The sequence below is a fragment of the Mesobacterium pallidum genome, from assembly GCF_019966535.1.
Lineage (GTDB): Bacteria > Pseudomonadota > Alphaproteobacteria > Rhodobacterales > Rhodobacteraceae > Mesobacterium > Mesobacterium pallidum.
Map to the genome: position 1 here is coordinate 54,217 of NZ_JAIMID010000005.1, position 54,658 is coordinate 108,874.

The window sequence follows — 54,658 nt, forward strand, 5'->3', positions numbered from 1 at the left end:
CGACCGCGCCACGTTCATACAGCGTGATGGCGTCGAGCGAGAAGGCCGAGAAGGTGGTGAACCCCCCCAGCAGCCCGGTCATCAGGAACGGCGCGTAGCGGTTGGCGCCGAAATGGCCCAGCAGCACGACGATGCCGCCCATCAGGAACGACCCGACGACGTTGACGGTAAGCGTGCCGTAAGGAAAGCCATGCCCCATCACCCGCACGGCCGCGAGGCCGGTCAGGTAGCGCGCCGTCGCGCCCAGGGCACCGCCCAGCGCCACGTATATCAGGGTGAGGGACATGGGCGTTCCCTTCCACCCCGCGCTGAACTTGTCAAGCGGGCCGGGGGTCTGGGTCGGCTGGCCAAGGGCTTCCTCCTCCCCGCGCGGGGAGGAGGACAGGAGGAGGGGCGCGCAGTCGTGTCTTGCGCATCGCGCAAGGCCGCAATCGAACCTGTGTCTGCGCGCCAGCGCAGTCCGATAGGTCCGGGGCGGCGCATCAGCCCGAATGGGCTGCCTCGCGGCGGGGTCAGCTTTGCCGCTTGACCCGGAGCCGGGCGAAATACTCCACCCGCTTCTTCATCTCGCGCTCGTAGCCGCGATCCACCGGCGTGTAGAAGACCGGGCGCGACATGTCCTCGGGGAAGTAATCCTGCCCCGAGAACGCATCCTCGGCGTCGTGGTCATAGGCATAGCCCTCGCCGTAGCCCTGTTCCTTCATCAGCCCGGTGGGGGCGTTCAGGATATGCTTGGGCGGCGGGGCGCTGCCCGTCTCCTTCGCCCGTTTCCGCGCCGCCTTGTAGGCGACGTAAACCGCGTTCGACTTGGGCGCCAGCGCCAGGTAGACCACCGATTGCGCCAGCGCCAGCTCGCCCTCGGGGCTACCGAGCCGTTCGTAGGTGTTCCAGGCGTCGATGCAGATCGCCTGCGCCTGCGGATCGGCAAGGCCGATGTCCTCGACCGCCATGCGCGTCAGCCGCCGGGCCAGGAAGCGCGGGTCCTCGCCACCCTCCAGCATCCGCGCGAACCAGTATAGCGCCGCATCCGGGTCGCTGCCGCGCACCGATTTGTGCAGCGCCGAGATCAGGTTGTAATGCCCGTCGCCGGACTTGTCGTATTGCGCCGCCCGCCGCATCAGGCGGCTGGTCAGCTCGGCCGTCCCCAGCTTGCCCTTGCCCTTCCAGGCCATCACCTGCTCGATCAGGTTGAGCAGCGCCCGCCCGTCCCCGTCCGCCATCTCGAGCAGCGATTCGCGCGCGTGACCGTCCAGCGGCAGCGCGCGCTCCAGCTCGCGCTCGGCCCGTTGCGCCAGCCGCTCGAGGTCCGCGAGGTCCAGCCGTTCCAGCACCAGCACCTGCGCGCGGCTCAGCACGGCGGCGTTCAGCTCGAACGACGGGTTCTCGGTCGTGGCGCCGACCAGCAGGATCGTCCCGTCCTCCATATGCGGCAGGAACCCGTCCTGCTGCGCCTTGTTGAAGCGGTGGATCTCGTCGACGAAAAGCAGCGTGCCCTGGCCTTGTCGGCGGCGCAGCTTGGCCGCCTCGAACACCTTGCGCAGCTCGGGCACGCCGGTGAAAATCGCGCTGATCTGCACGAAATGCAGGTCGGTCACGTCGGCCAGCAGCCGCGCGATCGTGGTCTTGCCCACCCCCGGCGGCCCCCAGAGGATCAGCGACCCCAGCGAGCCCGCCGCCAGCATCGTCCCGAGCGGCGCCTCGGGCCCCAGCACCTGTTCCTGGCCGATCACCTCGGACAGCGCCTTGGGGCGCAGCCGGTCGGCCAGGGGGCGCGGGCCGCTGCCCTGGCCTTCGCCCTCGAGCGTATCGAAGAGATCGGCCATCAGACGCGGAACGCCAGGCTGACGCGGCGCACCCCACGCTGCACCTCCAGGCGCACGTTGCGCCCGGCCGCCTGGATCGCGGGGCCGACCTGCGACGGTTCGGTGATCTCCACCCCGTCGATGGCCAGGATCACGTCACCGCGCGACAGCCCCACGCGGGGGCCATAGGGGCCGGGGTCGGTCACCACCACGCCGCCTTCCATCAGCGGCAGGCCAAGATCCACGATCAGCCGGGGATTGACCTTGGCGACGGTCAGGCCGACCAGTACCTCGGATTCGCCCAGCACGGTAAAGCGCGGCGCGGGTTCGTTCGGCGGGGCGATCAGCTCGACCGCGATATCGGTCGCGTCGCCGTCCCGGACCCGCGTGACCGTGGCCGTGGCGCCAAGCCCCGCGACGGTCATGCGGTAGATCATCTCGGGCGCGGTGTTCACCGGCTGGCCATCCACGGCCGCGATCACGTCGCCGGGTTCAAACCCCGCCGCGCGGAAGGGGCTGGTCGCCGTCAGGTCCGAGATGACGATCCCGCCGGGTCGCGCCAGCCCCAGCCCCTCGGCCAGGTCCGCATCGACGCTTTGCCCCGCCATCCCCGCCCAGGGCCGTTCGAACCGGTCGCGGCCCGCCTCGGCCTGGCGCAGGAACTCTGCCACCAGCGAGGCGGGGATGGCAAACCCGATCCCGTTGGAGCCGCCCGAGCGCGACAGGATCGAGGTGTTGATACCCAGAAGGTCCCCGTTCACGTCGACCAGCGCACCGCCGGAGTTGCCCGGGTTGATCGGTGCATCGGTCTGGAGGAAGTAGCCCCGCGCATTGCCCGTCGCCGTGCCTGTCCGCGCCAGCCCCGACACGATGCCCGAGGTCACGGTCTGCCCGACGCCGAATGGGTTGCCGATGGCCAGCACCAGCTCTCCGACCTCGACCGTGTCGCTGTCACGCAGGTCCAGTGCAGGCAGGTCGCCGCCGTCGATCCGCAGCACGGCCAGGTCGCTTTCCTCGTCGGCCAGCACCAGCTCGGCCCGGTATTCGCGCTGGTCGTTCAGCACCACGCGGATGTCGGTCGCCTGCCCGACCACGTGGTAATTCGACACCACCAGCCCCGCGCCATCGACGATCACGCCCGAGCCGAGAGAGTTCTGCACCCGCGGCCGCGTGTCGCCGAAATCGCGGAAAAAGTCGCGGAAGAAGGGATCGTCGGCAAAGGGCGAGCGCCGCTCGTTGACCACGCGGCTGGCGTAGATGTTGACCACGGCGGGGGCGGCCTGTTTCACCACCGGCACGAAGCCCATCGCGATCTCGGCGCCACTTTGCGGCACGCGGGTCTCGGCCCCGGCGGGCAGGGCAAGGCACAACAGGATCAGCGCGGCACGGATCATCGGGCGGGTCCTTTCCGGGAAGTCAGGCCCGATATGATCCCCGCCCCCGCCGATTGCAAGCCGCCGGGCCGGATGACGGGTCGGCCGGCTCGCCCGATCTGGCCACAGGATCGCCCCCGAACCGCTGTGCCAGGCTGTGATGGCGTCAGGCGTCGGCCGCGCTGTCACGCGCCGCCAAGGCATCCACCGCGCGCTGCAGCGACATTCTGTCGAGCGTGTCAAGCGGCAAGGCCGTGAAAGCGAGGATACGGTTGCGCAGCGCGCCGTATGCCTGCTGGAAGGCGAGGCTTTTTTCGGCATCGCTGCCCGTCGCCTTGACGGGATCCGGCATGCCCCAATGGGCACTGATCGGCTGCCCGGCCCAAGCCGGGCACTCCTCGTTCGCGGCACGATCGCAGACGGTGAAGACAAAGTCGAACCGGGGCGCGTCCGGCCCCTGGAACTCCGCCACGTTCTTGGCACGTAGCTGGCTGATGTCGTGCCCTTTCTGCCGGAGCACCTCGAGCGCGAAAGGGTTCAGCTCGGAATAGGGCCGCGTGCCGGCTGAACGGACGTCGAAGCGGTCGCCACCTTCGCGCCGGAGCAGCGACTCGGCAAAGATCGACCGGGCCGAATTGCCGGTGCAGATGAAGAGTACGGTGTACGGACGGTCAGTCATGGGATCGGACTCCGGGTCGCGCGTTATGGCGGGCAGGTCGCAAGGGCTCAGGCGGCCCCGGCAGCAGTCAGTAAGAAGGTAGTCGAAGGTGTCCCGTACGGCCGGAACGTCGACGGTGTAGCGCAATGAGGTGCCGCGCCGGTCCTGCACGATCAGCCCGGCGGTCGTCAGCGCCGACAGGTAAGCCGACAGGGTCGACGGCCGGATATCCAGAACGGCGCCTATTTCACCGGCCGGGACGCGGTCGGGATGGCGCCGCATGAGCAGCCGGAAGATGGCGAGTCGCTGCGGATGGGCGAGGGCGGCGAGGCAGGCGAGTGTCTCTATTTCCATATTTCCGGAATATTGGAAATATTGCCCGCTTGGAAGGCGGATTCCACACATGTCACGGGGCCGTTACATAGAAAAACCCCCGCCGGTCGGACCGGCGGGGGCGTCGAAACCGTCGCAGCCTTGCGGCCGGCGATTAATCTTCCAGTGCCTCTTCGGCAGCCAGGCGCTCGCGGTCGGCAAGGCCCTTGGCTTCGGGGTCGCGGTCGACCAGCTCGATGATGGCCATCGGGGCCATGTCGCCGTAGCGGAAGCCGGCCTTCAGCACGCGGGTGTAGCCACCCGGACGCTCGGCGTAGCGCGGGCCGAGAACGTCGAAGAGCTTGGCGACAAGCTTGTCCTGCTTGAGCTGGGCCGCGGCCTGCCGGCGCGAATGCAGGTCGCCGCGCTTGCCGAGGGTGATCAGCTTGTCGACGATGCGCTTGAGCTCTTTCGCCTTGGGCAGCGTGGTCTTGATCTGTTCGTGTTCGATGAGCGAACCGGCCATGTTGGCCCAGAGGGCCTTGCGGTGTTCATGGGTGCGGTTCAGGCGGCGGTAGCCAGATGCGTGACGCATGGTGTGTCTCCGAATGTGCCCTCTACGGGCGGTTTTGCTTTGTCTGGCCGGCGATGCGTGTCACCGACTCTCCTTGGGGTAAGCGTCGCCCCCGGGGCGGCGCGTTACCCGATAGTCGTCCGCCCTTGGGCGGGCGATGAAAGGGCAAGCGTCCATTCAGACCACTTACCCCCTCCCCCTATCCCGGCCTCCGCGTTGATCGGAGGGCGGGGGTGGGCGGGTGGGCCGACCTCCGATCAATGCGGAGGCCGGCCCACCAATGCTCAGAAGCTGTCTTCGAACTTCTTGGCCAGGTCTTCGATGTTGTCCGGCGGCCAGTCCTCGACATCCATGCCAAGGTGCAGGCCCATGCCCGACAGCACTTCCTTGATCTCGTTCAGCGACTTGCGGCCAAAGTTCGGGGTGCGGAGCATCTCGGCTTCGGTTTTCTGGATGAGATCGCCGATGTAGACGATGTTGTCGTTCTTCAGGCAGTTCGCCGACCGGACCGACAGTTCCAGCTCGTCCACCTTCTTGAGGAGGAGCGGGTTGAACTCGAGACCATCATCGTCGTCGTGACGCTGGGCCGATTCCGGCTCGTCGAAGTTGACGAAGATCGACAGCTGGTCCTGCAGGATGCGCGCGGCATAGGCCACGGCGTCCTCGGGGGTGACAGACCCGTCGGTTTCGATCTTCATGGTCAGCTTGTCATAATCCAGCACCTGGCCCTCACGGGTCGGCTGCACGTCGTACGACACCTTCTTGACCGGCGAGTAGATCGCGTCGATCGGGATCAGGCCGATGGGCGCGTCTTCCGGCTTGTTCTTGTCGGCGGCGACATAGCCCTTGCCGGTGTTCACGGTCAGTTCCATGAACAGGTCGGCACCATCGTCGAGGTGGCAGATCACGTGATCGCGGTTCAGCACCTCGATGCCGGCGGTCTCGTTGATGTCACCGGCGGTGACGACCGTCGGGCCCTTGGCGTTGATCGACAGGCGCTTGGGCCCTTCGACTTCCATCCGCAGGCTGACGCCCTTGAGGTTCAGGACCACGTCCGTCACGTCCTCGCGCACACCGGCGACCGAGGAAAACTCGTGCAGCACGTTGTCGATCTGCACGCTGGTGATGGCGGCGCCCTGCAGCGACGACATCAGCACGCGGCGCAGCGCGTTGCCGAGCGTCAGGCCGAAACCCCGCTCGAGCGGTTCTGCGACGACAGTTGCCTGGCGGGTCGGGTCGTTGCCCGGCTTCACCTCCAGCTGCGTCGGCTTGATCAGTTCAGCCCAGTTCTTGTGGATCATGCGGTGCCTCCATTCCTGTCTTCCTGCCCATGTCCCAAGCTGGAAGACGCCCGAGGATAAAAACGACAGCATGGGGCCGTGCGGAATTGGTGCACGGCCCCATGCGGAAAATCCAAGTCGATCAGACGCGGCGACGCTTCGGGGGGCGGCAGCCGTTATGTGCGATCGGCGTGACGTCACGGATCGAGGTGATGTTGAAGCCGACGGCGGCCAGCGCGCGCAGCGCCGATTCGCGGCCAGAGCCGGGGCCCTGGACTTCGACTTCGAGGGTCTTCACACCGTGTTCCTGCGCCTTCTTGCCGGCATCTTCGGCGGCGAGCTGGGCGGCATAGGGGGTCGACTTGCGCGAACCCTTGAAGCCCATGGTGCCGGCCGAGGACCACGCGATCGCGTTGCCCTGCACGTCCGAGATCAGGATCTTGGTGTTGTTGAAGCTGGAGTTCACATGTGCGACGCCAGCTGCGATGTTCTTGGAGACCTTTTTCTTGCCCCCACGACGGGTATCACGTGCCATTGGTGCGGACCTCCCTTACTTCTTCTTGCCGGCGATGGGCTTTGCGGGGCCCTTGCGCGTGCGTGCGTTGGTGTGGGTCCGCTGGCCGCGGACGGGGAGGTTGCGGCGATGGCGCAGGCCACGGTAGCAGCCAAGGTCCATCAGGCGCTTGATGTTCATCTGCGTTTCGCGACGCAGGTCACCTTCGACGGTGTAGTTGGCGTCGATGTGTTCGCGGATGGCGAGGACTTCGGCGTCCGAGAGCTCGTTCACGCGACGGGCCGCGTCGATGCCGACGGCTTCGCAGATGCTCTTGGCCGAGGTATGGCCGATTCCGGTGATGTAGGTCAGCGCGATCGGAACGCGCTTGGCAGTCGGGATGTTGACGCCGGCGATACGTGCCACGTGTCGTTTCCTTTTCGTTGCGGTTCCGTGATGCCGGAACCTTTTTTCACAACTGAGGCCCGAAGCGTTCCGCCACGGGCCATTCGTCGATCAGGTGGTCTTGCGTGCGGGGCGCGACCCCGGTTGCAATCGGTGATTCCCTTTCGGGATGGTGCGCTTTATGGGGATTCGGAGGGAGGGTCAAGGGGGGCTCGGGATTGCGACCCGTCACTAGTCCCACAGGCTGGGTTCACAGACCTTCCGGCGCATCCCCTCGTGGTCGAGATACCGATCCGAGGTCCAATCGCTGTAGAGGTCGATACGCGTGTTCACGCTCTCGACGATCGTCCCGCCGATGTACCCAAGAATAAGGCCGGCGATTGCACCAACCGCCAGCCCGCCCGCGAACCCGAAGGCCCTGCGCATGATCCTGGACGCAAGATCCCCGGACCCCTTGGTCACCCGTCCAGCGCGGCCGCGATGTCGCCCTTGACGGTGTCGATCTCGCCCAGCCCGTTGACGAAGGTCAGCTGGCCCTTGGCATAGTAGTAGCCGATCAGCGGCGAGGTCTTCTTGTAATATTCCATCAGCCGGGTCTTGAGGCTATCGGCATTGTCATCCGCGCGGCGCTTGAACTCGGTCCCGCCGCAGGTGGTGCACTTGCCGTCCTCGGGGATCGGCTTGGTGATGTCGTTGTAGACCTCACCGCAGGTGCCGCAGGTCGACCGGGCTGTGATGCGCTCGACCAGCGCGTCGTCGTTCACCCGCATCTCGATGACGGCGTCCAGGTTCTGGCCGGTCTCGTGCAGCAGGTCGCCCAGCGCGTCGGCCTGGGGCAGCGTGCGCGGGAAGCCGTCGAAGATGAACCCGCCCTCGGAGCCGATCTGGATCTGCTCGCGGATCAGGCCGATCACGATCTCGTCCGTCACCAGCTCTCCGGCGTCCATGATGGCGGCAACCTTCTGCCCCATCTCGGTGCCCGAGGTGCGCGCGGCGCGCAGCATGTCCCCGGTCGAAAGCTGCTTCATACCGCGTTCCTCTTCGAGGATACGCGCCTGCGTCCCTTTGCCCGCCCCCGGCGGTCCAAGCAGAATAATGTTCATCGACGTGCGGGCCCCCGTTTCGCCTTTTTCTTCCCTGTCCGTCCACGCAGCTGCGACTTCTGGATCAGCCCCTCGTACTGGTGGGCCAGAAGATGCGACTGCGCCTGCTGGATCGTGTCCATGGTCACGGACACGACGATCAGCACCGAAGTGCCCCCGAAATAAAAGGGGATGGCCAGTTGTCCACGCAGAACTTCGGGCAAGAGACAAACTGCCGCAAGGTAGGCCGAGCCCAGCACCAGCACGCGGCTGACGACATACTCGAGGTAATCGGCGGTTTTCTTGCCCGGACGGATGCCCGGCACAAAGCCGTTCTGGTTCTTCAGGTTGTCCGCCACCTCGTCCGGCTTGAAGCTGACGTTGTAGGTGTAGAAATACGCGAAGAACACGATCATGGCCGCGAAGAACAGCAGGTAAAGCGGCTGTCCGGGGCCCATGTAGGCCGCGATGGTCGACAGCACCGGACCCGAGCTGGTGCCCGAGAAGGTCGCGATCGTGGTCGGCAGCAGCAGCAGCGAGCTGGCAAAGATCGCCGGAATCACGCCGGCCGGGTTGACCTTGATCGGCAGGTGCGACGACTGGCCTTCCATCACCTTCATGCCCACCTGGCGGCGGGGATACTGGATGTGGATCTTGCGCAGCGCGCGTTCCATGAACACGACGAAGGCTATGAGGCCCACGATCATCACGATCACGCCGACGATGACGGCCGGGCTGATGGCGCCCGAGCGGCCCGAGGCAAGGAACTGCGCCAGCGCGGCCGGGATCTCGGCGATGATGCCGACGAAGATGATCAGCGAGATGCCGTTGCCGATGCCGCGCGCGGTGATCTGTTCGCCCAGCCACATCAGGAACATCGTCCCGCCGACCAGGGTGATCATGGTCGAGGCGCGGAAGAACAGGCCCGGATCATGCGCCAGCTCGCCGGCCTCGAGGCTGACGGCCAGGCCGTAGGACTGGACCACGGCCAGCAGCACCGTGCCGTAGCGGGTGTACTGGTTGATCTTCTTGCGGCCCTGCTCGCCCTCTTTCTTGAGCTGTTCGAGCGCGGGCACCATCGAGGTCAGCAGTTGCACGATGATCGAGGCCGAGATGTAGGGCATGATGCCAAGGGCAAAGATGCCCATGCGGCCCAGCGCGCCCCCGGTGAACATCGAGACCATGCCGCCGATGCCCTGGCCCGCCTGCTCCATGAATTCGCGCAGCGCGGCGCCGTCGATGCCGGGAACAGGGATGAACGTCCCCAGCCGGTAGACGATCAGCAGGCCGAGCGTGAAGATGATGCGGTTGCGCAGGTCGGTCGCCTTGCCGAGCGCGGCCCAGCTGGTGTTGGCCGCCATCTGTTCTGCTGCAGATACCATGCGGTGTCCTCTATGTGAAACGCCGCCGGAACCGTGTTCCCGGCTCCGGCGGCGTCAGTTCGGAAAACTGGTCGGATATGTAAGGGGCGCCGCGGCCCCTCACAACCACTTATTCGGCGGCTTGCGCTGCCGTGACCGTCAGGGAGCCGCCAGCCTTGGCAACGGCGTCCACGGCCGCCTGCGAGGCGCCGGTGACGGTGATGGTCGCGGCCGAGCTCAGCTCGCCCTTGGCCAGGACGCGGATGCCGTCCAGCTTGCGGCGCACGGCGCCCGAGGCGATCAGCGCGTCTTCGGTCACGTTGGCGGCGTCCAGCTTGCCTGCTTCGATGAACTTCTGGATGATGCCCAGGTTCACGACGGCATAGGCCTTGCGGTTCGGCTTGTTGAAGCCGCGCTTGGGCAGACGCTGGTACAGCGGCATCTGGCCGCCCTCGTAGCCCTTGATGGCCACGCCCGAGCGGGATTTCTGACCCTTGATACCGCGGCCTGCGGTCTTGCCCTTGCCCGAACCGGGGCCGCGGGCAACGCGTTTCTTGGTCCGGGTTGCGCCCGGGTTGTCACAGAGCTCGTGAAGTTTCATGTCGCTTCTCCTCTGCCGGAAGCGCCCCCGAAGCGATGTGGGACGAACACGGCGTATCACGGTTGTCGATTCTGGCCCCTTGCGGAGCACCGGGGGCGTATAGACCCGACCGCCCCCCGGATCAAGCCCGATCCTCCGGCCCGGCCTCGGCCTGTCTCAGCCGGCAAAGGCCTGCACGTCGCGCCAGAGCCGTGCGATCTCGGGGTCATCGATGCGCATCGCCTCGAAATGCGCCACGACATTGGCCAGGTAGTCGCGGTTGCTGCCGAGAAAGCCGCGCGCGGTGGCAATGATGCGCACCTGCTCGGCATGGGCCAGGTGCTGGATGCTGTCCGAGCCGTGATCGGCGACGAAGGTCAGCGCCTCGACCGGCCCCTGCGCGGTCTCGGCGGTGACGAAGGCGGCGTTGTAGCCTTCGGCGATCATCTCGCGCCGCCACAGGAACTCGGTCTCGCGGTCGACGATCCCGGCCGGGATGCGCATGACCAGCCCGTCGCAGGCCGGGCCGGCGTCCAGCGCCGCCTGCAGGCCCGGCGCCTCGACCGTGCCGCGCCCGCCCTCGTCGACCAGGCAGAAGCGCCGGGCATGCCCCTCGATCCGCGCCCGCCGGACCTCGTCGAAAAGGATGCCGGGGTTCCACATCAGCGAGCCATAGGCAAAGATCCAGAGCGGCTGGTCCAACCGACCCGCCAGGGCCGCCTGCCGCGTCACCTCGCGTTCGTCGTCCGGCAGGCGCCAGTCCTCGGGCATCCCCGCCTCGGCCAGCATGCGGTCCATTTCCTTCAGATCGAGGTCGCGGAAAAAGCTCGTCTCCGGGTCCTCGACCAGCGGGGCGAGGTTCGGATGGTGGCGAAAGGCGGTCGGATCAAGCGGCATTCAGGCGTCCCGGGTCTGCAACCGCACCACCCTCGCGCCCCTGCGACGCGATGGCAAGCCCGGGGTCTTGAAACCCCGCGTCCCTGTTCCCAGATCAATCCTGCGACGGTGCCCGAACGGGGCCGTGGCAAAGCGGCTCGGCCCAAGGATGGGGGAGCCGACGACATAAACGGTATCGCTCAATGGAGGATTCCCATGCGCAGCTTCGATCTCGCACCCTTTTACCGGTCGACCGTCGGGTTCGACCAGATTGCCGACCTGATGGACCGGGTTCTGACCCAGGACGTCGGCCAGCAGACCTACCCGCCCTACAACATCGAAAAAACCGATGAGGATTCCTGGCGCATCTCGATCGCCGTGGCCGGCTTCTCGGGCGATGACCTGTCGGTCGAGGTCAAGGATAAGGCGCTCGTCGTCTCGGCCCGCAAGGCCGACGAGGGCTCGCAGCGCAGCTACCTGCACCGCGGCATTGCCACCCGCGCCTTCGAACGGCGCTTCCATCTCGCCGACCACGTGCGCGTGACCGGGGCGAGCCATGTGGACGGCATGCTGCACATCGACCTCGAACGGGAAATTCCGGAGGCGCTGAAGCCGCGTCGGATCGCGATCGCCAAGCAGGGCGTGACCGAGAAGGACGTGGTCGACGCCAAGGCCGTCAACTGACCCTGCCACCCAAGGCTATCTCTTGACGTCCGGCCCCCGGCGCGCACCCCCCTGCGCCGGGGCGTTCTGACGCCTGCCCGACGGCGGCAGGCAACCTCTCCCGATGCCCGCATCACTGCCGCGTCGGAGCCGGCCGGCGGCCCCCCGTGGCGCGCCGACCGGATCACATCCCCCCGTCTTCATTGTTTTGAAAATACCTCGGGGGACGTCACCAAAGGTGACGGCGGGCAGCGCCCCCTCCGACGCCCGCCCCAAGACGCGCCCATTGACCGCAGCGCCCCGCTTCGCTACCCCGCCGGTCCTGAAACGGAGGGCCTCGCATGGCACGCAAGAAGAAAGGCCGCGACATTTCCGGCTGGCTGGTGATCGACAAGCCGGCGGGGATCACCTCGACCTCGGTGGTGAACAAGGTCCGCTGGGCGATGAACGCCAACAAGGCCGGCCACGCGGGCACCCTCGACCCCGAGGCCACCGGCGTGCTCGCCGTCGCATTGGGCGAGGCGACAAAGACCGTCCCCTACATCACCGACGCGCTCAAGGCCTACCGCTTTACCGTGCGGCTGGGACAGGCGACCAATACCGACGATGCCGAGGGCCAAGTCATCGCGTCCAGCGACACCCGCCCCACGGACGACCAGATCAAGGACGCACTCGGCAGCTTCGTCGGCGACATCATGCAGGTCCCGCCCCAGTTCAGCGCGGTCAAGATCGACGGCGAACGCGCCTACAAGCTGGCCCGCGAGGGCGAAGAACTCGAGATCGCCGCCCGCCCGCTCTGGGTCGAGGAATTGCTGCTGACCGGCCGCCCCGATGCCGACCATGTCGAGCTCGAGATGACCTGCGGCAAGGGCGGCTACGTCCGCGCCATCGCGCGCGATCTCGGCGAAAAGCTCGGCTGCTATGGCCACGTGTTGCAGCTGCGCCGGATCTGGTCCGGCCCGTTCGAGGCCGAGGACGGGCTGAGCCTCGAGACCGTCGAGTCGCTGGCCCGCACGCCCGAACTCGACGCGCACCTCTTGCCGCTGGAAACCGGCCTCGCCGACCTGCCCGAGATGCGCGCCACCCCCGATGGCGCCGTGCGCCTGCGCAACGGCAACCCCGGCACGGTGATCGGCGCGGCGCTGGAATTCGGTGAGGAATGCTGGGCCAGCCTCGACGGCCGCGCCGTGGCCGTGGGCATCTATCGCGGCGGCGAGCTGCACCCAAGCCGCGTGTTCAACCAATGACCCCGGCGGCGTTCGCCAAGCTGATGCGCGACACACCCGCGCCGGCGGGCTGCGTGAACCCCTACGACGTGCATGTCCCCGGCGTCGATGCCTTCGCCGGGGCCAGCGCCCAACGCACAGCGCAACTCGAGGCGTATCTCGCGCACCGCGTGGATACCGCCCGCGTGCTGCTGGTGGCCGAGGCGCCGGGCTACCAGGGCGCGCGCTTTTCCGGCATCGCCATGACCTGCGAACGCACGCTGGCGGGGCAGAAGGAGGGCGTGCCGCTGTCGGCCGTCTTCGGCGACAGCTTCACCCCCCGCCGCACCTCGGACCCGGCCGTCGCCCGCAACGCGCCGGAACGGGCGCACGGGTTTTCCGAACCCACCGCCTCGATCGTCTGGCGCGAGCTGGTGGCGCATGACGCCACCCGCGCGGCAGTGCTGTGGAACGTTTTTCCCTACCACCCCTGCAAGCCCGGCCAGCCGCTGACCAACCGCACCCCGACCCCGGCCGAGGTCGCCGCGCGGATGGAGCTGCTGCACGCCTTCCTGGCGGTCTTCCAGGGCCGGCAGATCATCGCCATCGGCAACACCGCCCGCGATCACCTGGCCCAGGCGGGTCTCACGGCCCCCGCCGTGCGCCACCCGGCCAATGGCGGCGCGGGCAAGTTCCGGGCCGGCCTGCGCGAGATCCTGGCCACCGCCGGTTAACCGGTTTCCGGGATAGCGGTTGATCCGACTCGCCTTTCGGTCGCAATGTCCCGCGCGGATGTGCGTGCCCATGCGGCGTGGCGCCATACTCTCGCGCACGGGTCAAAGGTATTTCTCCTCATGTTGTGGTTGGCAGGTCTGTTCGGAATGGTCATGGTCGGGTCCTTCGCGATGGCGGGGTTCGGCACCGGCCATGACGCCGAGGACGACTTCGACACCGACGGGGCCGACGGCGACACCGAGGGGTCCGAAGATGACGGCACCGGCGGCAACATCCTCGACTTCATCGGCAGTGGCGACATCGTCTCGGGCAACGAGGACGACGAGGCGATCGAGGGCGGCGCGCTTGGCGACCAGATCAACGGCTACGACGGTGACGACACGATCGACGGCGGCGACGGGTCCGACGACCTGCACGGCGCGGGCGGGCTTGACAGCATCCTGGGCGGCAGCGGCAACGACAGCCTGCACGGCTGGGACGACGAGGATGAGCTGCTGGGCGGGTCCGGCCACGACACCCTGTCGGGCGACATGGGCGACGACCTGCTCTGGGGCGAGGATGGCGACGACAGCCTGACCGGCGGCGCAGGCGAGGACACGCTGCTGGGCGGCGACGGCGACGATGCGCTGCATGGCAGCGACGACGACGACGTGCTGCAGGGCGGCGCGGGCGAGGACACGCTGTTCGGCGGGCGCGGCGATGACGTGATCCTTGGTAACGACGACGCGGACGGCGACTACCTGAACGGTGGCGACGGGGCCGACACGCTGGTGGCCGGCGCGAACGACACGCTGACCGGCGGGATGGGACTCGACCAGTTCCGGTTCGACGACTGGCCCGAGGACGCGGATGCGACCGTCCACCTGATGGATTTCACCGCCGGCGAGGACCAGCTGGTCATGATCTACGAGGGCGCCGCCCCCGAGATCACGGTCGAGCCCGATGTCAGCGACCCGGCCATCACCCATGTCAAGCTGAACGGGCAGATCCACGCCTCGCTCACCGGGGCCGAGGGGCTGAGCGCGGCCGACATCACCATCGTGGGCGGCTGACCCCGGATTTCCCCTTTGCACGCAGGGCATTCTGCCCTATACGCCCCCATCCGCGACGGAATCATTCCGGCGCGGATTTCTCCACGGGCCCTGCTGGACGACATCCCGGCTTGCGCCATCACCCTCAACCATCGAAGGAGACCCCGATGTCGATCACTGCTGACGAAAAAGCCCGCCTGCTCAAGGAATTCGCAACCAAGGACGGCGACACCGGTTCGCCCGAAGTCCAGGTTGCCATCCTGACCAGCCGGATCACAACCCTGACCGAGCACTTCAAGACCCACAAGAAGGACAACCACTCGCGTCGTGGCCTTCTCAAGCTCGTGGCCCAGCGCCGCAAGCTGCTGGACTACCTGAAGGGCAAGGAAGAGGCCCGTTACCAGGACCTCATCAAGCGCCTCGGCATCCGCCGCTAAGCGTTTCGGGCCCCGGCCCGGACATGGAATTCCCGGAACGCCCGCCTTGCAGAAGGCGGGCGTTTCGCTTTTGGGGGTCGCGCGCGATTTGGTTCAATTGCCGCGTAAATGCCCACGGCTCATCGCGATTGGACCCTGCCCGCGTCCCGGGATTCGCTGTAAGCCGGACGCATGACCCTGCGATCCGCCTATTGGTACCCCCTGAACGACTGGACCGTCGGCGACGGCCCGCCTGATATGGCCGAGGCCCTGGCCATGGCCCAGCGCATGGCGACCATGGGCGTGACCGAGCTGGTGCTGGGCATCGACGGGCGCAAGCTGCATTCGGCCTGGAACTACCTGCCGACCTTCGACGCGCCGAGCTTCCGGGCCGACCTCGAGACCTCACTTAACCGTCTGTTCGACGCCGGTTACACCGGCAGCGTGTCGCTGATGCCGGTCAACGGGCTGTATAACTGGCAGACCGAAAACCACGCCCAGACCTACTGGGCGGTCAACGCCACCCTGCGCTTCATCGAGGATTCGCCCCACCGCGACCGCATTACCGGGATCGTGACGGATACCGAGTTCGGCCCCACGCCCGAGTGGAACGACGCGGATGATGCCGGTCGGGCCGAGATCCTGCGGCAGTATCATACGCTGCTGGCGGGCATAGACGAGCGGGTGAAGGATTTCGATGCGACGCTCACGACGACGACCTACCACGGCGCTTACCTTGACCGGGGCGACACGCGGTTCACGCTGGACGGGGTGAATTACGGGGATGCGGCGACCTTCGCCGGGGTGGTCGACCGCATCATCCTGCCGATCCGCCTGACCGACGCCATCGACCCCGAGGGCGATCACGACTTCGACCGGCTCATCGCCCGCGCCGTCAGCCAAAGCGCGGACGAGCTGGCACATCTGGCCGGCAGTGACACCACCATCGTGCTCGATTTCGAATGGGAGGAGGCGCATCAGTCCATGGGCGCCCCGAACTACTTTGCCCGGGTCGAGGCCGCCATCGGCGCCGCCGTGCAGGACCACCCGGCCTTTGCCGGGTTCACCGTCTGGATCAGCCCCTCGGTCAGCGTGGTGCCCCTGCGCGACCTTGCCATCCGGGGTGACGATGCCGCCAACCGGCTGCTCGGCTCGGCCGGGGACGACACCATGGCCGGGCAGGACGGCGACGACACGTTGGAGGGCGGCGACGGCACCGATCGGCTGGACGGGGGGACGGGCTTCGACCAGCTCTCGGGCGGCGAGGGCAAGGACCGGCTGTGGGGCCGGGAAGGCGCCGACAGCCTGAGCGGCGGGCGCGGCAATGACCGGCTGTTTGGCCAGGGCGGGAACGACGATCTCTCGGGCGGGCCCGGCGCCGACCGGCTCTCCGGCGGGCGGCACCAGGATCGCCTCATCGGCGGCTATGGCCACGACACGCTGGCAGGCGGCGACGGGGCCGACACGCTGGACGGCGGGCCGGGCGATGACTTGCTGACCGGGGGCGCGGGGCCGGATACCTTTGTCTTTGACGGCAGCTTTGGTGACGACACGGTCACCGATTTCACGCCCGGCAGCGACCTCTTGCAGTTCGGCCCGGGCTTTGCCGAGGTCACGGATCTTGCCGGTTTCCTGGCCGCGGCGACCGAGATTGATGGCGCGCTGGTCTACGATCACGACACCGACGGCGCCGCCGTCATCACCCTGATCGGGTTGACCGCCGGGGAGCTGGGCGCGGACGACCTGATCTTCCTGTGATCCGCACCCGCCATAAGTGACAGGCCCCACCTTTCCTGTTCCAAATTGGGCGAAAACCCTGTAAGGGCGGCCCATCTGAGACGTGGTGCCACGACCCCGGCACCGTGAGAGAAAGATGAACGGGGTCGGCGGCAATGGGGCCGCCATTCAATCGGGAGACGCGGGAGGGCCCGCGAGTGCTCCCTTACAGGATACGCTAGATGTTCAACGTGACTACGAAATCGATGCAGTGGGGCGAAGAGACCCTCACGCTGGAAACGGGCAAGGTCGCCCGTCAGGCCGACGGCAGCGTCATCGCCACCCTGGGCGAGACCTCGGTCATGGCCAACGTGACCTTTGCCAAGTCGCCGAAGCCGGGCCAGGACTTTTTCCCGCTGACGGTCCACTACCAGGAGAAATACTATGCCGCGGGCAAGGTGCCCGGCGGCTTTTTCAAGCGCGAAGCCCGGCCGACCGAAAAGGAAACGCTGACCGCGCGCCTGATCGACCGCCCGATCCGCCCGCTGTTCGTCCCCGGCTTCAAGAACGAAGTGCTGGTGATGTGCACCGTGCTGTCGCACGATCTCGTCAATGACCCCGACATCGTCGCCATGATCGCCGCCTCGGCCGCGCTGACGATTTCCGGCGCGCCCTTCATGGGCCCGATTGCCGGTGCGCGCGTGGGCTATGTCGACGGCGAATACATCCTCAACCCCGAGGTCGAGGATATGCACAAGCTGCGCGAGAACCCCGAGCAGCGCCTCGACCTCGTCGTCGCCGGCACCAAGGACGCCGTGATGATGGTGGAATCGGAAGCCTACGAGCTGACCGAGGCCGAGATGCTGGGCGCCGTAAATTTCGCGCATGAGCAGATCAAGCCGGTCGTCGACCTGATCATCTCGCTCGCCGAAGACTGCGCGAAAGAGCCCTTCGACTTCCAGTCGCCCGATTACTCGGCGCTTTACGACGTCGTGAAGGCCGCGGGCGAAGACAAGATGCGTGCCGCCTACGCGATCATTGACAAGCAGGAGCGCGTGGCTGCTGTTGCCGCCGCCAAGGAAGAGATCAAGGCTGGCCTGACCGAGGAACAGCTGGAAGACGCCAACCTCGGCTCGGCCATCAAGAAGCTGGAATCGACGGTCCTGCGCGGCTCGGTCGTCAAGGAAGGCAAGCGGATCGACGGCCGTGCGCTGGACCAGGTGCGCCCGATCGTGGCCGAAACCGGCATCCTGCCGCGGACCCACGGCTCGGCGCTGTTCACCCGCGGCGAGACCCAGGGCCTGGTCGTGACCACGCTGGGCACCGGCGACGACGAGCAGATGATCGACGCGCTGAACGGCACCTACAAGTCGAACTTCCTGCTGCATTACAACTTCCCCCCCTACTCGGTGGGTGAAGTCGGCCGTGTCGGCTCCCCCGGTCGTCGCGAAATCGGCCACGGCAAGCTGGCCTGGCGCGCGCTTCAGGCCGTGCTGCCCGCCGCCACCGATTTCCCCTACACGATCCGCATCGTGTCCGAGATCACGGAATCGAACGGCTCGTCGTCGATGGCTTCGGTCTGCGGCGGCTCGCTGTCGATGATGGACGCGGGCGTTCCGCTCAAGTCCGCCGTGGCCGGCGTGGCCATGGGCCTGGTGCTGGAAGACGACGGCTCCTACGCGGTCCTGACCGATATCCTGGGTGACGAAGACCACCTGGGCGACATGGACTTCAAGGTGGCAGGTACCGAGAACGGCATCACCTCGCTGCAGATGGACATCAAGGTCGCGGGCATCACCCCCGAGATCATGGAAAAAGCCCTGGCCCAGGCCAAGGACGGCCGGATGCACATCCTGGGCGAGATGAACAAGGCGCTTTCGGGTGCCGGCGACTTCTCGGTCCACGCGCCGCGCATCGAGACGATGCAGATCCCGACCGACAAGATCCGCGAAGTGATCGGCTCGGGCGGCAAGGTCATCCGCGAGATCGTGGAAGTCTCGGGCGCCAAGGTCGACATCAACGACGACGGCGTGATCAAGATCGCAAGCCCGAACGGCGAAGCCATCCAGAAGGCCTATGACATGATCTATTCGATCGTGGCAGAACCCGAAGAAGGCCAGGTCTACAAGGGCAAGGTCGTGAAGATCGTCGATTTCGGCGCCTTCGTGAACTTCTTCGGCAAGCGTGACGGGCTGGTGCATGTCTCCCAGATCGAGAACCGCCGCCTGAACCATCCTTCGGACGTTCTGAAGGAAGGCCAGGAAGTCTACGTCAAGCTGCTGGGCTTCGACGATCGCGGCAAGGTCCGTCTGGCGATGAAGATGGTCGACCAGGAGACCGGCGAAGAGCTGCCGCCCGAACCCAAGAAGAAAAAGGAAGATGCCGAGGGCTGAGGCCCCCGCATCTGACCGGATAGGAAGGGGCCCTTTCGGGGGCCCCTTTTTCGTTGCATGCTGGGCCCGGAAAAGGAGCCTGCCATGCCCGACATCCCCTCCGGCCTCATCGCCCTTGGCCTGGGCGTCATCGCGCTCTGGATCGCTGCGATGGCGCTCAAGGCGCTGCGCACGGGCGAGGTGCGCGTAAGGGGCTGGCTGCCGACTGGCTGGGGCTCGGGCCGCCCCTGCCAGCGCCTGGGCGAGCCGCTGCTCTACTGGTACCAGTTGACGATCCTTGGCCTCGCCTTTGCCTTCTGCGTCGCGGGCGTGCTGGCCGCGCTGACCGGCTACCTGCCATGACCGCGCCGCCCCCTGCCGTCGCGGCGGCCTTCGACGCCATGCCGGGGCCGGCGCGCGCCCGTCTGCTGGCGCTGCGCGGGATGATCTTGGACGTGGCGGCCGAGGACCCGGCCATCGGCCCGCTCGACGAGTCGTTGAAATGGGGCCAGCCGTCCTATGCCACGCCGTCAGGCAGCGGCACGCCCCTGCGTCTGTCCCTCGCGAAATCCGGCGACCCGGCGATCCTGGCCCATTGCCAGACCCGCGTGATCCCTGATTTCCGCGCGCTCTTCGGCGCGGAGTTCGCCTACGACGGCACCCGCGCGGTCCACCTGCCGCTGGACCGGCCGCTCGCCACCGAGCCGCTGCGCCTGCTGATCCACAGCGCGCTGACCTATCGTCTGCGCCAGCGGGCCGGGTAGGGTCTGCGCAAAGAAAAACCCCCGCAAAGTCGCCTTTGCGGGGGTCTTCCGAATTCGGTGACGGGCCGATCAGGCCAGTTCGATATCCACGGCGCTTTCGCGGTTGTCGCGGCCGGCCTTGATTTCGAAGGTCACGGCCTGGCCGTCCTTCAGTTCGGTCAGACCGGCGCGTTCCACGGCGGAGATGTGGACAAAGATGTCCTTGTCACGGCCATCGGCCTGGATGAAGCCGTAGCCTTTGGTGGCGTTGAACCACTTGACGGTACCTTGAGCCATTTGCTCTGTTCCTTATCGGTTATGTCGCCCGCAACATGCAGCGACCCGGCAGCTCGACGTCGAAAGCTGGGCCGCGTGGGAACAGAGATTCGAAAGTAAAGTGCGGTACCGTGATGCACGTCCGGCGTGAGCAAATCAAGAGAATCCATCGAGATGATGCAAAACGTGATGGTTTTCCGTGGGTTCGGTCTCGCATGGACGCGCATTTCCTCGCGCCAAAGTCAGCTCTGTGCAGCGCTGCTGATGCCCGGCGCGGCGCGGGCCGAGGTCTGCGACAAGGAAATCCTCTGGCCGGTCCTGGACAATCCGCCCTACGGGCTGATGGACAGAATCGGGATCGAACTGACCTCTCCCGTGGTCATCCTGGCCGCCGGGCTGCTCATCTTCGCCTTTGTCCGACGGAGACTCTGGCCGGTCGCGTTGGCCGTGGCTTTGCTGGCCGCGAACACCTGGCTCAGGTGGTCGGACTGGTTTGACCAGAACGGCATCTACCGCTTGGCCGTGCAGGAAGGCTGCCGCGCGCATCCGCTAGCCTTCACCCTCGCCACGGCAGTGAGCTTTCTGGCCATGGCCTGGTTGGCGCGCCGCAGTGCGCGCCGGCGCAATCCCGCGTGACGCCGCCCCGACCTCGTGCTAGGGGCGGATCATGGACCAGCTTCCCACGCGCGACGAGATCCTCCAGTGGATCTCGGACAACCCGACCCAGACCTCCAAACGCGACATTGCCCGGGCCTTCAGCATCAAGGGCGCGGCGCGGATCGACCTCAAGCGCCTGCTGAAGGAGCTGGAGGCCGAGGGCCACCTGCAAAAGCGCAACAAGACCTATCGCGACCCCGACAAGCTGCCCCCTGTGGCGGTGCTGCGGGTGGCCGGGCCGGACGACGACGGCGACCTGACGGCCGAGCCGCTGGAATGGCAGGGCGAGGGCGCGGCGCCGGTGGTGCGGCTGGTGCTCGCGACCAGCGATCCGGCCCTGGGCGAGGGCGACCGCATCCTCGCGCGGCTGACCGAGCTCGAGGACGAAGACGCCGCCTACGAAGGCCGCCTTATCCGCCGCATCGGGACCAACCCGCGCAAGGTGCTGGGCGTCTTCCGCAAGACCCCCGAGGGCGGGCGAATCCTGCCCATCGACAAGGGCGACGACAAGGAATGGCTGATCGGCCGCGACGACATCAATGGCGCCAAGGAAGGCGAGCTGGTCGAGGCCGAGCAGTCCGGCCCCAAGGGGCGCCTCGGCCTGCCACGCGCCCGCATCACCGCGCGCCTTGGCGATCCGACCGAGCCGCGCGCGGTCTCGCTGATCGCCATCCACCAGCACGGCATCCCGCACGATTTCCCCGACGCAGTGATCGAGGAAGCCGATGCGATGAAGCCTGCGGGCCTGTCGGGTCGCACGGACCTGCGCGAGATGCCGCTGGTCACCATCGACCCGTCGGATGCGCGCGACCATGACGACGCGGTCTGGGCCCATGCCGATGACGACCCGAAGAACGAAGGCGGCCATGTGCTCTGGGTCGCGATCGCGGACGTGGCGCATTACGTGACCTCCGGCTCTGCGCTGGACAAGGAGGCGCGCAAGCGCGGCAATTCCAGCTACTTCCCCGACCGCGTGGTGCCGATGCTGCCCGACCGGCTGTCAGGTGACCTGTGTTCGCTGCACGAAGGCGTGCCACGCGCCTGTATCGCCCTGCGCATCCAGATCGACGCCCATGGGCAAAAGATCGGCCACCGGTTCGAACGGGGGCTCATGCGCTCCATCGCCTCGCTGAATTACGCCGAGGTGCAGCAGGCGCAGGACGGCAACCCGAACGAGAAATGCGCGCCGCTGATGGACGAGGTGATCGCGCCGCTCTATGCCGCCTACCACGCGCTGATGGAGGCGCGGCGCACCCGCCAGCCGCTGGAGCTGGACCTGCCCGAACGCAAGATCGTGCTGACCGAGGAGGGCGAGGTCGCCTCGGTCAACTTCGCCGACCGCTACGACGCCCACAAGCTGATCGAGGAATTCATGGTCCTCGCCAATGTCTGCGCGGCCGAGACGCTGATCGCCAAGAACTCGCCCCTGCTGTTCCGCGCCCACGAGGAACCGAGCCCGGAAAAGCTCGAGGCGCTGCGCGAAACCGCCGCCGCCTCGGGCTACACGCTGGCCAAGGGGCAGGTGCTGCAGACCCGGCACCTCAACGCGCTCCTGAACGCTGCGGCCGGGTCGGACGAGGCGGAACTGATCAACCTGTCGACCCTCAGGTCGATGACGCAGGCGTACTATTCGCCCATGCATATCGGCCATTTCGGGCTGGCGCTGAAGGCCTATGCGCATTTCACCTCGCCCATCCGGCGCTATGCCGACCTTGTCGTGCACCGCGCGCTGATCTCGGCCCATGGCTGGGGCAAGGACGGGCTGACGCCCGAGGACAAGGAGCGGCTGGAGCAGACCGCCATCCACATCTCGGAGACCGAGCGCCGGTCGATGATGGCCGAGCGGGACACGACCGACCGTTACCTCGCCGCCTATCTCAGCGACCGGGTGGGGGCGACCTTCACCGGCAAGATCTCGGGCATCGCGCGGTTCGGCGTCTTTGTCCGGCTGGACGAAACCCACGCCGACGGGCTGGTGCCGATCCGGTCTCTGGGCAGCGAATACTTCCGCTTCGACAAGGACGAGGGCACGTTGACGGGCGAGCAATCGGGCCAGGTCTTTGGCCTGGGCCAGCGGGTCGAGGTCAAGCTGACCGAGGCGGTGCCGGTCACCGGCGGGCTGCTGCTGGAACTGCTGTCGGTCGAGGGCGACCCGACGAAACGCGTGACCTCCAAGCGCGGGGCCCGCGGCGCCCCGCGCGGCAAGGAACGCAAGACGAAACGGGCGACCGCCAAGCGTCAACGCAAGGTGCAGCGGCGCTAGGCTGGTTTCCGGCCCGCCCGCGCGCTAGGATGGCTCTCCAGAAACGCATTTTCAGAGCAGGTTCATGAACGAAGCCCCCCGTGCCCATCCTTTCCGCGATTCCGAACAGGACCGCGAGGCCAGCCACCATATCCCGGACACGCCGCAGACGCGGTCCTCGACCTACAAGCTGGCCTTCGACGACACGGATTTCCTGACGCGGGACGAATTGCGCCCCGTGCGGCTGCAGCTGGAACTGCTCAAGCCGGAACTGATCATGCAGGAGGCCGGGATCACCTCGACCGTGGTGCTGTTCGGCGGCGCGCGCATTCCGGCGCCGCGCGACAAGGACACGGCGCGGACCTCGACCCTGCGCGACCTGTCGAAATACTACGACGAGGCGCAGGAGTTCGCGCGCATGGTGACCGAACTGTCGGTCGCCACGGGCAACCGCGAAAAGGTCATCGTGTCGGGCGGGGGCCCCGGCGTGATGGAGGCCGCCTGCCGCGGGGCCGCCGATGCGGGCGGCGTATCGGTGGGGCTGAACATCGTGCTGCCCCATGAACAGGCGCCGAACGCATACGTGACGCCCGAGCTGTGCTTCAACTTCCACTACTTCGCGATCAGGAAGATGCATTTCCTGATGCGGGCCGAGGCGATTGCCGTCTTCCCCGGCGGGTTCGGCACGCTCGACGAATTGTTCGAGTCGCTGACGCTGATCCAGACCGGACGGATGAAGCAGGTGCCGATCCTGCTGTTCGGCCGCGAGTTCTGGGACCGGATCGTCGACTGGCAGGCGCTGGCGGATGCCGGCACCATTTCGGACAGTGACCTCGAGCTGTTCCGCTACGTCGACACGGCGCAGGATGCGCTGGACGCGATGACGCATTGGCAGGGCAAGGGCGAACGGCGCGGGGTCATCCCCGGGCGCTGAACCTGTCCGGCCAGGTCGGGATCAGGCCAGGTCGCCCAGCCAGCACAGCTCGCGCCCGTTGCGCAGATGGGTCACCACGCGGCCGCGGGCGGTCTCTGCCAGGGCATAACCGTAGCCGCGCAGGCGGTGCTGCCACTCGCGATCGGAAACGGAGAGGGCGCGCTCTTTCAGGACGATGTCACGGACCTGGGCGGCGATGTTTTCGGAACCTTCGAACAGCATGGCGTTTCCTCCATTGAAACGATTAACACTGGAACGAGGCTATTGTTGCGATGGGGCGGAAATCGTGCCGGATTGGGGCATTCTCGTGACCGGTAAACGCTGTGTTTCCAAAGTCACACCAATGCGTTTCAAATGAAAAAGGGGGCCGCATGGCCCCCTTCCCTTGATCCGCCGCGCGCGTGACGCTCAGGCGCCGCCCATGCCTGCCTCGGCCTCGATCTCGCGCCGCGACTTGCGGGCGCGTTCGGTGGCCGACTTGAGCTGACCACAGGCGGCCATGATATCCTCGCCCCGCGGGGTGCGTATGGGCGAGGCATAGCCGGCCTGGTAGATCACGTTGGCAAAGGCGCGGATGCGGTTGTTCGACGACCGCTTGTAGGGCGCGCCGGGCCATTCGTTGAAGGGGATCAGGTTCACCTTGGCCGGGATGTCCTCGATCAGCTTGACCAGCCGCCGCGCGTCCTCGTCGCTGTCGTTCACCCCGTCCAGCATCACGTATTCAAAGGTGATCCGCTCAGAGTTCGAGAGCTTGGGATAGGCCTTGAGCGCGGCCAGCAGTTCCTCGATGTTCCAGCGCTTGTTGATCGGCACCAGCTTGTCGCGCACCTCGTCGGTGGTGGCGTGGAAACTGACGGCGAGCATGCAGCCGATTTCCTCGGCGCAGCGGGCGATCTCGGGGACGACACCGCTGGTCGACAGGGTGATGCGGCGACGGGACAGGGCAATGCCCTCGCCATCCATCGCGATCTTCATCGCGTCGCGCACGTTGTCGAAGTTGTAAAGCGGCTCACCCATGCCCATCAGCACGATGTTCGACAGAAGGCGCGGGCCGTTCTCGCCCGTGCCCTGCCCCGGCTCTGGCCATTCGCCGAGGTCGTCGCGTGCCATCATGATCTGGCCGACGATCTCGCCCGCGGTCAGGTTGCGCACCAGCTTCTGCGTGCCGGTGTGGCAGAAGGAACAGGTCAGCGTGCAGCCAACCTGGGACGAGACACAAAGCGTGCCGCGGTCTTCCTCTGGGATATAGACCACCTCGACCTCGTGCCCGCCGGCGATGCGGACAAGGTACTTGCGCGTGCCGTCCTCGGACACGAGGCGCGACACCGTCTCGGGGATCTCGATCACGAAATGCTCGGCCAGCAGGGCGCGGTAGGCCTTGGCGAGGTTGGTCATGGCGTCGAAATCGCGCACGCCCCAGTGGTAGACCCATTGCCACAGCTGGTTCAGCCGCATCTTGGCCTGCTTTTCCGGCGTGCCGGCGGCAATGAGCGCATCCCGCAGCTGGTCGCGGGTCAGGCCGACGATGTTCGTGCGGCCGCCCTCGGGCTGCTTGCGGGGGATGGTCAGGACATCCTGTGTGATCGGAGCGTCGGGTTTCATCGCGCGTGACCTCTGAAAGAAGGCGCCTCAATACACGAATCGCCCGCGATTACAAAGCCCCCGCAACGGCCGGCGTCGCACGGGTTGGTGAGCTTGGGGGCGCTGCCCCCAAACCCCCGAGGTATTTTCGAAACAATGAAGGACCGGGGCGCCCCGATCCCGCTTCATCCTGCCATAGACCTCCGGGGGATCGCCAGTGTCGCGCCATTGGTCCGATTGACACTGGCGACGGGGCAGGCCCCCGCATGTCCCGCCAGGTCAGCTGCCGCAGCGCTTCTCGGCATCCTCGACGGCGGCGGTGAAGCCGAGCAGGGAGAACGTGTCCTGCGTCTGCGTCCCGCGCGAGGAGCGGGCGGTCAGGATGGCGCTCGAGCCGGCCTTCATCGCGGTTACGATCTGGGCGTCGTCCTCGGGCGAGGCGGGCCAGGCCCATTCGCCGTCGGTGAACAGCTGGAACTCGCGCCCGTCCACGTTCAGCCCGACGGTGGAATCGGGGGCGAAGGGATAGCCGCCGGTAAAGGTCACCTGCCCCTTCACGCCGGCGCCGGGCCGGTAGAAGACGAACAGCAGGATCTCGCCCCGGCGGACCTGCACGACGCGGCCGTCGCGGGTGTTGACGGTTTCCTTGGGGGCCGAAACGCCCCAGCATTCCGTAGGGTTACTTTCGACGAACACGCTCCAGTCCGTGTTCGCCGCCACGCGGTTGGTGCTTTCTTCCTGCGCCGACACTGCCATGCCGGTCAGCGCCAGGACGCCTGCCAGAATTCCGCGAATTGATGATACCATGTGACCAGCCTCCGAGCCGTCCTTGCCTCGCCTATGCCCCGCCCGCCAGTTCTTGCGCATCCGCTTGACGGGGCTTGGAAATCTCTCGACAACATGCACATTAGCGCGAAATCCGCCACCCGATAAAGGGCAATGGGCGCAAAATCGCCAAGTTTTGAAAGGATCCATGATGGTTGCTCCGGTTCCGATGGCCGAAATCTGGCGCGGCGACTTCCTGGAAAGCCTGCACCTGGGCCATGCGGTGATCTGCGATGACCGTGGCCGCGTGGTCGAGAGCTGGGGCGACCCGGCGGCGGTGATCCTGCCGCGTTCCTCGGTCAAGATGATCCAGGCGCTGCCGCTGGTCGCCTCGGGCGCCGCCGCCGCGCGCGGGTTGACGTCCGAGCAGCTGGCGCTGGCCTGTGCCTCGCACAACGGGGCCGAGATCCACACCACCCGCGTCGACGCCTGGCTGGCGCAGCTTGGCCTGAGCGAAGACGACCTGCGCTGCGGCCCGCAGATGCCCGACGACCGCCCGGCGCGCACGGCGATCATCAAGACCGACGCCTCCCCCTGCCAGTTGCACAACAATTGCTCGGGCAAGCATGCGGGCTTCCTGACCCTGGCGCAGCATCTCGGCGCCGGGCCCGAATATGTCGATCCGGACCACCCGGTGCAACTGGCCGCCCGCGACGCCTTCGAAGAGGTCACCGGCGCGCCCTCGCCCGGCTTCGGAATCGACGGCTGCTCGGCGCCGAATTTCGCCTGCACGATGGAGGGGCTGGGCCGCGCGATGGGCTGGTTCGCCGGCGCCGCGACGCGCGGCGGCACGCTGGACAAGGCCGGCGCCGCGCTGACCGATGCCATGCGCGCCCATCCCGACCTCGTCGCGGGCGAAACACGCGCCTGCACGGAACTGATGCGTGCCACGGGGGGCCGCGCCGCCATCAAGACCGGGGCCGAGGGTGTCTACACCGCCATCCTGCCCGACCAGAAGCTGGGCATCGCGCTCAAGATCGCGGACGGCACGACGCGGGCCAGCGAATGTGCCATCGCCGCGCTGCTGGTGCGTCTCGGCGCGCTCGACCCAGAGCACCCGGCCACCCGCCGCCGCATGAACGTCGAGTTGTTCAGCCGGCGCGGCATCCCTTGCGGCGCCATCCGCCCGGCAGCCGGCCTGCTGGCCTGACCCCCAGCCCTTTCATTATTCCATAAATACTCAAAGTCCGCCGGCGCGGCTCAGAACATCCCGTTGGGGTTTTCGGAATGCTCCGGCAGTGTCTGCAGCACGTCCCAATGTTCGACCACCTTGCCATCCGCATCCAGCCGGAAGATGTCGATGCCCGCGTAATCCGGCCCGCCCGGCCAGACCTGGTGGCAATGCAGCACGACCAGGTCACCTTCGGCGATCGCGCGCTTGACGATGACCCGCTTGCCGGGATGCTCGCGCGCCATCCGTTCGAAATAGTCGATGAACCCCTGTGTGCCCGTGGCCACGTGGGGATTGTGCTGGATGTATTCCGCGCCGACGTAAGCCTCGACCGCACCGCGCGGGTCGCACGCGTTGAACATGCGCTCGTAGAAGGCGATGACAGTCGCCTTGTTCCTCTCGAGGTCCATGGCGCCCCCTCCCCATGCAAAAAGGGCGGCCCGAAGGCCGCCCCCTGATCAGTTCTGTTCCAGCTTGCTGAGGCCCTGCAGCAGGTCCACCGCGTAGCTCAGCTGGAAATCCTCTTCGCGCAGCTGCGCGGCGGCCTCGGCCTCGGCGCGCTCTTCCTCGATCTGCCGGATCTCGTCCTCGGTCAGCGAATCGTTGTCGAGCGAGCCGCGCAGATCCGCCTCGGAGCGCAGCGGGCGGTTGCCGGTCTCTTCCTCTTGCTCGTCCTGGCGCACCTGCGGCTGGGCGACCACGATGTCCGGGCTCACGCCCAGCGCCTGGATCGACCGGCCCGAGGGCGTGTAGTAGCGCGCCGTGGTCAGGCGCATCGCGCCGTCGCCGCGCAGCGGCATCACGGTCTGGACCGAGCCCTTGCCGAAGGACTTGGTGCCCACGACCACGCCGCGGTGGTGATCCTGCAGCGCGCCGGCCACGATTTCCGAGGCCGAGGCCGAGCCGCCGTTGATCAGCACGACCAGCGGCTTGCCCTGCGCCAGGTCCCCGGGCGTCGCGTTGTAGCGGTCGCCATCCTCGGGGTTGCGGCCGCGGGTCGAGACGATCTCGCCCGATTCGAGGAAGGCGTCCGAGACCTTGATCGCCTGGGTCAGCAGCCCGCCCGGGTTGTTGCGCAGGTCAAGCACGAAGCCGGTGACGTTGTCGATGCCGCCTGCTGCCTCGATCTGTTCTTGGATGCCCGCCTCGAGGTTCGGGTAGGTCTGGTCGTTGAAGGTGGTGACCCGCAGCACGACCGCGTGGCTTTCGATCCGGGTGCGCACGGCGGTCAGCTTGATCGTGTCGCGGATGATCGACACGTCGAAGGGTTCGGCCTCGCCCTCGCGGACCACGGTGATGACGATTTCCGACCCGACCGGGCCGCGCATCATCTCGACCGCCTCGTCCAGCGTCAGGCCCAGGATCGATTCGCCATCCACATGGGTGATGAAATCGCCCGCCATGACGCCGGCCTCGTCTGCCGGGGTGCCGTCGATGGGCGACACGACCTTGACGAAGCCTTCCTCCTGCGTGACCTCGATGCCTAGGCCGCCGAATTCGCCCCGCGTCTGCACGCGCATGGCGGCGGCGTCATCGGGCGACAGGTAGCTGGAATGCGGGTCGAGCGAGGTGAGCATGCCGTCGATGGCCGCCTCGATCAGGTCGGCTTCGTCGACTTCTTCCACGTATTGCTGGCGAATCCGCTCGAAGATGTCGCCGAAGAGGTCGAGCTGTTCGTAGACCCCCATGGATTTCGCGTTTTCCTGCGCCAGCAACGGGCCGGCGATCTGCGTCGTGGCGATCACGCCAGCCAAGATGCCCCCGGTCGCGGCGAAGACGAATCTCTTCATGTGTCTCAATCCTTCACTGATCCGAACCAGAGGAGCGGGTCCACGGGTTCCTTGCCCTGCCTGACCTCTATGTAAAGCGTTTCCGGACGCTGGGCGCCACCCCCTTCACCCGGAGTTGACAGGATGGCACCGATTTGCGGGTCCTCGCCCCCCATCAGACCGACCGGAGAGCCCGCCGGCAGCACTTCGCCCGCCGCGCCATAAGTGGCGTCGAGCCCGGCGAGGACGAACATCAGCCCCGGCTGCGGTTCGAGGATGGTCACAAGGCCAAGGTCGAGCAGCGGCCCGGCATAGCGAATCGTCGCCGCCGTGGGGGTGGTGACCAGCGCACGGGGGCGGGTCGCCATGACGACGCCGGGCCGGGCGATGCCGGCGGCGTCCGCCTCGCCCGGCTTGCGCAGGATGGTGCCCTGCACCGGCCAGGGCAGGGGGCCGGTGTCGCGGTCGATCTGCGGCAGGGCCGCGGTTTCGCCTTCCTGCATCTGGGTCAGCCCGTCGGCAAAGCCCTGCAGCGTCTCGGTCGAGGCGATCAGCACGGCGACGCCGGCCGGGTCCTCGGTGAAGCGGCGCGGCAGGTCGGTGCGGTCGGCAATCGCCTGGCTCAGCGCGGTGCGCGCGTCCTGCACACCCGCGAGCCCGTCGCGCAGCCGCTGCGCCGCGTCCTCCTGCAGCAGCCGCAGGGTCGACACCTCGTCAAGGTCGGCTTTCAGCGCCTGCGCCTGGGCCTGCAGCGCCGGGGTCACGTCGGCCAGAAGCATCCCGGCCCGCGCCGTGCCCATCGGCCCCGAGGGGTGCAGCAGCAGCGTCGGCCCCTCGCTGCGCCCGATGGCCTGCAACACGCCCAGCAGCCGGGCGATGTCTTCCTTTTGCGCGCCCAGCTTGCGCGACAGGGCCTGTTCGCGGATCGTGACTGCCCGCAACCCGTCGCGCATCGCCTCGAGCCCCGCCTCGTAGGCCTGCACCGTGTCGGTCAGCGCGGCCACCCGGTCGCGGCGGTCGTCGGCCGCATCAAGGCCCAGCGCGGCCTGTTCCAGCATCTCGGCCGCGCGCCGCGCCGCATCGGCGGGGGCGTTCTGGGCCGTCGCGGGGCCGGCCAGCGTCAGGGCAAGGACGGCGGCGCGCAGGATCACGACAGCAGGCTTTCCCCGGTCATTTCCTCGGGCTGGTCGAGCTGCATCAGCGCCAGCAGCGTTGGCGCAAGATCCGCGAGCCGCCCGCCGTCGCGCAGGCTGGCGCCCTCGGGCCCCCCGACCAGGATCACCGGGACCGGGTTGGTCGTATGGGCGGTATGCGGGCCGTTGGTCTTGTCGTCCCACATGGTTTCGCAATTGCCGTGGTCGGCGGTGACGATCATCGCCCCGCCCGCCGCCTCGAGCGCCTCCAGCACCTGGCCCAGCCCCTCGTCCACCGCCTCGCAGGCGGCGATGGCGGCGTTCAGGTCGCCCGTGTGGCCCACCATGTCCGGGTTGGCAAAGTTGCACACGATCAGGTCGTAGCCCTCGCGGATCGCGCCGACGAAATGCTCGGTCACTTCACCTGCCGACATTTCGGGTTGCAGGTCATAGGTCGCGACCTTGGGCGAGGCGGCCATGTAGCGGTCTTCTCCGGCCTCGGGTGTTTCCTTGCCGCCGTTCAGGAAGAAGGTGACATGGGGGTATTTCTCGGTCTCGGCAATGTGGAACTGCCGCAGACCCTTGGCCGCAACCCAATGGGCCAGCGTGTTGGCGATCTCGCGCTTGGGATAGCAGGTGTGCATGTAGTCGTTGTGATCGTCGCTGTATTCGACCATCCCCAGAAGCGAGGCCCACTTGGGCCGCGTGCCGGTGTCGAATTCGGCGAACTCCGGCTCTCCGATCGCGCGCAGGATCTCGCGGGCGCGGTCGCCGCGGAAGTTGAGGCAGAAGAAGCCGTCGCCGTCCTTGGCACCCTTGTAATCGCCGATCACCGTGGCGGGCAGGAATTCGTCGGTCTTGTCCGCGCCGTAGCCGCGCCGCACGGCGGTGGCGCTGTCGGGGGCCAGGTTACCTTCGCCCAGGATCATGGCGTCATAGGCTTTCTCCACCCGCTCCCAGCGGTTGTCGCGGTCCATGGCATAGTAACGGCCCGTGACCGTGGCGACCGAGGCGCCTTTGGGCAGACGGCTCTCCAGCGTCTCGAGGAAGCCGTCGGCGGATTTCGGCGCCACGTCGCGGCCGTCGGTCACGGCATGGAGCACGCAGCGCACGCCCGCGTCGGTCACGGCCCTGGCCGCCGCGAGGACATGTTCGATATGGCCATGCACGCCGCCATCGGACACCACCCCCATCAGGTGCGCCGTCCCGCCGCTGGCCTTGAGCCGCTTCAGGAATGCCTGCAGCGCGTCGTTCTTGGCGAATGACCCATCCTCGACCGCCAGGTCGATCTGGCCAAGGTCCATGGCGACAACCCGGCCGGCGCCGATGTTCATGTGCCCGACCTCGGAATTGCCCATCTGCCCGGCGGGCAGGCCCACGTCACGGCCATGGGTTATCAGCGTGCTGGTCGGGCAGGTCTGCCAGATGCGGTCGAAATTCGGCGTCCTGGCCAGCGCGGGGGCATTGTGGTCGGTCGCTTCCCGCAGGCCCCAGCCATCGAGGATACACAGAACGACGGGTTTCGGCGCGGTCATGGGCTCGTCCTCTTGTCGGCCATTGATCTGCGCGTTCTAGCGCGGCGCGGCCCCGGGGTGAACCGGATACAGCGGGGATGCGCCGATCAAGCGCAATTTCCGGCTTCTGCGCCAGCCGGGCGCGAGCTTCCGCCCGTCCGGGCGCTATTCAAGCGCCGCGCTTTGCGGATCGCGGGAATCGCGGTAGCATCCAGACAACGAGAACCCGAGCAGGTCCGATCATGACACCCCGCATCCTGGCCACGACGCTGTGCCTTGCCCTTTTGTCCGGCCCCACATGGGCCGAGGCACCGACGATCTCCCTTCGGCCCGATCACCGGCCGGAAGGGCTGGTGATCAATGTCCAGCAGGTGTCGACCATGTCCCAGACCAAGACGACCGCCGGTCTGCGCCGCTGGCTGACCGAGTTCCGCGAGACTGCGCAGGCCGAGGGGATCGATGCGGGCCTCTACGACCGGGCCGTGGCCGGGCTCAGCTACGACGAGAAGGTCGTCAGCCGCGACCGCAACCAGTCGGAATTCACCAAGACGATCTGGGATTACCTCGACACGGCGGTGTCGGACCTGCGGGTCCAGAACGGCCGGGACGCGCTGGCCAGGCAGCGCAAGACGCTCGAGGCGATCGAGGCGCGCTATGGCGTGCCGAAAGAGATCGTGACCGCGATCTGGGGGCTGGAAAGCGCCTATGGCAGCTTTCGCGGTGGCGACGACACGCTGCAATCGCTGGCCACGCTCGCCTATGACGGGCGGCGGGCCGCGTTCTTCGAGGGCGAGCTGCTGGCCGCGCTCACCATCCTGAACGCGGGCGACACCACGCCCGAAAACCTTCGCGGCAGCTGGGCCGGGGCGATGGGGCATACGCAGTTCATGCCCTCGAGCTTCCTGCGCCACGCGGTCGACTGGACCGGCGACGGCCGCCGCGACATCTGGGGCGAGGACCCGGCCGATGCGCTGGCCTCGACCGCCGCCTATCTCAAGAAGAACGGATGGCAGACCGGCGTGCCCTGGGGCGTCGAGGTGACCTTGCCCGACGGCTTCGACTATGCCGCGGCCCGGCGCGACAACCGCCGGATGCCGTCCGACTGGGCCGCAGAGGGCGTGCTGGGCGTGGATGGCAAGCCGGTGCCGAACCATGGCCCCGCCTCGGTGCTGCTGCCGGCAGGGCACCTGGGCGTGGCCTTCCTGGTCTTCGACAATTTCAAGGTGCTGGAAAGCTACAACACTGCCGATGCCTATGTGATCGGCGTCGGCCACCTGGCCGACCGGATCGCCGGCGGCGCGCCGTTCAAGCATGGCTGGCCGCGCGAGGACCGGGTGCTGACGCTCGATGAACGGCTCGAGTTGCAGCGGCGGCTCACTGAGGCGGGTTTCGACACCGAGAAGATCGACGGCAAGATCGGGCCGCTGACCATCGGGGCTGTGCGTCAGTTCCAGCAATCCATCGGCTGGGTGCCGGATGGCTATGCCTCGCTGCGGGTGCTGACGCGACTGCGCGAGGGCTGAGTGACGGGTGTCGGAATGGGGGTTTTGCACCCCGTCGCCATTGTCTCTCGGACCAATGACGCGCGACTGGCGACCCGCGCAGAGTATTTTCGGAATAATGAAAGGGAATGGCCGCGTGTTGAAAGGTCGGTGCAATTGCGGAGCAGTGTCGTTCATTGTCGAAGGCGATGTGCAGGGCGCCTCGGTCTGTCATTGCAGCCAGTGCCGGCGGCAAAGCGGGCATACCTGGGCTTCGGCCCATGCGCCGGTGAGCGCGGTCAAGATCAGCGGCGCGCCACGGTGGTATCACACCTCCGAAACCGCGCGGCGCGGCTTTTGCACCACCTGCGGGTCGTTCCTGTTCTGGAAGGCGCATGACGAGGACAGGATGAGCTTTGCCCTCGGCGCGCTCGAGGCGCCCACCGGAATCACGCTGGAAAAGCACATTTTTACCGCCGACAAGGGCGATTACTACGAGATCGCCGACGGCGTGCCTCAGCGACCCTGACGGAGGAAGCCCGCCACCGGGGCGTAGCCGGCCGTCACCCGCGCCGTCAGGGTCGAGCCGTCGATCCAGGCACGGATCGCGGGGGTCACCGCGCCAAGGAAGGTGATCTCGTCCAGCCGGGCAGCGGCGTGCAGCGCCGTCATCTCGGGCCAGCCCATGGCGATGTCGTGATGGCCCAGCCAGGCCGCGTCATCGGCATAGTCGATGACCGCCCGCGCTTCACCGCGCTCGGGATCGAGGAAGAACCGGTAGCCAAGAACGCCCGGGTGACCTTCGGCCTCGACCCGTGTCGCGAGAGCGGTGATCGCCGCGCGGAACGCCTCCGCCGTCCCAAGCAGCGCGTAGCGGTTGAGAACCGTCAGCCCGATCACTTCGCCCGCCAGGTCCCCAGCCAGCGCGAGAAACGGCCGCGGCGTTCGGCCACCCCGGCCTCGACCTCGTCCATCCGGTCGCTGGCGCGTTCCAGCATCGGGTCCATCGTGCGTTCGCGGAACTGTAGCCAGGCCGCCCGGAGAAAGGCGATGGCCGCGGCGAGGAAGATGAAGAAGCCGATGTTGAACCACGGGATGATCGTCACGTCCGGCCCGTCGATCGGGCGTACGCCGATGGCGTTCGGGTAGATCGTGAAGAGCCGGTTGCGCCAGCCGTAATGGGTGATGACCACCCATTGTTCCTGCCCCGGGGCCGAGATGTTGGCCGAGGCCTGGGCCTGCAGATCCGAGCTGTCGAACTTGAAATAGGGCGGCCAGATCCAGCCCGTATCCTCGTTGCGGAAGACCATCACCCGTTCGCTGTCGCGCTGGATGAATCCCAGCAGCCAGGTCTTTTTCTTGACCGTGTTGATGAGCCGCATGTCGCGGGTCGACAGCTCTGACGTGCCGCTGTCGGACTGGGCAAAGAAGATGCGGTTCACGCCCGAGAAATCCATCCGGATCACCTCGGTCGAGGTGATGCGCGCCACGTCGTGCTGTGGCAGGGCGTAGTGCAGCAGCACGCCGAAGGCCAGGATCAGCAGCAGGCGAAGGACGGATTTCACGCGGGACATATCGAATTCCTCAATTGGTATTCGTCAGATAGTAGATCACGGCCATGGCGACCAGAGGCACGACGTAAACCAGCCAGATCAGTTTCTTGCGAAAGCCAGAATGGTAGGTCTCCATGCCTTCTTTCACAAACACACGCCGGGCCGACAGGTCCTGGCTGTCCGGGTTCTCGGCGTGCCAGAGCTTTTCCAGCTTTTCCCGCCGCACGGAGGCGGAATAAAGCGAGATCGCCCAGTAGATGACCGACAGCCCGACCACCGCGACAACGAACATTTGCAGGAACCGCATCACCTACCTCCTGACCGCGCCCCAGGGACCGACGCGGGCGATCATGTCTTCGACCGGCGCGGGCTTGGCCTGGGACCGCCCCGCCCAGGGCCCCGAGGGCCGGGGCTTGGGCTCTTCCATCGGGGCGTCATGGCCGAAAAGCCGCGCCCGTGTCCCCATCTTGTCAGCCATGTACTCGCGGTCAAGGAAATCGACCACGTAGCTTTTCTTGGCCTCGGTCCAGCGCGAATAAAGGCCGTAGAACAGCTCCTTGTGGCAGATGAAGAGCTGGCGGATGTCCTTGGGGCAAAGCTCGGCCAGCAGCATGTTGACGAGGTCGCGATCCGGGTGATCGGCCGAGCGCAGGGTGTAGAAATAGGCCGGATGGTCCGACGAGATGCGCGGCCACTGGCCCGACCCTTCGGCCCAGCGCAAGAGGTCGGCGAGGGCGTGGAACTCCTCGGGCAACCGCGCGGCATGGGTGCGCGCGAGGGCGCGGATGTCGCGGCGGGTGGCGCCCGAAAGGTCGATGCCGGCGTCCTGCGCCGCGTCCACCACGATGAAATCCATCTTCTGTTGCAGGATGCCCGCCGCGTCGATGCCGCGCGCCTTGACGATGGGCTCGACCAGGCCGTTCAGCTCGAAGAACTTGGCGATCCGGTTCCGTTCGGTGAAATCGAAGTGGAATTTCACCGGCATCGGGCCAAGCCCGGCCTTGGGCGCGGCCGAGATCACCGCCGGATGCTCGAGGCTTCGGAAGAGGTAGAGCCCGCCGAAATGCGCCGTCCAGAAATTGCCCTGCTCGAACTCCATCTTGGGCAGGCGCACCGGGTTGCGCATCACGTCGCCGGTTTCCCTGGCGACGCCGATCATGTCGGCGATCAGCACGTCATCGAACCAGGCGTCCTCTTCGTCCATGAAGCGGTCGACCAGGCCCTTGAGCTTTTCCGCCTTGCGCACGGTGCCTTTCGTGGTGTCCGCCTCGATCACGATGCGGCGGATGTCGAAGAGACGCGCGGGGCTGTCGGCCACGTAGATCGAATTGACCAGCTCGCCCGCCACGGCATCGGTGGCGGTCAGGGCGAAAAGCTGCGGTTCGTTCTCTTCGATGAAGTGGCGCAGGATCGACCGGCTGGTCGAGAACTTGGCGTTCAGCAGCGGGGCGGATTTCTGTTCGGTCGTCAGCAGGATGAACTGCCGGTTCACGCCTGCGTGGTTGAGGTAGAGCGGATCATCGAGCTCATCCCCGATCTCGGGCGAAAAGCCGGAGATGTCGATGTGGAAATCGCTCAGCTGCGTCTGCTTGCCGGTCAGGTGCATGAGCGCGCGGTTGTAGCGGTCGATCAGCGCGGGCGAGGTGACCGGGATCAGGTTGCCGAACATGAGGCCGCGTTGGATGAGGCGTTTCATTGGGTACTCATTCCCTATTAATCAGTAAGGCCCGATCCGTGGATCGAGCAATATCCCTCATCCGCAACGAGCCACTCATGAAGTTCTAGTCTTGTTTGGCCATCGACAGAGTTCTTGCACCGAGTACCTTTTGTAGTCTTCGCAGAGCAGTACACCGCGCCACCCGCTGCCATCCATTCAAGATATGCGCCCTTGGTGACTCCTCGAGAACGTGCAAACCAAAGTATCGGATCATCCACAAATTCTTGCAGGTCCTCGACGCTCAGGTCGAAGCTTATTCCGCCCCAAGGAGCATTAACTCCAGCCAAGAAGCCAACACCCGCGTTTGAAAGAGTTTCCAGGGTCTCAATGTCGAGTTTTTGTTTCATAGCTCACCTTCACATCTAGAGACACCTGAATGCTCACACTCGCCGAAGCTCACGAACCTTTGGATACAAGTGGTGCCAACTACGGAAAAAGTCCTAAGGCGCAAATTTCCTTCCGAACGGGTCTCACCACACCCCCTCCTTCCACCGCCGAGGCAGGTAGCTCACCGTCAGCACCAGCACCGGGCCCCAGATCACCGCCGATTGCAGCCCCAGCCGCAGGAAGTAGCCGGCCGAGGCGCCGGGGCGCGCGCCGAAGACGCGCAGCATGGCCGGGGCGGCATGGGCATAGGCCCAAAGGAAATAGCCCGCCGCCACCGCGACCAGCACCAGGCCAGAGAGCAGCCCGTTCAGCACCAGCCCCCGCCCCGTCTCGGGCATCCAGCGCAAAAGCCCATGCGGCAACGCGAAGGCCAGCGCCATCAGCGCCAGCGTGGGAAGAGCCAAGCCCGTGATCACGCGGATTCGTCCCCCCGCCGCTCGATCCGGCTGCGCATGCCCACGGCGAACCCGGTAGCCATCGCGCCCAGCCAGATCGCGACCATGGCGTAGCGCGAGGTCAGGACCGAATTGTCGAGCGCCGCAGCCCAGCCCGGCCGTCCGGGCCCCGAGGGCACCTGACCCATGGTCGCCGTCCAGATCAACGGCAGCGCCAGCACGACAAAGATCAACCCGACCAGCCCGTAAAGCGGCCTCAGGTGCATCCCCAGCAGCAGGCTCAGCAGGAACGGCAGGGTGACGACACAGACCAGGATGAGAAGGCTCATGATTTGCTCTCGAGGTAACGGCGTTTGGCTTCTTCCTGCCGGCCGAAGTCGCGGACCATCTCGGCGATGGCGGCTTCGTCCGACTTGTCGGCATAACGGAATTCGCTGTCGGCGTAGCGGTTGATCTCCTGGATCACCATCTCGGTGGTGATCGGCACGCGCAGGTCCTCGATCATCGCGGTCTTGGTTGCGTAGTCGCGGAACAGGAACAGCTCGGGGTTTTCCATCCATTCGTCGGGCAGTTCGAAATCCATGGCGCGGACCTTGACCGCGTCGGTGATGTTCTTGATCGCCCGGCCGGTGAAGCGTTCGTCCGCCTCCTGGATCGCCTTGAGATAGGTGCCGAGCTTGGCGATCGTGTCGAGCTCTCCGACCGAGGCATGCACGCGGTCGAAAACCTCGAGCAGCCCCGGCTCATGTGGTTTCGAGTGGGATTCGAACGACTTGGCGACGGCCCGCTTGATTTCCTGCGCCGAGAAGAGCTCATGGGCGCCCATCGGGATGTCGTGCTTCTTGCCCATCAAGAGGGCCAGGATGTCGATGTAATCCTCGCGCGTTTGCGGCCCGTCGACCAGGAACCGGGCGCCTGCCCGCTGGCGCAGGGCGTCGTCCACGTTCTCGGGGTAGTTCGAGAACATGCCGAAGGTGCAATTGCCGCGCACGACCGTGTTGGCGCCGGCAAAGCTTTCCATCAGCACGGCGGTGATCTCGAGCTGGCCCGCGCTCGACTGCCGGTCGCCGCGCTTGCCCGCCAGCTGGTCGATGTCGTCGATCGTTCCAAAGCCGATGACACCGGGGTCGATGATGCTGTTGATGAAGGCCTTGGCATTCTGCCCGGACTTGCCCTGGTAGCTGTCGATATTGTCGGTGCTGAGGTTCTGGTAGCGGAAGGTATAGCCCGCCACGCCGCAGTATTCGTTGATCAACCCGGCCATCATCTGGATCAGCGTGGTCTTGCCCGTGCCCGGCTTGCCATCGCCCATGAAGGTGAAGATGAACCCGCCGAGTTCCGCGAACGGGTTCAGCCGCCGGTCGAAATCATAGGCCATGAGCATCTTGCTGAGCCGCAGCGCCTGGTACTTGGCGATGTGGTTGCCGACCACCTCGTGTGGCTTCTTGAAGGTCATGGTCAGCGTGCTGCCCTTGCCCTTCCGCGCGGGGGTAAAGCCGCGCAGGGTCAGGTCGTCCGCCTCGACCCGGTAGGAGGCCTTGGCAAAGCCTTCCAGCCGCCCGGCCGACTGGGCGCGCAGGGCGACCTTCTCCATCAGCTGCTCGGCAAAGGCGCAGACCGTCGCGACCAGCCGCGCGTCGTCGGTGGCGAGGGCCGCGAGGTCCTGGTCCAGCTCCCACAGCAGGCCGTGGAGGGCGAGCTGGGCGTTCTCGGTCAGCACTTCCTCGACCTCGCCGACCTCGACCGAAACCTCGGAAAGATGCGGGGCCAGCAGGAAGGCGGCGGCATTGGCGAAGACATGGGCGACGGCCAGCGCCTCGGCCGTCAGCAGCTCCGAGAACTCGGCCTTGCGGTCGCCCGGCAGCGCACCGGCGAGGTTCTGGCGTTTCAGCTCCGAAAGCCCCGAGCTGTCGGCATAAAGCTCCCCCACCGCCAGCGCGATGGCCAGCGCCCGGCGCAGCCCGTGCATGACATTGGCCTGCGCGGGGCTGACCAGCGGGTCATCGCCGTCCGATGCCTCGATCCGCGCGATCAGGTGCACGCCCTCGGGCCGCGCGGTGGACCGCGTCACCAGCCCCGGCGTGGTCGACCGGAACCGCCGCGTCCGCGCGATGCCCGGGCTCCGCTCCGGCGCCGCCGCAGGCTCCCGCCCCTTGGCGATGCGCGGCGTATGGTCGAACCCGTCCAATAGCGCCACGGCCGCATCGTAATGCTTTGCGATGTCTTCCTCGCGCAGTTCCATCTGGTCGGCTGTCAGGCTCATTCAATCGCTCCGTTCACTGTCTTCACCGCCCCGCCACGAAATAGTTGGCCTGCCGGGCGGTGATGCGTCCGGCAGGGTCCAGTTGCATGCAGACCCAGCGCGCGCCCTCCGCGCCTGTCATGGACAGTGGGTAGCGGACCCGCGTGGTCAGGCACCGGTCCCAGGACCATTCCGGCTGTTGCGGCCCCATCGAGGGCCGCGTCTCGGCATAGCCCTGCCGCAGCAGCACCTCGCGCACCCCGGCGTATTCGCCGCCCACCGCCGCGACGCTTTCCAACCGGGCGACATGGACGGATTCCTCCACCTGCCCCGAGCAGGCAGACAGCAGGACCAGGGCGAAGGCCAACGCACCAAGCCGCCCCCCTTTCATTATTCCAGAAATACTCCCGCCGGAGGCCTCAGATCTCATGCCCGCCCTCAATAACTCAGCACCCGGCCCGCCGGGCTGACCACGAACTTCCGCACCGACGCGAATCCCGGAGGGTTCTTTTCCGCCAGCACCTGAAAGGGCCTTTGCGGCAGGATGATGGCCCGCTCCATCCGCGTGGCCCCGGTGTCCACCCCGCGCCCCGAGAAGGGGTCAAGCGCGAAGACCTCGCGCTCCACCGTCGAAAACCAGCCGGCGCGTTCCTCGACCACCCGTTCGCTTTCCAGCTCCTCGACCGTCCAGGCCAGCGCCCAGTCCTGACCCTGGGGCGAGTTCGCCTCGGCCAGTACGTCGCGCAGGGGGCCGTGCTGGCGGGTGTAGGCGTGGGAATACATTGGGCCGATATGGAAACGTTTCAGCCGCTTGGGGTGCAGGTCGTGGAACGCCTCGTCAAAGCCCTTGGCGATGGTCAGCAGCTTGAGCTCGCCCAACGATTGCGCATTCAGATGCATCTGCGCCTCGGGCCAGCGGCGGCCATCCTGCGGCAGGGCGATGCGGCCGGTGTCCTCCAGCTCCATCACGTAGACCGTGGGTAGGTTCAGCTGGGTGTCGTAGACCGCCCAGTCCAGCAGGTAGCGCCGCCGCTCACCGTCGTTTCTCAGCCATTCGATCCGCGGATGGTTCTGGACCCAGAAGAGGTCCCCCTTGACCAGCTCCTCGTAGTAGAGCCGCTGCGACAGGGCGAATTGCAGCCGCGTCGGCACCTCGCAATCGCTGACGATCTTGCGGACCATCTGTTCCTTCAGCGCCTGGGCCGAGGGCATGCCCGAAAGGTGCGTGTCGACCTGCGCGGCGTCATTGGCCATGGTCATGATCTCGGCCGCGACCGGAAAGCCGCTTTCCACCGTATCCATGCTGAGCGAGCCAAAGAACTTGCCCACCTCGCGCCCGACCATGAGGTATTTCATCGACAGCGCCTTGAAGGTGAAGGTCAGCCGCGCGACGTGGCGGGTCAGCACCTTGACCTCTTCTCGGCTCAGGCGCCCCTCGGCCTCCATCACCCCGGCGACGCGGGCAAGATGGGCGGTGATCGCCTCCCACTTGGCAAAGTAGCGGCGGCTGGCGAAGGTATCCGTCAGGCCCGCGTGTTCATGTGTCGGGTCGATGTCCATTCCTATCCGTCCTGCCCCGCGGGGCAGCCTTCGCAGTCTTGTGCCGGGTTCAGCCGGTGCCAGAGCCCCGCCACGACCCGGGCACAAAGCCGCAGCCCGATCAGCAGTGTCCCGGCGAACAGCCCCGTCAGAACCAGCCAGTCGAGCGCGCCGAAGATCCGGGCCATCAACCCGTCCGACAGCTCCGGGTGACCGGCCAGCCAGCGCAGGGCAAGGCCGAAGCCCATCAAGAGACCGATAGCCTTAAGCTTCCAGCCAGCCCCCGATGCCACGTCTGTCGTCATGGCCCACGCCCGCCCGGTGCGACAATTCTTTGAAACGGCACCTGATCCGCACCGATCACAGAGCGCGCAACAGCCGACCAAGCCAACGCAGCCCCGATGTGGCCCGCGCGCAGTCGTCCGAGTCGCATCCGGAATGTAAAACGATCGCTGCGCCAATGCCGATCACCAGTGCGACTCCGAACACGCGCACCCATTTGCGCATCGGCCATCACGAGCCGTAGAGATTCTTGTCGTGCTTCTCGACAATCGCGGCAAAGCGGCGGGCAAAGCGCTCGTCGGCCTTGGCCTTGGCTTCCAGCACGTCGCGGGCAAAGACCATGTGCTCTTCGTGCTTTTCCATCATGTCGGCCATGCGCTGGTTGGTCGCCGTGCCGATCGCGGCCATGGCGGCCTGCGCCTCCTTGTCCGTCTGCACGCCGATCTCGTTGATCCGGTGCGCCACGTCCTGCTGCTGCGCGGTCTTGAGCGATTTCGACAGCGCGTCATACAGCACGACCCGCTGCTTGGTGTCCGTCTGCAGCTTGTTGATCAGCACCATCTGCGTCGCCGCCTGGTTCTGAAGCGAATCGACCCAGGTCTTGCCCTTCTCGATATAGCGCTCGAGCGTCTGGGACCGCGCCAGGTGCACCTGTTCGGCCTGCACCAGCTCGTTGTACTTGTTGTTCAGTTCAGCCAGCTCGGTCTCGAGCACGGTGCGCTTGGCGGCATCCTGTTCGACGCTGATCTTGTTCTCGAGCTCGATGATCGCAGGATCCATGCCCGAAATCTCGACCCGCGTCGTCTCAAGCGCGCCGACCACCGCCTCGCGTTCGTCCAGCGTCTCGGTCAGGTTGGTTTCGACCTTCTCCTTCTGCTCGTTCAGCATGGTCAGCTGGTTCTGCAGCAGGGCCACGATGACGTCGGACTTGGCGATCAGGTCCTGCAACTTGTCGTCGATGCTGGCGGTCTTGATCCGGTCCTGCCGCATCGAATCCGCCTTGTGCTTGGAAAAGATGCCGACAAAGCTTTCCCAGCCCGTCTTGGACCGCATCTCGTCGAAATCCTTGGAAAACGCCGAGGTGACGTCGTCGAGCCCCATGATGAGTTCCGCGATGTTCGCGTTCATCACGTCCGTATGGGCATGCACATCGTCCAGCGACGCGTTCTCGATGTCGATGGCGATGTCGTCGCCGGTCTTCATCTTGGCGCGCGCGGCGTCGATCCGCCCCGTCAGCTCCGCGATCTTGGCCTGCGCCGCCGCGACCTGCGCCTGGCTTTCGCGCACCTGCGCGTCGAAATCCGCCATTCCAATCCCCTGTCTCTCGCTAATGTTACGAATATTCACATAGGTGTGACGTTTCGCCTTTTGAAGAGTGTGCCACGCCTTTGCGATCCTTTTCCACGAAAAATGCGCCCGCAATCGGGCGCAGTCTCAACTATTGCGCGGGCTGTCATGTGGCGGTCACAGCGGGGCGCGTCAGAGCGCGCATTCCCAGGTCTCTCCGGTCATCTCGACGCCGAAATCGGCATGCGGCTGGCTAGCCGTGCAGGTGAACCCGAGGCTGGCGTAAAGCCGCCGCGCCTCGGTCAGCGGATCATTGGTCCAAAGGATCATGTGGCGGTAGCCAAGGCGGCGGGCATGGTCCATGCATTCGGTCACCAGCCTGCGGCCCAGCCCTTGCCCCCGCGCCAGCGCGTCGAGGTACAGAAGCCGCAGCTTGGCCACCCCGTCGCCACCGTCGCAGAGGAAGACCGACCCGACCACCTCGCCCCCCATGTCGGCGACCCAGGCGGCCTCTTTCGCGGGATCGAAGCCGCGCAGGAACTGGCCGGTGATCTCGAGCACCAGCCCCTCGAACGCCCCGCGCCAGCCGTAGTCGAGGCCATAGAGCGCGATCTGACGATGGGCGACAAGGCTGAGCTCTCCGGGCCGAGGGGCACGCAAGACGGCCTCGGGGCGGGGGCCGGGGTCCAGCATCAGCCGGATGCGGCGCATGGCCGAGACCAGTTCGGCCCGCGCCACCGGGGGCAGATGCGCGATGCATGTCGCCACCGATTGCGCCGAGGCGCGGTCATAGCCCGCGTATTCCGCGCGTCCCGCTTCGGTCAGCACCAGCGCCCGTTGCCGCCCGCCGCCGGGCAGCGCGCGGCGCACGACCAGCCCATCCTTTTCCAGCCGCTTGAGGATGCGGCTGAGGTAGCCCTTGTCCATGCCCAGCGCCTCGGTCAGCTGGACGGCCGTCACCGGCGCATCCTCGGGGGCATGGGCGATCTCATAAAGCACGCGCATCTGCGGCAGCGTGTAATCCGAGCCGAGGAAATGGTTGTCGAGCGCCCCCACCAGCCCGGTGTGGAACCGGTTGAAGGCGCGGATCTCGGCGACATCGGGATCAGAGAGAGGATCGGCTTCGGGATCGAGAGGCATGGCGGCACCCATCAAGTTGACATCGTCAACTTTGGCACCGCCACGCCCCCCGGGCAAGCGAAATCAGCCGATCACGTTATGCGCGGGGCCATAGGGGAAGCCGGTGATGTTCTCGTTCCCGTCCTCGGTGATGACGAGGATGTCATGCTCGCGATAGCCGCCCGCGCCGGGCTGGCCATCGGCAATCGTCAGCATCGGCTCCATCGAGATGACCATGCCGGGTTCCAGCACCGTGTCGATATCCTCCCGCAGTTCCAGCCCCGCCTCGCGGCCGTAGTAATGGCTGAGCACGCCGAAGGAATGGCCATAGCCGAAGGTGCGGTATTGCAGCAGGTCATGGTCGGCAAAGAAGGCGTTGATGGCTTGCGTCACCTGTGCGCAGCTGGCACCGGGTTTCAGCAGCGACATGCCCAGCTCGTGCGCGGCGACGTTCGCCTCCCAGATTCGTCGCGACGCATCATCCACTGCGCCCACGAACAGCGTCCGTTCCAGCGCGGTGTAATAGCCCGAGATCATCGGGAAGGTGTTCAGCGACAGGATATCGCCGTGCTCGAGCTTGCGGCCCGTCACCGGGTTGTGCGCGCCGTCGGTGTTCAGGCCGGACTGGAACCAGACCCAGGTGTCGCGGTACTCGGCATCGGGAAAGCGCTTGGCGATCTCCAGCTCCATCGCGTCGCGGCCGGCCATGGCGATGTCGATCTCGCGCGCACCGACCTTGATGGCATCGCGGATGGCATAGCCGCCCACGTCCGCCACCTGCGCGCCATGGCGGATCAACGCGATCTCGGCCGCCGACTTGTGCATCCGTTGCACCATCGTGGCAGGCGCGATGTCGACGGTGACGACGGGCTGCAGGAAATCCTCGAGCTTCTCGCGCTGCGCCACGGTCAGGTGGTCGCCCTCGTAGCCGATCACCTGGCCGGTCCCTGCCACATGGGCCACGGCGCGCCAGAAGTTGTCGCGCTTCCAGTCGGTGTAGGTGATGTTGTCGCCGTGGCAGCGCCGCCAGGGCTGGCCCGCGTCGATGCCCGCGCTGATCGTGACGCTGTCGGCCTCGGTCACGACAAGCCCGTAGGGCCGCCCGAAGGAGCAATAGAGAAAGCCCGAGTAATAGGCGATGTTCTGCATCGAGGTCAGCACGACGGCGGCGACCCCGGCCCCGTCCATCGCGGCGCGCAGACCCGCAAGCCGCGCCTCGTATTCCTCGGCAGCAAAGGGAAGATTGGCCTGCCGGCCATTGTGAAAACGGTAAAATTCGGGACGATCCATCGCGTCAGCCTCCTTGCGGATGCCGACCGGGCCGGGCCCTCACCCCGCCGCGATCGGCAAAGTCAGGTCCCGGCGTTCAGGACGGGGGGTGGGCGCATCCCCGTGGGGACGCCGGCGACGCCATCGCCTTGCCTGCCGCCAGATGTGCCGCGAACAGGCGTAGCTGGCAAGGGGTCTTGTCGGCAGGGCCCATGCTTTTGCGCCCCTGCCGGCAGATCGGCGCGCGCGGGCCCCGGCGGCCCTGCCCGGCCGGCCGGCCGGCCAGCCGGGATGCGGACCGCGCCAGCGCGATCAGGACGGCACGGACACCTGCGAGAACAGGTCCTCGATCATCCGGCTTCGGGGGTCCGACAGGCCCTCGATGATGTTGAAATGATGCAGACCCTCGGCCTCGGTCAGGGGCACGCCCCAGGCCTCGGCCAGCCAGCGCGCCTGGTCCAGGAACACCGGCCGCTCCGCCGACCCGACCCAGACCGAAACCGGCACATCCAGCCGCTCCTGCATCAGCATCGGGCTCTCGTCGGCGGCGGATTCATGGGTCAGCATGAACAGGTCGTTCATCGACAGGTCCAGCAGCGGGCGCAGGTCCGACACGGGGCTGATCGGCATGACATGGCGCAGGCGGGCCGCGACGTCGCCCGACAGGCGCAGCGGCTCGAGCATGCGCGCGACGAGGTGCCCGCCGGCGGAATGGCCGGCCAGAACCATGGGGCCGCCGACCTCGCCCGCCGCCGTCTCGATCGCACGGGTCACCTGGTCGGTGATCGCGCTGATCCGCACGTCCGGGCAGAGGTCGTAGGACGGCATGGCGACAGCCCAGCCGCGGGCCCGCGCGCCTTCGGCCAGGTGGGACCAGTGGCTGCGGTCGAACTTGATCCAGTAGCCGCCGTGGACAAAGATCATCAGCCCGTGCGGATGCTCGGTCTCGGGCAGGAACAGGTCGAATTTCTGCCGGTCGCTGTCGCCGTAGGGGATCCCGAGGCGCGCCTTGTCGCCCAGCGCCTCGACATAGGCCTCGGCCGCGGCGAGCCAGCGGTCGGGATAGGCCGCGCCGCCGGGTATGAAATCCACGTTGTTGTAATCCTGGTCGGTCGCCATGGCCCTGCCCCGCTTGGCACCGCGTTGCAGCGGCTACGTGGCAGGAGTAGACAGGCTTTGACACCTGATTGCACCCAAAAACGGGAGAGACCGATGCTGGACGACACGACCGATCTGAAATCGCTGCTGAAGGACCCCAGCCTGCTTGTCACCCAGGCCTATATCGACGGCGAATGGGTGAATGGCGTGGGCGGCGCGACCTTTGACGTGATCAATCCCGCGCGCGGCGACGTTGTGGCCAAGGTGGCCGACCTGAACCGCGACCAGGTCGCGCGCGCCATCGACGCCGCCTATGCCGCGCAGAAGGACTGGGCCAAGTGGACCGGCAAGGAACGCGCCGCCGTGCTGCGCAAGTGGTACGACCTGATGATGGAGAACCAGGACGACCTTGCCACCATCATGACCGTCGAACAGGGCAAGCCGCTGGCCGAGGCCAAGGGCGAGATCGCCTATGGCGCCGCCTATATCGAATGGTTCGCCGAGGAGGCCAAGCGCATCTACGGCGAGACGATCCCGGGTCACCAGCGCGACAAGCGCATCACGGTGATGAAGCAGCCCGTGGGCGTCGCCGCCTCGATCACCCCGTGGAACTTCCCGACCGCCATGATCACCCGCAAGGCTGCGCCCGCGCTGGCTGCCGGCTGCACCATGGTCGCACGTCCCGCCGCCGAGACGCCCCTGTCGGCGCTGGTGCTGGGCGAGCTGGCGCAGCGCGCGGGCATTCCCAAGGGCGTCTTCAACGTGCTGCCCTCGTCGCGTTCGTCCGAGGTGGGCAAGGAGTTCTGCGAGAACCCCAAGGTGCGCAAGCTGACCTTTACCGGCTCGACCGAGGTGGGGCGCATCCTGCTGAAACAGGCCGCCGACCAGGTCATGAAATGCTCGATGGAGCTGGGCGGCAACGCGCCCTTCATCGTCTTCGACGACGCCGATATCGACGCGGCGGTCGAGGGCGCGATCATCTGCAAGTTCCGCAACAACGGCCAGACCTGTGTCTGCGCCAACCGGATCTACGTGCAGGCCGGGGTCTATGACGAATTTGCCGAAAAGCTGCGCGCGCGCGTGGCCGCGATGAAGGTCGGCGACGGCCTCGAGGACGGCGTGCAGCTTGGGCCGCTGATCAACGACGCCGCCATCGACAAGGTGCAGCAGCACGTGGCCGACGCAAAGGCCAAGGGCGCCAAGGTGATCCTGGGCGGCGAGATGCGACAGGGGCCGGGCAATTTCCTCGAGCCGACCATCGTCACCGGCGCCACGCAGGACATGGTCTTTGCCACCGAAGAGACCTTTGGCCCCTTCGCGCCGCTCTTCAAGTTCGAGGACGAGGACGCGGTGATCGAGATGGCCAACGACACGATCTTCGGCCTGGCCTCGTATTTCTACGCCAAGGATCTCAGCCGGGTCTACAAGGTGGCCGAGGCGCTGGAATACGGCATCGTCGGCGTGAACACCGGGCTGATCTCGACCGAGGTGGCGCCGTTTGGCGGCGTCAAGCAGTCGGGGCTGGGCCGCGAAGGGTCTAGCCACGGGATCGAGGATTACCTCGAGATGAAATACGTCTGCATGACCGTGTGACCGGGGCGCGTGGTGGGGTGAAACCCCACCCTACGGGGCTTGGTCAGGCCGGCGCGATCCGGTGGCCATGTCCTTTGCGGGTTGGTCGGATGGTGGGGTAAAACCCCACCCTACGGGGCTTGGCACGGCCTGCGCTTTGCCGGCGCCGTGGCGTGATTGGCTCGGTCGGATGGTGGGGTGAAACCCCACCCTACGGCCCCACGCGACGGTTGCGCCCCTGGGTCGGGTGGAGTTTCACCCCACCTGTCCCAACTCCGCGCAGCGCCATTCCGCCCCGGCCTCGCTCGGGTCGGTGCTGAAGGTCGCCACGGTACGGCCCGTCTCGGCGAAATGATAGACCGCGCAGGTCGAAAATGGCCCGCCGCCGGAATGCCCCCGAACCGGCGCGGGCACGGCGCCGATCATCTGCCCCAGCCCGTATCCGGTCTCGGTCCAGGGCCGCCCCTCCAGCGCGCCGCCCAGCGGAAGCGCCTCGTCCGGCAGGTCATCGAGCAGGTCGCGCAGCAGCCGCGCGGCGGCCCATTCAGGGCCTACAAGCAGCCCGTGACAGACCCAGTGCGGATGGTAGCCGCCGGTCTCGATGGCGACGGCCCCGGCCAGTTCCTCGGCCGTCTGCGGCATCCACACCGCACCGGCAAGCGACCCCAGAACATGCGCCGCCATCAGCGCCGGCAAGGCGGCCCCGCCCCGATCCTCAAGGACCGACACGGCCAGCGCGTAACCGCTGTTGGAATAGCGCCATCCCTGCCCCAGCGAGAAATCGCGTGGCGCCGCCAGCGCGCGGGCGATCACCTCGGCGCGCGGCCAGGGGGCATCCCCTGCCGCAACCGCTTCGCGGTAGTCGGGCCAATCGGTGTAATTCGCGATCCCCGCCCGGTGCAGCAACAAGTCGCGCAGGGTCGTGCCATCATCCAGCACCGGCGCATCGAGCGCGCCCCGCCCCGCCCGCTCCATCCGCAGCGCCAGCGCGGCGATGGCGGTCTTGGTGAAGCTCCACCACGGCCAGGCGCCCACCGCGCCCTCGGACCCCTCGGTGCCGTCCCGGTCGATCCAGGCGGCGGCGCGGGTCACGCGGTCTCGACGCAATGCTTGCGGAAGGCGCGCTTAAGCATGTCGAGCTCGGCCCGCAGCAGGTCGATCTCGGCGCGCAGGTCCTCGTCCAGCGGCTCTCCGACGATCAGCGCGATGCGGAACAGCGTCTCGTCGCTGCGCGCATCCGCGATCAGGATCGTCTGCACCCCGTCAGCGATCACCTCGGGCGGGATCGGCACGTGCAGCACCCATTCGCCGTCGCTCTCGCCGGTCTTGAGCGCCACGTCGTCGATCTGCCGGCCCAGGTGCGTGACCGTCAGCTCGGGCGGCAGGGTGCCCTTGCCGGTGCGGGTCACCAGCCCCTCCCAGAGCGCCTCGCGCAGGCGCGTGTTCGTCACGGTGAATTCGGTCATTCCCAGCCCCTCAGAAATCGGCCCGCGGGCGGCGCGAGAAGGTCAGGTCGTGCAGCACCACCTGGTTCATCTGCGGCCCCTCGAAGATCAGGTCGAGCCACAGCCGCTCGATCCGCCGCTCGTTCAGCTTGGTGTAGGCCAGGTCGAATTCGACCTCGACCTGCGGCTTGTCCAGTTCCAGCTCGCGCACGATCTGTTCGCTGTTCGGCCCGTGCTTGATGTTCAGCCGGGCAAAGATCTCGAGCGGGCGCTCGAGCTCGATGATCGCGTCCATCCGCACCAGGTGCTTGCGCATCAGCCCCTGCGCCGCCGCCTCGGGCAGGTCGATGGCGATCGACAGGTAGCTGCCGTCGAACTGGAACACGTCCATGCGCAGGCCAAAGGGCGCAAGGTCGCTTTCGCGCGTGTTGCGCAATTGGCGCAGCGTCAGCTCGGACCGGTAGCAATCGTGAAACAGCGTGACCTCGCGGCCCAGCTGCGACTTGGTCGGCACCGAAGAGATCCCGGGCACCGGCAGCGGGCCGGTCCAGAGCTCGGGGCGCCAGGCCCAGTCGGACTCCTGCGGCTTCTGGATCGCGCTCGATCCGATCAGCGGCAGGGCCAGCCGGTTCTCGGCCACGTGCAGCAGCGTGTCGAGATGCGCCCGAAGCCTGCGCGCCTTGTTGCGTTCCTGCCGCAACTCGGGCAGCTCGGCCGTCCTGGCCCGGCGCGCGGCCTGCGCCCAGCGCCGCAGCACGGCGCCGTCGTTCAGCCAGTCGAAAATGCGCGCCCCGCCCGCCATCTGGTCCTGTTCCCGTCCGTTTCCGATATGAAGACAATAAAACGGATTGTCGGCGAATTACCGACAATTCATTGTCTAACCAAAACCTTTCAGTTGTACAAACGCCGAAACGCCGCGCCAAGGCCGGGCGCCTGGCCCGCTTCGGCCTCTGCCTCGGGCGCGGTATCCGGCCTGCCCGCGATCTCCTGCACCGGCAGGTCCGGCGCGGCACCGACGCGTGGCGCAGCCTCGCCGGGGCTGTCGCGCTGCACGTTGGCCGCGAGCTCGGCCAGCAGGTCGGCGCCAAGGCCGCCCGTCGCCGCCCCGCCACGGGGCGCATAGGCAGCCAGCAGGACGATACGGCCACCCAGCATCATCGCCCCGCGCCAATGGCGCGGATCACCGCCGGTGACCCCGTCCTGCCCGCCATCGTCCAGCCGGATCAGCGTCAGTGTCTCGCTCTCGCGCACCTCGCTGGGCGTTCCGCCGTCGACCAAGGCCGCAAGCGTCGCCGCGTCGGGCAGGGTCGATCCGGCAGGCACGTTCACGGCCGACAGGGTCAGGATCGCCGGCTCGACCGGGTTGCCGGACTGTCCATCGGTCAGGTTCCAGCACGAGGCGATCAGCGCAAAGCCCGCGCCCCGCCGCAGCGATCCCGCGTCGACGCAGTAGCCCGGCGGCGCGGGCACCACGATGGCACCGCCCAGCAGCTCGGTCCGCGTCACCGCGGCGGCATTGGCGCGCGGCGCGGACTGGCGCGGGGCAAAGTCGAACCCGCCGCCCGCATTGCCTTCGAGGCCGTCGCAGGCCGCCAGGCCCAGGACAAGGCCAAGCGCGATCAGCGCGCGCGTCGTGTCCCGGTATGCCGTCCTTGCCCGCTGCATGTGCCCTCCCGCCGCTTTCGCCACAGTGTTAGGCAAGCGCGGCCGCGCAGGCAAGCAGCCGCTGCGCCCTGCCCCCGGCACCGCCCGGTCGGCTGCCGGTCCGCGCGGCAGCCCGCGATTGCAATTCCCCCCTGTCTTCCTTATCTGCCACCCCATGCAGTCACGACGCGACAGGGACAGGAACGGGGCATGAACTGGATCACCAACTACGTGCGGCCGCGGATCAACTCGATCTTCTCGCGGCGCGAGGTGCCCGAGAACCTCTGGACCAAGTGCGATGAATGCGGCCAGATGCTGTTCCACCGCGAGCTGGCCGAGAACCTGAACGTCTGCACCAACTGCGGTCACCACATGCACATCTCGCCGCGCAAGCGGTTCGAGGCGCTGTTCGACGGCGGTGTCTTCGGCAAGGTCGCCGTGCCCGCGCCGCTGGCCGACCCGCTGCATTTCCGGGACCAGAAGAAATACCCCGACCGGATGAAGGCCGCCCAGAAAGGGACGGGCGAGGAAGAGGCGATGCTGGTCGCCGAGGGCGAGATCGGCCGCACGCCGATCGTCGCCGCCGCGCAGGACTTCAGCTTCATGGGCGGATCCATGGGCATGTACGTGGGCAACGCGATCATCGCCGCGGCCGAACGGGCCGTCGCCACGCACCGCCCGCTGATCCTGTTCTCGGCCGCCGGCGGCGCGCGGATGCAGGAAGGCATCCTGAGCCTGATGCAGATGCCGCGCACCACCGTGGCCGTGCAGATGCTGAAAGAGGCGGGCCTGCCCTATATCGTCGTGCTGACCCACCCGACCACGGGCGGTGTCACCGCGTCCTACGCCATGCTGGGCGACGTGCAGATCGCCGAGCCCAACGCGCTGATCTGCTTTGCCGGGCCGCGCGTGATCGAACAGACCATCCGCGAGACGCTGCCCGACGGCTTCCAGCGGGCCGAGTACCTGCTGGACCACGGCATGCTCGACCGGGTGACCCCGCGCACCAAGCTGCGCGAGGAACTCATCACCATCACGCGGATGTTGATGGGCCTGCCGCCCGCGGTGCTGGCCGACCTGCCGCCCCCGGCGCCGACCGAATCCGACGCCGAACCGGCCCAGCCGGTGATGGACCCGGCCGAGAAATCGGCCGAGCCGGCGCCGGTGGTCCCCCCCGTCAAATCCTGACGGCCCCCTCGCTCTGACATCACAGGTGACCCGATGAGCGGCACGTCCGACGCGATCCTCGACCGCATGATGGCCCTGCACCCAAAGGTGATCGACCTGACGCTGGACCGCGTCTGGCGGCTGCTGGACGCGCTCGGCAATCCGCAGACCGACCTGCCGCCGGTGATCCACATCGCCGGGACCAACGGCAAGGGCTCGACCCAGGCGATGATCCGCGCCGGGCTCGAGGCAGTGGGTAAGCGCGTCCATGCCTATACCTCGCCCCACCTCGCCCGGTTCCACGAACGCATCCGGCTGGCCGGGACGCTCATCACCGAAGAGCACCTGACCGAAGTGCTGGACGAATGCTACGCGGCCAATGGCGGTGACAGCATCACCTATTTCGAGATCACGACCTGCGCCGCGATCCTCGCCATGGCCCGCACGCCGGCCGATTACACCCTGCTCGAGGTGGGGCTGGGCGGGCGGCTCGATGCGACCAACGTGGTCGACAAGCCCGCGCTGACGATCATCACGCCGGTCTCGATTGACCACGTTCAGTTCCTCGGCGACACGCTGGCCGCCATAGCGGGCGAAAAGGCCGGGATCCTCAAGCGCGGCGTGCCCTGCGTGGTCGGCCCGCAGCAGGACGAAGGCCTCGCGGTGATCGAGGCGCGGGCCGAGCGCCTCGGCGCGCCCCTGATCGCCCATGGCCAGCACTGGCACGTCAGCGCCGAACGCGGCCGGCTGGTGTTCCAGGACGAAACCGGCCTCTTGGACCTGCTGCCGCCCAACCTGCCCGGCGCGCATCAATGGCAGAACGCCGGCGCCGCGCTGGCCGCGCTGCGCCATCTCGGGTTCGACGACACCGCCTGCGAGGCCGCCGTCACCCGCGCCGATTGGCCCGCCCGGATGCAACGCCTCAAGTCCGGCCCCCTGGTCGAGGCTGCCGGCCGTGCCGAGCTCTGGCTCGACGGCGGGCACAATGCCTCGGCGGGCGAGGCGCTGGCGGTGCATCTCGCCAGCCTGCCCGACGCGCCGACCTACCTGGTCTGCGGCATGCTCAACACCAAGGACATCGGCGGCTACCTGCGCCCGATGGCGCCGCATGTCGCCCGGCTGACCGCCGTGTCGATCCCGGGCGAGGCGAACACCCTGCCCGCCGAGGTCACCGCCGCAGCCGCAACCGCCGCCGGCATGGCCGCCGACACGGCAGAGACGGTGCGCGACGCGCTGGTCCGGATCACTGCCGAGGCGCCGGACGCGCGCATCCTGATATGCGGATCACTCTACCTTGCCGGGTCCATCCTGAGAGAGAACAACTAGAGCGAAGCCCTGCGGGCTCTCCTGCCGGGATTGCAGGCAGGAGACTCAGCGAATCAAACACTTGAAACAGTTTAGAAATTTCGAATCGCCCCCGAATCACGAGCATACCCGGGCTGCGATTCGCCTTTGATCCGGTTGACTGATTCGCGGCGATTCGCCTATATCTGACCCCGACTTGCGCGGATTGCTGCCAATATTATGCCGCGCAGATCAGGGGGATATTTGAAATGCTCAGGACCATCGCTTCGGCGATCGTGACCCTCGTATTGTCCGCGGGGATCGCGCTGGCGCAGGACGTCCGGATTACGCCGGATGCCGCGTCGAAAACCTTTGCCGTGGGCGGGACGGTCCACGAGATCGCGCGCAACCAGGACCAGTCCGCCCGGCTGACCGGCGAGTTCACCAAGACCTCGCGCGCCTGCCCGCCGTTCTGCGTCCAGCCGATGGATGCCGGCCCGGGGGTCGAGACCATCGGAGAGCTGGAATTGCTCAACTTTCTCGAGACGACGGTGTCCGGCGGGCGCGGCCTACTGGTCGATGCGCGGCTGCCCGAATGGTTCCAGAAGGGCACGATCCCCGGCGCGGTGAACATCCCCTTTTCGACGCTGGATGCCTCGAACCCCTACCGCGACCAGATCCTCGAGGCGCTGGGCGGCCGCAAGGCGGGCGCGGGCTGGGATTTCTCGGGTGCGCTGGAACTGGCGCTGTTCTGCAACGGGCCGTGGTGCGGCCAGTCACACGTGGCCATCGCCGCGCTGCATTCGGTCGGCTACCCGGGCGAGAAGATGAAATATTACCGGGGCGGCATGCAGCTGTGGCAGCTGATGGGCCTGACGGTCAAGACGCCGTAAGGGGCCCCGATCATGATCCGCATCATTCTTGCCAGCACCGCCGCTGTCGCCCTCATCGCCGGGCTCTACTACGTGCAGCCCTCGGCCGAGACCGACACCGTGACCCGCGCCCAGACCGACCTGACCGCGCTGCCGGCCCCCGCCCCGCAACCCGCCGTCGTCGAGACCCCCGCGCCCCAGCCCGCCGTGACCGAGGCCGTGGCCCACGCCGTCGTGCCGGCCCCGCGCCCGGCGCCGGCACCGGTGACGACGGTCGCGACCGACGACACCGACCTGCAGGCGATGTCGCTGGGCGTGCTGGCCGAGCTGGGCCTCAAGCCGCAGGACGCCCCCAAGGTCGAAGACGCGGCCATGCAGCACATGACCTCGGACATCCTCAGCAACATCCGCAGCGCAACCGGCGCCCCTGCTCCCGCCAGCGCCGGGGCTTCGGCCCTGCAATCGCTGGTATCCAAGGCCTTGGCCGAGGGCCGCACCGACAGCTACATCGACCAGCTCGTGAACG

Annotated in this window: 60 protein-coding genes (2 of these 60 running past the window's edge); 20 read left to right on the forward strand and 40 right to left on the reverse strand. The window is 67.0% G+C overall.

Annotated elements, in window-relative coordinates:
* From crcB to MF270_RS09230, 13 genes are all read right to left on the reverse strand, one after another.
* Positions 1-286, reverse strand: the 5' portion of a protein-coding gene (gene crcB, locus MF270_RS09170; protein ID WP_238365577.1) for a fluoride efflux transporter CrcB. It extends 92 nt beyond the left edge of the window; only the first 286 of its 378 coding nucleotides appear in the window; its start codon is at positions 284-286; the stop codon falls past the left edge of the window.
* A 226-nt stretch (positions 287-512) separates the two neighbouring features.
* Positions 513-1,823: a replication-associated recombination protein A gene (locus MF270_RS09175; protein ID WP_238365578.1), complete on the reverse strand. Its 1,311-nt coding sequence runs from the start codon at positions 1,821-1,823 to the stop codon at positions 513-515.
* Positions 1,823-3,196, reverse strand: coding sequence for a trypsin-like peptidase domain-containing protein (locus tag MF270_RS09180; protein WP_238365579.1), 1,374 nt, complete (start codon positions 3,194-3,196; stop codon positions 1,823-1,825). The genes MF270_RS09175 and MF270_RS09180 overlap by 1 nt, the downstream gene beginning before the upstream one ends.
* Before the next feature lie 145 nt (positions 3,197-3,341).
* The gene (locus MF270_RS09185; RefSeq protein ID WP_238365580.1) at positions 3,342-4,187 is read right to left on the reverse strand and encodes an arsenate reductase/protein-tyrosine-phosphatase family protein; all 846 of its coding nucleotides are present in this window, start codon (positions 4,185-4,187) and stop codon (positions 3,342-3,344) included.
* Positions 4,188-4,320: 133 nt separating this feature from the next.
* Positions 4,321-4,740 carry a 50S ribosomal protein L17 gene (gene rplQ / locus MF270_RS09190; RefSeq protein ID WP_238365581.1) on the reverse strand — a complete coding sequence of 140 codons (420 nt, stop codon included), beginning with the start codon at positions 4,738-4,740 and terminating at the stop codon, positions 4,321-4,323.
* A gap of 263 nt (positions 4,741-5,003) precedes the next feature.
* A complete protein-coding gene (locus MF270_RS09195) occupies positions 5,004-6,020 on the reverse strand; it encodes a DNA-directed RNA polymerase subunit alpha (protein WP_238365582.1) in 1,017 nt (338 codons plus the stop codon).
* Positions 6,021-6,141: 121 nt separating this feature from the next.
* Positions 6,142-6,534, reverse strand: a complete 393-nt coding sequence (gene rpsK / locus MF270_RS09200; RefSeq protein WP_238365583.1) for a 30S ribosomal protein S11 — start codon at positions 6,532-6,534, stop codon at positions 6,142-6,144.
* 15 nt (positions 6,535-6,549) lie between these two features.
* A complete protein-coding gene (gene rpsM / locus MF270_RS09205; RefSeq protein WP_238365584.1) occupies positions 6,550-6,918 on the reverse strand; it encodes a 30S ribosomal protein S13 in 369 nt (122 codons plus the stop codon).
* 210 nt (positions 6,919-7,128) lie between these two features.
* Positions 7,129-7,323 carry a hypothetical protein gene (locus MF270_RS09210; protein ID WP_238365585.1) on the reverse strand — a complete coding sequence of 65 codons (195 nt, stop codon included), beginning with the start codon at positions 7,321-7,323 and terminating at the stop codon, positions 7,129-7,131.
* A gap of 32 nt (positions 7,324-7,355) precedes the next feature.
* On the reverse strand, positions 7,356-8,000 hold the full coding sequence (locus tag MF270_RS09215) for an adenylate kinase (protein WP_238365586.1): 645 nt from the start codon (positions 7,998-8,000) through the stop codon (positions 7,356-7,358).
* Positions 7,997-9,361 (reverse strand): preprotein translocase subunit SecY, encoded by a 1,365-nt coding sequence (gene secY, locus MF270_RS09220; RefSeq protein ID WP_238365587.1) that lies wholly within the window; start codon positions 9,359-9,361, stop codon positions 7,997-7,999. Before secY ends, MF270_RS09215 begins: the two co-directional genes overlap by 4 nt.
* A gap of 109 nt (positions 9,362-9,470) precedes the next feature.
* A complete protein-coding gene (gene rplO, locus MF270_RS09225; protein WP_238365588.1) occupies positions 9,471-9,941 on the reverse strand; it encodes a 50S ribosomal protein L15 in 471 nt (156 codons plus the stop codon).
* Positions 9,942-10,097: 156 nt separating this feature from the next.
* Entirely contained in the window at positions 10,098-10,817 is a 720-nt protein-coding gene (locus tag MF270_RS09230; protein ID WP_238365589.1) for a gamma-glutamylcyclotransferase, read from the reverse strand.
* 195 nt (positions 10,818-11,012) lie between these two features.
* Here MF270_RS09230 and MF270_RS09235 point away from each other — a divergent pair, with 195 nt between their 5' ends.
* From MF270_RS09235 to MF270_RS09275, 9 genes are all read left to right on the forward strand, one after another.
* Positions 11,013-11,480: an Hsp20 family protein gene (locus MF270_RS09235; protein WP_238365590.1), complete on the forward strand. Its 468-nt coding sequence runs from the start codon at positions 11,013-11,015 to the stop codon at positions 11,478-11,480.
* A 320-nt stretch (positions 11,481-11,800) separates the two neighbouring features.
* Complete coding sequence (gene truB, locus MF270_RS09240; RefSeq protein ID WP_238365591.1) at positions 11,801-12,706, forward strand: tRNA pseudouridine(55) synthase TruB; 906 nt, start codon at positions 11,801-11,803, stop codon at positions 12,704-12,706.
* Positions 12,707-12,729: 23 nt separating this feature from the next.
* Positions 12,730-13,398, forward strand: coding sequence for a uracil-DNA glycosylase (locus tag MF270_RS09245; protein ID WP_238365592.1), 669 nt, complete (start codon positions 12,730-12,732; stop codon positions 13,396-13,398).
* A gap of 120 nt (positions 13,399-13,518) precedes the next feature.
* Positions 13,519-14,451, forward strand: a complete 933-nt coding sequence (locus MF270_RS09250; protein WP_238365593.1) for a calcium-binding protein — start codon at positions 13,519-13,521, stop codon at positions 14,449-14,451.
* Between the two features lie 146 nt (positions 14,452-14,597).
* The gene (rpsO, locus tag MF270_RS09255; RefSeq protein WP_238365594.1) at positions 14,598-14,867 is read left to right on the forward strand and encodes a 30S ribosomal protein S15; all 270 of its coding nucleotides are present in this window, start codon (positions 14,598-14,600) and stop codon (positions 14,865-14,867) included.
* Positions 14,868-15,038: 171 nt separating this feature from the next.
* Positions 15,039-16,604: a calcium-binding protein gene (locus MF270_RS09260; protein WP_238365595.1), complete on the forward strand. Its 1,566-nt coding sequence runs from the start codon at positions 15,039-15,041 to the stop codon at positions 16,602-16,604.
* Positions 16,605-16,804: 200 nt separating this feature from the next.
* Positions 16,805-18,955 (forward strand): polyribonucleotide nucleotidyltransferase, encoded by a 2,151-nt coding sequence (pnp, locus tag MF270_RS09265; RefSeq protein WP_238365596.1) that lies wholly within the window; start codon positions 16,805-16,807, stop codon positions 18,953-18,955.
* Positions 18,956-19,039: 84 nt separating this feature from the next.
* A complete protein-coding gene (locus tag MF270_RS09270; protein WP_238365597.1) occupies positions 19,040-19,297 on the forward strand; it encodes a hypothetical protein in 258 nt (85 codons plus the stop codon).
* On the forward strand, positions 19,294-19,698 hold the full coding sequence (locus MF270_RS09275; RefSeq protein WP_238365598.1) for a DUF1801 domain-containing protein: 405 nt from the start codon (positions 19,294-19,296) through the stop codon (positions 19,696-19,698). The genes MF270_RS09270 and MF270_RS09275 overlap by 4 nt, the downstream gene beginning before the upstream one ends.
* Positions 19,699-19,767: 69 nt before the next feature.
* Here MF270_RS09275 and MF270_RS09280 read toward each other — a convergent pair whose 3' ends face one another.
* The gene (locus tag MF270_RS09280; RefSeq protein WP_238365599.1) at positions 19,768-19,974 is read right to left on the reverse strand and encodes a cold-shock protein; all 207 of its coding nucleotides are present in this window, start codon (positions 19,972-19,974) and stop codon (positions 19,768-19,770) included.
* A gap of 153 nt (positions 19,975-20,127) precedes the next feature.
* Between MF270_RS09280 and MF270_RS09285 the strand changes: the two genes are divergently transcribed.
* The 3 genes from MF270_RS09285 to MF270_RS09295 all read left to right on the forward strand — a co-directional run bounded on the left by MF270_RS09285 (position 20,128) and on the right by MF270_RS09295 (position 23,786).
* Positions 20,128-20,589 carry a hypothetical protein gene (locus MF270_RS09285; protein WP_238365600.1) on the forward strand — a complete coding sequence of 154 codons (462 nt, stop codon included), beginning with the start codon at positions 20,128-20,130 and terminating at the stop codon, positions 20,587-20,589.
* 31 nt (positions 20,590-20,620) lie between these two features.
* A complete protein-coding gene (gene rnr, locus MF270_RS09290) occupies positions 20,621-22,873 on the forward strand; it encodes a ribonuclease R (RefSeq protein ID WP_238365601.1) in 2,253 nt (750 codons plus the stop codon).
* A gap of 64 nt (positions 22,874-22,937) precedes the next feature.
* On the forward strand, positions 22,938-23,786 hold the full coding sequence (locus MF270_RS09295; protein ID WP_238365602.1) for an LOG family protein: 849 nt from the start codon (positions 22,938-22,940) through the stop codon (positions 23,784-23,786).
* 21 nt (positions 23,787-23,807) lie between these two features.
* On the opposite strand, the gene MF270_RS09300 is transcribed toward MF270_RS09295, so the two are convergent.
* From MF270_RS09300 to MF270_RS09310, 3 genes are all read right to left on the reverse strand, one after another.
* Positions 23,808-24,008 carry a hypothetical protein gene (locus MF270_RS09300; protein ID WP_238365603.1) on the reverse strand — a complete coding sequence of 67 codons (201 nt, stop codon included), beginning with the start codon at positions 24,006-24,008 and terminating at the stop codon, positions 23,808-23,810.
* Between the two features lie 186 nt (positions 24,009-24,194).
* Positions 24,195-25,388, reverse strand: coding sequence for a dual-specificity RNA methyltransferase RlmN (rlmN, locus tag MF270_RS09305; RefSeq protein ID WP_238365604.1), 1,194 nt, complete (start codon positions 25,386-25,388; stop codon positions 24,195-24,197).
* 258 nt (positions 25,389-25,646) lie between these two features.
* Positions 25,647-26,174: an invasion associated locus B family protein gene (locus MF270_RS09310; protein WP_238365605.1), complete on the reverse strand. Its 528-nt coding sequence runs from the start codon at positions 26,172-26,174 to the stop codon at positions 25,647-25,649.
* 169 nt (positions 26,175-26,343) lie between these two features.
* On the opposite strand from MF270_RS09310, the gene MF270_RS09315 reads away from it, so the two are divergent.
* Positions 26,344-27,342 carry an asparaginase gene (locus MF270_RS09315; protein WP_238365780.1) on the forward strand — a complete coding sequence of 333 codons (999 nt, stop codon included), beginning with the start codon at positions 26,344-26,346 and terminating at the stop codon, positions 27,340-27,342.
* Positions 27,343-27,392: 50 nt separating this feature from the next.
* Here the strand turns inward: MF270_RS09315 and MF270_RS09320 are convergent, their stop codons facing one another.
* From MF270_RS09320 to gpmI, 4 genes are read right to left on the reverse strand one after another with little or no spacing between them, the layout of a single operon-like run.
* Positions 27,393-27,773, reverse strand: coding sequence for a nuclear transport factor 2 family protein (locus tag MF270_RS09320; RefSeq protein ID WP_238365606.1), 381 nt, complete (start codon positions 27,771-27,773; stop codon positions 27,393-27,395).
* A 48-nt stretch (positions 27,774-27,821) separates the two neighbouring features.
* Positions 27,822-29,153: a S41 family peptidase gene (locus tag MF270_RS09325; RefSeq protein WP_238365607.1), complete on the reverse strand. Its 1,332-nt coding sequence runs from the start codon at positions 29,151-29,153 to the stop codon at positions 27,822-27,824.
* Between the two features lie 5 nt (positions 29,154-29,158).
* Entirely contained in the window at positions 29,159-30,283 is a 1,125-nt protein-coding gene (locus tag MF270_RS09330) for a murein hydrolase activator EnvC family protein (RefSeq protein WP_238365608.1), read from the reverse strand.
* Positions 30,280-31,800, reverse strand: a complete 1,521-nt coding sequence (gene gpmI, locus MF270_RS09335) for a 2,3-bisphosphoglycerate-independent phosphoglycerate mutase (protein WP_238365609.1) — start codon at positions 31,798-31,800, stop codon at positions 30,280-30,282. Before gpmI ends, MF270_RS09330 begins: the two co-directional genes overlap by 4 nt.
* A gap of 221 nt (positions 31,801-32,021) precedes the next feature.
* On the opposite strand from gpmI, the gene MF270_RS09340 reads away from it, so the two are divergent.
* The gene (locus MF270_RS09340) at positions 32,022-33,302 is read left to right on the forward strand and encodes a lytic murein transglycosylase (RefSeq protein WP_418887874.1); all 1,281 of its coding nucleotides are present in this window, start codon (positions 32,022-32,024) and stop codon (positions 33,300-33,302) included.
* Between the two features lie 115 nt (positions 33,303-33,417).
* A complete protein-coding gene (locus MF270_RS09345) occupies positions 33,418-33,789 on the forward strand; it encodes a GFA family protein (RefSeq protein ID WP_418887875.1) in 372 nt (123 codons plus the stop codon).
* On the opposite strand, the gene MF270_RS09350 is transcribed toward MF270_RS09345, so the two are convergent.
* The 15 genes from MF270_RS09350 to MF270_RS09420 form a co-directional block, all read right to left on the reverse strand.
* Complete coding sequence (locus tag MF270_RS09350) at positions 33,777-34,160, reverse strand: putative quinol monooxygenase (protein ID WP_238365611.1); 384 nt, start codon at positions 34,158-34,160, stop codon at positions 33,777-33,779. The genes MF270_RS09345 and MF270_RS09350 overlap by 13 nt on opposite strands.
* A complete protein-coding gene (locus MF270_RS09355) occupies positions 34,157-34,834 on the reverse strand; it encodes a DUF1523 family protein (RefSeq protein ID WP_238365612.1) in 678 nt (225 codons plus the stop codon). Before MF270_RS09355 ends, MF270_RS09350 begins: the two co-directional genes overlap by 4 nt.
* A 10-nt stretch (positions 34,835-34,844) precedes the next feature.
* A complete protein-coding gene (locus tag MF270_RS09360; RefSeq protein ID WP_238365613.1) occupies positions 34,845-35,120 on the reverse strand; it encodes a hypothetical protein in 276 nt (91 codons plus the stop codon).
* Between the two features lie 3 nt (positions 35,121-35,123).
* Positions 35,124-36,509, reverse strand: a complete 1,386-nt coding sequence (locus MF270_RS09365; RefSeq protein ID WP_238365614.1) for a DUF6638 family protein — start codon at positions 36,507-36,509, stop codon at positions 35,124-35,126.
* Positions 36,510-36,526: 17 nt separating this feature from the next.
* Positions 36,527-36,877, reverse strand: coding sequence for a hypothetical protein (locus tag MF270_RS09370; RefSeq protein WP_238365615.1), 351 nt, complete (start codon positions 36,875-36,877; stop codon positions 36,527-36,529).
* Positions 36,878-37,000: 123 nt separating this feature from the next.
* On the reverse strand, positions 37,001-37,333 hold the full coding sequence (locus tag MF270_RS09375; protein ID WP_238365616.1) for a hypothetical protein: 333 nt from the start codon (positions 37,331-37,333) through the stop codon (positions 37,001-37,003).
* Positions 37,330-37,641 (reverse strand): hypothetical protein, encoded by a 312-nt coding sequence (locus MF270_RS09380; protein WP_238365617.1) that lies wholly within the window; start codon positions 37,639-37,641, stop codon positions 37,330-37,332. Before MF270_RS09380 ends, MF270_RS09375 begins: the two co-directional genes overlap by 4 nt.
* Positions 37,638-39,575 carry an AAA family ATPase gene (locus tag MF270_RS09385; RefSeq protein WP_238365618.1) on the reverse strand — a complete coding sequence of 646 codons (1,938 nt, stop codon included), beginning with the start codon at positions 39,573-39,575 and terminating at the stop codon, positions 37,638-37,640. The genes MF270_RS09380 and MF270_RS09385 overlap by 4 nt, the downstream gene beginning before the upstream one ends.
* Positions 39,576-39,597: 22 nt before the next feature.
* Positions 39,598-39,921 carry a hypothetical protein gene (locus MF270_RS09390; RefSeq protein ID WP_238365619.1) on the reverse strand — a complete coding sequence of 108 codons (324 nt, stop codon included), beginning with the start codon at positions 39,919-39,921 and terminating at the stop codon, positions 39,598-39,600.
* Between the two features lie 71 nt (positions 39,922-39,992).
* Positions 39,993-41,114 carry a hypothetical protein gene (locus tag MF270_RS09395; protein WP_238365620.1) on the reverse strand — a complete coding sequence of 374 codons (1,122 nt, stop codon included), beginning with the start codon at positions 41,112-41,114 and terminating at the stop codon, positions 39,993-39,995.
* A 2-nt stretch (positions 41,115-41,116) separates the two neighbouring features.
* The gene (locus MF270_RS09400) at positions 41,117-41,398 is read right to left on the reverse strand and encodes a hypothetical protein (protein WP_238365621.1); all 282 of its coding nucleotides are present in this window, start codon (positions 41,396-41,398) and stop codon (positions 41,117-41,119) included.
* 208 nt (positions 41,399-41,606) lie between these two features.
* Positions 41,607-42,683, reverse strand: a complete 1,077-nt coding sequence (locus tag MF270_RS09405; protein WP_238365622.1) for a hypothetical protein — start codon at positions 42,681-42,683, stop codon at positions 41,607-41,609.
* 171 nt (positions 42,684-42,854) lie between these two features.
* The gene (locus MF270_RS09410; RefSeq protein ID WP_238365623.1) at positions 42,855-43,802 is read right to left on the reverse strand and encodes a bifunctional helix-turn-helix transcriptional regulator/GNAT family N-acetyltransferase; all 948 of its coding nucleotides are present in this window, start codon (positions 43,800-43,802) and stop codon (positions 42,855-42,857) included.
* A gap of 63 nt (positions 43,803-43,865) precedes the next feature.
* Positions 43,866-45,071, reverse strand: a complete 1,206-nt coding sequence (locus tag MF270_RS09415; protein ID WP_238365624.1) for an aminopeptidase P family protein — start codon at positions 45,069-45,071, stop codon at positions 43,866-43,868.
* Between the two features lie 291 nt (positions 45,072-45,362).
* The gene (locus MF270_RS09420) at positions 45,363-46,169 is read right to left on the reverse strand and encodes an alpha/beta hydrolase (protein WP_238365625.1); all 807 of its coding nucleotides are present in this window, start codon (positions 46,167-46,169) and stop codon (positions 45,363-45,365) included.
* Between the two features lie 93 nt (positions 46,170-46,262).
* On the opposite strand from MF270_RS09420, the gene MF270_RS09425 reads away from it, so the two are divergent.
* On the forward strand, positions 46,263-47,741 hold the full coding sequence (locus MF270_RS09425; RefSeq protein WP_238365626.1) for an NAD-dependent succinate-semialdehyde dehydrogenase: 1,479 nt from the start codon (positions 46,263-46,265) through the stop codon (positions 47,739-47,741).
* Between the two features lie 234 nt (positions 47,742-47,975).
* On the opposite strand, the gene MF270_RS09430 is transcribed toward MF270_RS09425, so the two are convergent.
* From MF270_RS09430 to MF270_RS09445, 4 genes are all read right to left on the reverse strand, one after another.
* Positions 47,976-48,812, reverse strand: a complete 837-nt coding sequence (locus tag MF270_RS09430) for a serine hydrolase (protein WP_238365627.1) — start codon at positions 48,810-48,812, stop codon at positions 47,976-47,978.
* Positions 48,809-49,186 carry a hypothetical protein gene (locus tag MF270_RS09435; protein ID WP_238365628.1) on the reverse strand — a complete coding sequence of 126 codons (378 nt, stop codon included), beginning with the start codon at positions 49,184-49,186 and terminating at the stop codon, positions 48,809-48,811. The genes MF270_RS09430 and MF270_RS09435 overlap by 4 nt, the downstream gene beginning before the upstream one ends.
* 10 nt (positions 49,187-49,196) lie before the next feature.
* On the reverse strand, positions 49,197-49,967 hold the full coding sequence (locus tag MF270_RS09440) for a DUF6478 family protein (protein ID WP_238365629.1): 771 nt from the start codon (positions 49,965-49,967) through the stop codon (positions 49,197-49,199).
* An 89-nt stretch (positions 49,968-50,056) separates the two neighbouring features.
* Positions 50,057-50,830: a DcrB/PsbP domain-containing protein gene (locus tag MF270_RS09445; RefSeq protein ID WP_238365630.1), complete on the reverse strand. Its 774-nt coding sequence runs from the start codon at positions 50,828-50,830 to the stop codon at positions 50,057-50,059.
* 189 nt (positions 50,831-51,019) lie between these two features.
* Here MF270_RS09445 and accD point away from each other — a divergent pair, with 189 nt between their 5' ends.
* The 4 genes from accD to MF270_RS09465 all read left to right on the forward strand — a co-directional run.
* On the forward strand, positions 51,020-51,997 hold the full coding sequence (gene accD / locus MF270_RS09450; protein ID WP_238365631.1) for an acetyl-CoA carboxylase, carboxyltransferase subunit beta: 978 nt from the start codon (positions 51,020-51,022) through the stop codon (positions 51,995-51,997).
* A 33-nt stretch (positions 51,998-52,030) separates the two neighbouring features.
* Complete coding sequence (locus MF270_RS09455) at positions 52,031-53,302, forward strand: bifunctional folylpolyglutamate synthase/dihydrofolate synthase (RefSeq protein ID WP_238365632.1); 1,272 nt, start codon at positions 52,031-52,033, stop codon at positions 53,300-53,302.
* 227 nt (positions 53,303-53,529) lie between these two features.
* On the forward strand, positions 53,530-54,153 hold the full coding sequence (locus tag MF270_RS09460) for a rhodanese-like domain-containing protein (protein ID WP_238365633.1): 624 nt from the start codon (positions 53,530-53,532) through the stop codon (positions 54,151-54,153).
* Between the two features lie 12 nt (positions 54,154-54,165).
* Positions 54,166-54,658 carry the 5' portion of a LysM peptidoglycan-binding domain-containing protein gene (locus MF270_RS09465; RefSeq protein WP_238365634.1) on the forward strand. It continues 365 nt past the right edge of the window, so 493 of the gene's 858 nt are visible here — the first part of the coding sequence; the start codon lies at positions 54,166-54,168; the stop codon falls past the right edge of the window.

Excerpts from the sequence above, each read along its gene's own strand:
- MF270_RS09400 (WP_238365621.1), bottom strand. The coding sequence starts at position 41,398 with ATGACGACAGACGTGGCATCGGGGGCTGGCTGGAAGCTTAAGGCTATC.
- MF270_RS09440 (WP_238365629.1), bottom strand. The coding sequence starts at position 49,967 with ATGGCGGGCGGGGCGCGCATTTTCGACTGGCTGAACGACGGCGCCGTG.
- MF270_RS09210 (WP_238365585.1), bottom strand. The coding sequence starts at position 7,323 with ATGCGCAGGGCCTTCGGGTTCGCGGGCGGGCTGGCGGTTGGTGCAATC.
- rlmN (WP_238365604.1), bottom strand. The coding sequence starts at position 25,388 with ATGAAACCCGACGCTCCGATCACACAGGATGTCCTGACCATCCCCCGC.
- rnr (WP_238365601.1), top strand. The coding sequence starts at position 20,621 with ATGGACCAGCTTCCCACGCGCGACGAGATCCTCCAGTGGATCTCGGAC.
- MF270_RS09245 (WP_238365592.1), top strand. The coding sequence starts at position 12,730 with ATGCGCGACACACCCGCGCCGGCGGGCTGCGTGAACCCCTACGACGTG.
- MF270_RS09280 (WP_238365599.1), bottom strand. The coding sequence starts at position 19,974 with ATGGCTCAAGGTACCGTCAAGTGGTTCAACGCCACCAAAGGCTACGGC.
- MF270_RS09405 (WP_238365622.1), bottom strand. The coding sequence starts at position 42,683 with ATGGCGGATTTCGACGCGCAGGTGCGCGAAAGCCAGGCGCAGGTCGCG.
- MF270_RS09340 (WP_418887874.1), top strand. The coding sequence starts at position 32,022 with ATGACACCCCGCATCCTGGCCACGACGCTGTGCCTTGCCCTTTTGTCC.
- MF270_RS09435 (WP_238365628.1), bottom strand. The coding sequence starts at position 49,186 with ATGACCGAATTCACCGTGACGAACACGCGCCTGCGCGAGGCGCTCTGG.
- MF270_RS09380 (WP_238365617.1), bottom strand. The coding sequence starts at position 37,641 with ATGAGCCTTCTCATCCTGGTCTGTGTCGTCACCCTGCCGTTCCTGCTG.
- gpmI (WP_238365609.1), bottom strand. The coding sequence starts at position 31,800 with ATGACCGCGCCGAAACCCGTCGTTCTGTGTATCCTCGATGGCTGGGGC.
- MF270_RS09410 (WP_238365623.1), bottom strand. The coding sequence starts at position 43,802 with ATGCCTCTCGATCCCGAAGCCGATCCTCTCTCTGATCCCGATGTCGCC.
- MF270_RS09250 (WP_238365593.1), top strand. The coding sequence starts at position 13,519 with ATGTTGTGGTTGGCAGGTCTGTTCGGAATGGTCATGGTCGGGTCCTTC.
- MF270_RS09230 (WP_238365589.1), bottom strand. The coding sequence starts at position 10,817 with ATGCCGCTTGATCCGACCGCCTTTCGCCACCATCCGAACCTCGCCCCG.
- MF270_RS09445 (WP_238365630.1), bottom strand. The coding sequence starts at position 50,830 with ATGCAGCGGGCAAGGACGGCATACCGGGACACGACGCGCGCGCTGATC.
- rplO (WP_238365588.1), bottom strand. The coding sequence starts at position 9,941 with ATGAAACTTCACGAGCTCTGTGACAACCCGGGCGCAACCCGGACCAAG.
- MF270_RS09360 (WP_238365613.1), bottom strand. The coding sequence starts at position 35,120 with ATGCGGTTCCTGCAAATGTTCGTTGTCGCGGTGGTCGGGCTGTCGGTC.
- MF270_RS09180 (WP_238365579.1), bottom strand. The coding sequence starts at position 3,196 with ATGATCCGTGCCGCGCTGATCCTGTTGTGCCTTGCCCTGCCCGCCGGG.
- MF270_RS09260 (WP_238365595.1), top strand. The coding sequence starts at position 15,039 with ATGACCCTGCGATCCGCCTATTGGTACCCCCTGAACGACTGGACCGTC.
- MF270_RS09385 (WP_238365618.1), bottom strand. The coding sequence starts at position 39,575 with ATGAGCCTGACAGCCGACCAGATGGAACTGCGCGAGGAAGACATCGCA.
- MF270_RS09455 (WP_238365632.1), top strand. The coding sequence starts at position 52,031 with ATGAGCGGCACGTCCGACGCGATCCTCGACCGCATGATGGCCCTGCAC.
- MF270_RS09460 (WP_238365633.1), top strand. The coding sequence starts at position 53,530 with ATGCTCAGGACCATCGCTTCGGCGATCGTGACCCTCGTATTGTCCGCG.
- MF270_RS09275 (WP_238365598.1), top strand. The coding sequence starts at position 19,294 with ATGACCGCGCCGCCCCCTGCCGTCGCGGCGGCCTTCGACGCCATGCCG.
- MF270_RS09325 (WP_238365607.1), bottom strand. The coding sequence starts at position 29,153 with ATGAAGAGATTCGTCTTCGCCGCGACCGGGGGCATCTTGGCTGGCGTG.
- MF270_RS09395 (WP_238365620.1), bottom strand. The coding sequence starts at position 41,114 with ATGGACATCGACCCGACACATGAACACGCGGGCCTGACGGATACCTTC.
- MF270_RS09235 (WP_238365590.1), top strand. The coding sequence starts at position 11,013 with ATGCGCAGCTTCGATCTCGCACCCTTTTACCGGTCGACCGTCGGGTTC.
- secY (WP_238365587.1), bottom strand. The coding sequence starts at position 9,361 with ATGGTATCTGCAGCAGAACAGATGGCGGCCAACACCAGCTGGGCCGCG.
- truB (WP_238365591.1), top strand. The coding sequence starts at position 11,801 with ATGGCACGCAAGAAGAAAGGCCGCGACATTTCCGGCTGGCTGGTGATC.
- rplQ (WP_238365581.1), bottom strand. The coding sequence starts at position 4,740 with ATGCGTCACGCATCTGGCTACCGCCGCCTGAACCGCACCCATGAACAC.
- MF270_RS09315 (WP_238365780.1), top strand. The coding sequence starts at position 26,344 with ATGGTTGCTCCGGTTCCGATGGCCGAAATCTGGCGCGGCGACTTCCTG.
- MF270_RS09300 (WP_238365603.1), bottom strand. The coding sequence starts at position 24,008 with ATGCTGTTCGAAGGTTCCGAAAACATCGCCGCCCAGGTCCGTGACATC.
- MF270_RS09175 (WP_238365578.1), bottom strand. The coding sequence starts at position 1,823 with ATGGCCGATCTCTTCGATACGCTCGAGGGCGAAGGCCAGGGCAGCGGC.
- MF270_RS09285 (WP_238365600.1), top strand. The coding sequence starts at position 20,128 with ATGATGCAAAACGTGATGGTTTTCCGTGGGTTCGGTCTCGCATGGACG.
- MF270_RS09355 (WP_238365612.1), bottom strand. The coding sequence starts at position 34,834 with ATGTCCCGCGTGAAATCCGTCCTTCGCCTGCTGCTGATCCTGGCCTTC.
- MF270_RS09215 (WP_238365586.1), bottom strand. The coding sequence starts at position 8,000 with ATGAACATTATTCTGCTTGGACCGCCGGGGGCGGGCAAAGGGACGCAG.
- MF270_RS09420 (WP_238365625.1), bottom strand. The coding sequence starts at position 46,169 with ATGGCGACCGACCAGGATTACAACAACGTGGATTTCATACCCGGCGGC.
- MF270_RS09185 (WP_238365580.1), bottom strand. The coding sequence starts at position 4,187 with ATGGAAATAGAGACACTCGCCTGCCTCGCCGCCCTCGCCCATCCGCAG.
- rpsO (WP_238365594.1), top strand. The coding sequence starts at position 14,598 with ATGTCGATCACTGCTGACGAAAAAGCCCGCCTGCTCAAGGAATTCGCA.
- MF270_RS09370 (WP_238365615.1), bottom strand. The coding sequence starts at position 36,877 with ATGAAACAAAAACTCGACATTGAGACCCTGGAAACTCTTTCAAACGCG.
- MF270_RS09270 (WP_238365597.1), top strand. The coding sequence starts at position 19,040 with ATGCCCGACATCCCCTCCGGCCTCATCGCCCTTGGCCTGGGCGTCATC.
- accD (WP_238365631.1), top strand. The coding sequence starts at position 51,020 with ATGAACTGGATCACCAACTACGTGCGGCCGCGGATCAACTCGATCTTC.
- MF270_RS09320 (WP_238365606.1), bottom strand. The coding sequence starts at position 27,773 with ATGGACCTCGAGAGGAACAAGGCGACTGTCATCGCCTTCTACGAGCGC.
- MF270_RS09310 (WP_238365605.1), bottom strand. The coding sequence starts at position 26,174 with ATGGTATCATCAATTCGCGGAATTCTGGCAGGCGTCCTGGCGCTGACC.
- pnp (WP_238365596.1), top strand. The coding sequence starts at position 16,805 with ATGTTCAACGTGACTACGAAATCGATGCAGTGGGGCGAAGAGACCCTC.
- MF270_RS09425 (WP_238365626.1), top strand. The coding sequence starts at position 46,263 with ATGCTGGACGACACGACCGATCTGAAATCGCTGCTGAAGGACCCCAGC.
- rpsK (WP_238365583.1), bottom strand. The coding sequence starts at position 6,534 with ATGGCACGTGATACCCGTCGTGGGGGCAAGAAAAAGGTCTCCAAGAAC.
- MF270_RS09195 (WP_238365582.1), bottom strand. The coding sequence starts at position 6,020 with ATGATCCACAAGAACTGGGCTGAACTGATCAAGCCGACGCAGCTGGAG.
- MF270_RS09415 (WP_238365624.1), bottom strand. The coding sequence starts at position 45,071 with ATGGATCGTCCCGAATTTTACCGTTTTCACAATGGCCGGCAGGCCAAT.
- MF270_RS09295 (WP_238365602.1), top strand. The coding sequence starts at position 22,938 with ATGAACGAAGCCCCCCGTGCCCATCCTTTCCGCGATTCCGAACAGGAC.
- MF270_RS09365 (WP_238365614.1), bottom strand. The coding sequence starts at position 36,509 with ATGAAACGCCTCATCCAACGCGGCCTCATGTTCGGCAACCTGATCCCG.